This window comes from Paraburkholderia sediminicola (assembly GCF_046027825.1).
Taxonomy (GTDB): Bacteria; Pseudomonadota; Gammaproteobacteria; order Burkholderiales; family Burkholderiaceae; genus Paraburkholderia; species Paraburkholderia sediminicola_D.
The window spans coordinates 1-43,060 of sequence record NZ_JAQQDU010000075.1 but is presented as its reverse complement, the minus strand read 5'-3'; the positions used below and the strand labels follow the sequence as shown (position 1 = coordinate 43,060).

Here is a 43,060-nt window from a genome sequence, read left to right as displayed (position 1 = left end):
GTCCTCATCAAAATTTTTCCCAAACATGACAATGCCCCGTAAGTCTTAACCTACGGGGCATCTTAAAGAATCAACCGGCCAAAAACAACACGCCAAGTGAAGGGCTGGGAGTTGCTCAGGCGGGCTTTTTTGTTGCCGGCGCTTCTGACCGTGTTCTGGTGCTTCGATGACGCGGCGTTGGCGCTGCGTCGGCCTCGAATCAGGCGGTGCCGAACACGTAGTTCGTCATGGCGAGCGAGCGCTGATAGGTCCCGAGTGACTGGATCGCTAGCGAATAATCGTCGTCCGCCGCGCCTAGGGCCGCGAATACGGGCAGCAGGTGCTCGTCGGTCGGATGCATCAGCACCGCGTGCGGGGCCTGACGGCGGTAGTCGAGCAACGCGTCGATGTCGTGCGCAGCGAGCTTTGCCTCGAACCAGTCCGTGAATTCGGTCACGCGCGGATCGGCGTCTTCCGGGCGCGCGGAAAAGTCCGCGGCGCGCAGGTTGTGCGTGATCTGGCCCGAGCCGATCACCATCACGCCGTCGTCTTTCAGCGAGCGCAGCGCGCGACCCACGCGGAAGTGATGGGCCGCGTCCATGTGTGGCTGGATCGACAGTTGCGCGACCGGCACGTTGGCTTGCGGGAACATCAGTAGCATCGGCACCCACGCGCCGTGGTCGAGCCCATGCGGCTGGGCGTCGGTGAGGATGCCGTGTTCGCCGAGCAGCACGGCGGCCCGGCGCGCCGCATCGGGCGCGCCGGGAGCTGGATATTGAATCTCGTACAACTGACGCGGGAAGCCGTAGAAATCGTGAATAGTTTCCGGTGCCGTGGACGTGCTCGCCACCGGCTGCGCCGTGCCCCAGTGCGCTGACAGCATCAGCACGGCTTCAGGACGCGGCAATTGCGCCGCCAGCGTGCCGAATTCGGCGGAGGGCAGTGCAGGGTCGATCGGCAGCGTAGGCGCGCCGTGGGAGAGGAAAAGCGACGGTAAGCGATTCATGGCAGCGACGCCGCCGCTAAGACGCGGCGCGGAAGTGGGGTTGCTATCAATATAGGTCTGCACCGGCGTTTGATAAACGGGTGAAAACGGAATTGATTGTCTCGCAGGTGTTGTTAATGGCGATGGAGCGATTATCGGGCGCCGCTCGTCGTGGTCGCCAGGTCGTGGCAAGGTAGTCCCTGCCTTTACGCCCACACCCATGCGGCCGCATGTCGTGCCGCGATTTATTCCTGCGCGCCGCGCAGTCCTTGCCACGCCGGCGACAATGCCGGCCCGAGCGCGAACAGGTCCAGCACGCGCGCCACCGTGTGATCGACCATCTCATCGATCGAGGCAGGCCGGTTGTAGAACGCGGGTAAAGGCGGAAAGATCACGCCGCCCATTTCGGTGACGGCTGTCATATTGCGCAGATGCGCGAGATTGAATGGCGTTTCGCGCACGAGTAGCACAAGCCGACGGCGCTCTTTGAGCGTGACATCGGCGGCGCGGGTGATCAGGTTGTCGGAAAACCCGTGAGCGACGCTTGCCAGCGTCCTCATTGAGCAGGGGGCAACCACCATGCCGTCAGTGGCAAACGAGCCGGACGCGATACTCGCGCCGACGTCGCGCACCGAGTGGACGACATCCGCGAGCGGATGCACGTCTTCTTTGCTCAACTGGAGTTCGTGCTGGATATTGAGCCACCCAGCGCTCGAAATCAGCAGATGGCTCTCGACGCCGCCCAGCCTGCGCAACGTCTCAAGCAACCGGATGCCGTAGATGGCGCCGGTTGCGCCGGTGATCGCGACGATCAGCCGGCGTGGCGCCGCAGCGCGTGTTTCCATGGCTCGCGGCGCCTTATCGGAGGACGGCAAACGTTCGGACGGCGGCCGCTTAAGCCGCGGCGAACAGTTGCTGCAGTTCGCCCGATTCGTACATTTCCATCATGATGTCCGAGCCGCCGACAAATTCGCCCTTCACGTAGAGCTGCGGAATGGTCGGCCAGTTCGAGAACTGCTTGATGCCCTGGCGGACTTCGTCGTCTTCGAGGACGTTGACGGTTTTGATTTCATTGACGCCGCACGCCTTCAGGATCTGGATGGCGCGGCCGGAAAAGCCGCACATCGGGAACTGGGCGGTGCCCTTCATGAAGAGCACGACGTTGTTTTCGTCGACGATTTGCTTGATGCGTTGTTGCGTATCCATGACTGACCTTGCGGTTCCGTTATGTGTAGGGAATAGGCTGAAATGATAGCGGATTTCGGTGCGACCGGCCGAGGGCCGCTTTGCCACCCCGGCAATTAAGGCCATCCATCGAGGTCAGCCGGGCAATCGCCCACCGCTGATTCGCTCGATGCCGGTGAGATCCTGTTCCGAGCGGACGTCCGCGAAACCTTGTGTTGCAAGCAGCGCGCGAACAGCGGCAGCCTGATCGTAGCCGTGTTCGATCCACAATACGCCGTTGGCGGCCAACCGTGTTGGCGAGCCGGCGACGATCTTGCGGATCGCGCTGAGGCCGTCGGCTTCGTCGGTGAGCGCGCCGCGCGGCTCGAAGCGCAGGTCGCCTTCCGACAGATGCGGATCGCCGCTTGCGATATACGGCGGATTGCTGACGATCACATCAAAGCGCAATGCTGCGTCGAGCGAGCGGTACCAGTCGCTTTGCTGCAGTACCACGGCGCCGCCGGGGCGTTTGCTATCCAGCAGACGTGCGGCATTGCGCGTGGCCACCGCCAGGGCTTCGGCGGAACGGTCCAGCGCCCAGACCTGCGCGTCGGGCCGCATCGACGCAATGGCTAGCGCAATCGCGCCGGTGCCAGTGCCCAGATCGAGCACGCGTGGCCGCGAGATGTTGTCCATCGCCGCCAACGCCGTTTCGACCAGCAATTCGGTTTCGGGACGTGGAATCAGCACGTCCGGCGTCACTTCGAGATCAAGTCCGAAAAATTCGCGCGCGCCGACCAGTTGCGCCACCGGCTCGCCGGCGACACGCCGTGCTTCCAGGGCCCGGTATCGCTCGATGGCCGTGCTGTCGAGCGGTTCATCGCTGCGCGTAATCAATTGCGTATGCCGCCAGCCGAGCACGTGCGTGAGCAGAATCCGCGCTTCGAGCGGCGGCAGGGGCGAGGCGCGCAATAGTGCGGCGGGCATGACCGGAACCATCCGCGCTTAGTCCGCGTCGCCCAGCGATGCCAGCAACTCCGCCTGATGCTCGCTGACCAGGGCTGCGATCAATTCGTCGAGATCGCCGTCCATGATTGCGTCGAGGCGATACAGCGTCAGATTGATCCGGTGATCCGTCAGACGCCCTTGCGGGAAGTTGTAGGTGCGAATCCGTTCAGAGCGATCGCCCGAGCCGATCAGGCTCTTGCGCGTCGCGGCTTCCTTCTGCTGCTGCTCGTGCGACTGTTTGTCCTTGATGCGCGCGGCCAAAACCTTCAGCGCACGATCCTTGTTCTTGTGCTGCGACCGGTCATCCTGACATTCGACGACGATGCCGGTCGGCAAGTGCGTCACCCGCACGGCCGAATCGGTCTTGTTGATGTGCTGGCCGCCCGCGCCGGACGCGCGGAACGTGTCGATGCGCAGATCGGCCGGATTGATCTCGACTTCGCCGATTTCGTCTGCTTCCGGCATGACCGCGACCGTGCACGCCGACGTGTGAATGCGGCCCTGCGTTTCGGTGGCCGGCACGCGTTGCACGCGATGGCCGCCCGACTCGAACTTGAGCTTGGAATAGGCCGCTTCGCCGGCGATCCGCACGATCACTTCCTTGTAGCCGCCGAGGTCCGATTCGCTCGCCGACATCATTTCCACCTGCCAGCGATTACGCTCGGCAAAGCGCAGGTACATGCGCAGCAAATCGCCCGCGAACAGCGCCGATTCGTCGCCGCCCGTGCCGGCACGGATTTCGAGGAAGATGTTGCGGTCGTCGTTCGGGTCTTTCGGCAGCAGCATTTTCTGCAATTCGGCGCCGAGTTTTTCCATTCGCTCGCGCGCCGCACGAATTTCTTCTTCCGCGAAGTCGCGCATCGACACGTCCGCCAGCAGTTCCTGCGCGGTCGCCGCGTCGTTCATCGCCAGGCGCCACAGCGCGTAATGCTCGACGACCGGCCCGAGCTCGGCGTGCTCACGCGTGAGCTTGCGGTATTGGTCGAGATTCGAGGTAATGTCCTCGCGGCTCAACAGGTCGTTCAGTTCGGCCAGCCGGGTAGTGAGCTGGTCGAGCTTGCGTTGCATGCTCGTTTTCATCGGACGGGTTTCGGAGCGAACTCCGGCAAGGACGGCGACTAGGGGAGTGGGCAGATGCCCTGGTCAGAAGCATGTCGCGGGCCACTCAGGATGGCGCGGACGGTGCGGCAGTGGCTGTGCCGCTAACGCTCCGTAGAACCGGAGTGTTTGTAGAAACCGCCCATCAACTCGATGAGCGTGTCACGGTTCTCGCTGCTCGCGCGATTGAGCGCGTGCGTGGGGCCGTGGATCAGTTTGTTGGTGAGCGATTGCGACAGCGCTTCGAGCACCGCTGCCGGGTCGTCGCCGCGCGCGAGCATTTTCTGCGCGCGTTCGACTTCGGCGCGACGCAGCACGTCGGCCTGCGTATGCATGTGGCGGATCACCGGCACGATGCTGCGCGCATCGAGCCATTGCATAAAATTCTGCACCCGCGTTTCGATGATCGCTTCAGCCTGGGCGACCGCGGCTTGCCGCGACGCATTGCCTTCGCGCACGATCGCGCCGAGGTCGTCGACCGTATAAAGGAACACGTCTTCGAGCTGGCCGACTTCGGGTTCGATGTCACGCGGCACGGCCAGATCGACCATGAAAATCGGCCGGTGACGGCGCGCTTTGACGGCCCGCTCGACCGCGCCCAGACCGATGATCGGCAGGGTGGAAGCGGTGCACGACACGATGATGTCGAACTCATGCATGCGCGTGGGCAGTTCCGAGAGCGGAATGGCCCGGCCGTTGAAGCGTTCGGCGAGACGGGTGCCGCGTTCGGCAGTGCGGTTGGCGACGACGAGTTCGCGCGGCTGCTGCGCGGCGAAGTGCGTGGCGCACAACTCGATCATTTCGCCCGCGCCGATGAACAGCACGCGCTGGTTCGAGACCTTGTCGAAAATCCGCTGCGCGAGCCGCACGGCGGCCGCGGCCATGGAAACCGACTGCGCGCCGATTTCGGTCGTGCTGCGCACTTCCTTCGCCACGGCGAAGGTGCGCTGGAACAACTGGTTCAGATAGGTGCCGAGCGCCCCGGCTTCAGACGCCGTGCGTACCGCATCCTTCATTTGTCCGACGATTTGCGTCTCACCCAGCACCATCGAATCGAGCCCCGATGCGACGCGGAATGCGTGGCGCACGGCTTCCGACTGCGGCAGCGCGTAGACATGCGGCGCGAGTTCGCCGATGGGCAGGTTGTGGTATTTCGAGAACCACTGGATCGCGGCCTCACGCGCGGCCTGGTCGTCGGTCGCGCAGTAGAGTTCGGTGCGATTGCAGGTGGACAGAATCGCCGCTTCCGGCGCCGTGCGCGCAGTACGGCCGAGCCAGACGCTCTTGAAGGTGTCCAATGCAGGCTTGATCTGTTCGAGCGGAAACGCCACGCGTTCGCGCAAGGCGACAGGCGCAGTGTGGTGATTGATTCCGATCGTTAGAAGCTGCATATGGGGCGCTATGGTTTAGCTCAATATTATAGCGTTTTCACGATCCTTACATTGTGGGCGCGTCAGCCGCTCTCCACAACGGCCTCTGGCGAGATCGCGTCGAGTTGATAGCCGTAGCCGTAAAGCGGTGTCAGGCAATAACCATGCTCCGGGCGCAACTGCAATTTGGTCCGCACCCGCGACGCATGGGTGTCGACGGTACGCGACCTTACGTCGCGGCGGCGCGTCCAGACGGTTTCGAGAATATGCGCGCGGGACACGGGCCGCGACACATTGGTAAACAGGAGTAGCGCAAAGCGGAATTCCTTCGGCGTCAGGGAGACGGTTTGATTACGGAATGTGACGGCGAACTGCGTCGCGTCGAACGCGTAGCCACCGATCGTGTCGCCGCCGTCGGTTAGGTGGCCGCCGCAGGCTCGCACGCCGCAGTAACGCGTCGACCCGGGCCAGCATCTCCGGGCCCCGAACCGGTTTGGTCAGGCAGTCATCCGCACCCGCGTGTAGCGCGGCGACGATCTGACTTTCGCGTGGATCCGATAGCAGCACAATCACCGGCAAGCTTGGCAGGATGGCGCGGGCGCGCGCGATCACGTCTTCGGCGCAATGGTCGCCGGCCCAGCTTTCGGTGATGAGAAGATCGAAGAATTCGTCGGCGGCGCGATGCAGGAACGGGGCGCTCGCAATGAAGTGTTGACACGCATGGCCGCCGGCAAAGATCAGCCGGCCGACCAATGTGGCGTGCCGAAGATCGGGCTCGATAAGGGCGATTCGCATGGCGCACTTTCAGCGTGGCAATGACCGAGGACCAGGCTTCTCCGTAAGGCTTACAACTTGCCTAACATCACCCCGACCCCTAAACTCAACCGCTATGCGGAAAGCGCCGTGCTGAACCTCTATAGTTAACGAGATGAAAATGCTAGCTGCCCAGGTCCTCTGCGCCCATGAGACGAATCTGAAACTGCGCGAGAACTGCCGCTAATGGGGTGGCCCGGAATTCTGGTGCTGGGCGCGGTGATCGGCCTGGCGGGCTGGTGGTTGCATCCGCTGCGCCGTTCGAGCCGCGCCCCATGGTGGGTGGCGCTACTGGCCGGGGTGCTGGGCGCGGGTGTCGCGCGCATGGCCGGCAATGTGGTTGGTCTCTTTCATGATGGCGATATGCTGGAATGGCCGGTATGTACCGCCATCGCGCTGGTCGTCGTTGCCGTGACGGTCGGCTTGCTTTCCCGTCGATGAATATTTGCAGGTGACTCCGATGAATGCCCGACTTCCCGAAACCTCCTCCATCCCAGAACGTCTCGCGACATTGCGCGACGCGATGGCCCGCGAAGGCGTAGCCGCGTATCTGGTGCCGTCCGCCGATCCGCATCTTTCCGAATATCTACCCGGGCGCTGGCAAGGCCGGCAGTGGCTGTCGGGTTTCACCGGCTCGGCCGGCACGCTGGTCGTGACCGCCGATTTCGCCGGCGTGTGGACCGATAGTCGCTATTGGGAACAGGCCAACGCGCAACTGGCGGGTACCGGCGTTCAATTGATGAAAATGACCGGCGGCCAGCAGACCGTGCCGCACTTCGAATGGCTTGCGCAGAACGTCGCGGCTGGCGGTACGGTCGGTGTGGACGGTGCCGTGCTGGGCGTGTCGGCGGCACGTGCCTTGAGCCAGGCGCTGACCGCGCGTGGCGTGAAGTTGCGCACCGACGTCGATCTGTTCGACGCGATCTGGCCGCAGCGCCCGTCGCTGCCCGCCGCCGCCATCTTTGAGCATGCCGCGCCGCACGCGAGCGTCGCCCGTTCGGAAAAGCTCGCGCAGATTCGCCACGCGATGGCGGAGAAGGGCGCGCAGTGGCACTTCATTTCCACGCTCGACGACCTTGCATGGCTTTTGAACCTGCGCGGCGCCGACGTCAGCTACAACCCGGTGTTCGTAGCGCACGCGCTGATCGGTCAGGAGAGCGCGTCGCTCTTCGTCGCCGACGGCAAAGTACCGCAAGCGTTGGCCGATGCGCTCGCGCGCGACGGCATCCGTGTTGAGCCGTATGCGAAGGCGGCCAATGCGCTGGCCGCGCTGCCGGCCGGCAGCACGCTGCTGATCGACCCGCGCCGCATTACGTATGGCTCGCTGCAGTCGGTGCCGTCGTCGGTGAAGGTCGTCGAGGCGGTTAATCCGTCCACGTTCTTCAAGTCGCGCAAGACCGAGGCAGAAGCGGAGCATGTGCGAGAGACGATGGAGCAGGACGGCGCGGCACTCGCCGAATTCTTCGCGTGGTTTGAAGGCGCATTGGGCCGCCAGACGATTACCGAACTGACGATCGACGAACGCCTGACGGCAGCGCGCGCGCGCCGTCCGGGCTTCGTGTCGCTGAGCTTTGCGACAATCGCCGGCTTCAACGCGAACGGCGCGATGCCGCACTATCGTGCGACCGAAGAATCGCATTCCGTGATCGAGGGCAATGGTCTGTTGCTGATCGATTCGGGCGCGCAGTATCTGAGCGGCACGACCGACATCACCCGCGTCGTGCCGGTCGGCACCATTAGCGAGGCACAGCGGCGTGATTTCACGATCGTGCTGAAAGGCACCATGGCGCTGTCGCGTGCGAAATTCCCGCGAGGCATTCGTTCGCCGATGCTCGATGCGATCGCCCGCGCGCCGATCTGGGAAGCCGGTGCCGACTACGGTCATGGCACCGGTCACGGGGTGGGCTATTTCCTGAACGTGCACGAAGGCCCGCAGGTGATTTCGCACTACGCGCCGGCCGAACCATGGACGGCGATGGAAGAAGGCATGATCACCTCGGTCGAGCCGGGCATTTACCGGCCGGGCAAGTGGGGCGTGCGGATCGAGAACCTGGTGCTGAACGTGCCTGCGGAGAAAACCGAATTCGGCGATTTCCTCAAATTCGAAACGCTGACGCTGTGCCCGATTGACACGCGCTGCCTCGACCTCCCGCTGTTGCGTGATGACGAGCGCGCATGGCTCAACGCGTATCACGAGATGGTGCGCACGCGCCTGTCGCCGCATGTGTCGGGCGAGGCGAAAGCGTGGCTCGAATTGCGTACACAACCTATCTGATCTCGTCGCCACGACCTTACGGAGAGAGCGTGCATGGCCATCAAGGCAGTGGTGTTCGATTTCGGCGGTGTGCTGATCGACTGGAGCCCCGAGTATCTCTATCGTCAGTTGATTCCTGACGAAACGGAGCGCCGCTGGTTTCTGACCCACGTCTGTTCAATGGACTGGGTGATCCGTCAGGACGGCGGCCAGCCGATCGTCGAGGCGACAGAGGAACTGGTCGCGAAGTTTCCCGATCACGCACCGCTGATCCGGGCGTTCTACGAGCGCTGGCACGAGATGGTGGCCGGCGTGCTGGAAGAGGGCGTGGCGATCATGGAGAAGCTCGAAGCGGCCGACGTGCCGCTTTTCGGGCTGACGAACTGGTCGGCGGAGACATTTCCGTATGCGTGGGAGCATTACCCCGTACTGCGGCGGTTCCGCGACATCGTCGTGTCGGGCAGGGTGAAACTGGTGAAGCCTGATCCGGCGATCTTCGAAGCGATGCGTCAGCGGATCGCGGCGCAACTGCCGGGCATCCAGCCGGGCGAACTCGTTTTCATCGACGACAATCTGAAGAACGCCGAGGCCGCAACGGCACTTGGCTGGCACGGTGTGCATCACACGGCCGCCGCGCAAACCGAAGCGATACTACGCAACTTAGGCTTGGCGGTTTAAGGGCTGGCAGCCAGTTTAAGGGGCTGCCGGTTCACGGGCGTGATGATTCAAGCGGCGAGGCGGCGCGTTTTCGCTCTCACGGCGCGGCCGACCTCTGCCTGGTTTTGTCTACTGTCCAAGCAGATTCTTCAATGCGTTACCCAAGCCTTTCACTGTCTCCCCGGCGCCCTTAGCCACGCCTTCGACGCTCACGCCCATCGCATTCGCAAAACCGGCGCCAACGCGCGTCATCAGACTTTCCTGCACCGAAAACTTCGGGTCGCGCAAATTCCCATCCAGCACGAAATGCAGCGTGATGTCGCCGTTGTGCGTCTTGAGCGCGGCGACGGCGGCTTTGGTCGGAATCGACATGAAGGTGTCGAACGGGTTGTCGCTGTCGGCGAGCTGCAAATGGTGGATCGTCACCGTGCCAGGCGCGTGCAACTGATAGTTGCGCACCGTTGAGTCGACTGTCAGGTCGACCGTGCCGCCCGTCACTTGTGCCTTTGCGCCGGTTTTTTTCAGCAGGTACGGATCCAGCGTGACGACATCGACGCCGCGCAGTTTGCTGGTGGTCTGCGAATCCTTGCTGGCGATCTTGATCCACCCGTCGAACGAAACGGTGCCCGTGTGCGTCGGGCCCTTTATCGAGCCGGTGACGCTGACGGTGGTCGGTTCGGTGAGCGCGGGCAGATGCAGGTGGTCGACCGTCGCGTTGGCGTTGCTGACTGTTACTTTGAATGCCGGCGGGCCGACCGTCATGTCGTAGAAATGGAAGTTGCCTTGTTCAAAGCTAACATGATCGACCAGCTTTTCGCGGGAGCCGGTTGTTGCCACGCCGCTGGCTTCGCCGTCGTTGGGGCCGTTCACCGCCTGCCGCAGATTCGGCACCAGACGGATCGCACCGTCCTTCGTTCGCAGTACCGCGATGTCGAAGCCGCGCACCACCACGCTGCGGATATGCATGCGCCGCGCGATCAAATCGCGGATATCGGGCGTGATTGTGATTTCGTCGGCTCGCAAAGGATCGCCGGCGGCCCAGCCGGGCGGTGCTTTGAGCAGAACGTTGGTGAGATGAACCGAAGTGAGGCCGACGTCGATGGTTTCGGCACTCCCTAATGGCCCGAGTGCAGCGATCACGCGCTCTTTGACTTCGCGCTGCGCGAATTGCAGTGCACCGACCGCGACGACAATCAGCACCAGCAGCACGCCACCTACGGCAATCGCCCAGCGTTTGCCCTTCGACATTGCCATGCTTGCCTCCTCGTCGCCGCGTTGGGCGCAGTGTGGGTGCGATTGGCCCGTGCGTGCGCCGGTTGGGCACACATCTGTTTGATACGGCGGAGTGACTGCATCCCGCCGGGACGACGTGTATCACGCCGTGGCAAGCAATGCGTGTGCCCTACCGCCCGTCCGGCAAACGCCAGGCGCTTCCGGTATACCGCAGTGAGCAAAATGACCAGCCAATCGGCTGGCAAAACGCGCTGACCAGGCGGTCAGCGAATCGGTCCTCAAAACCGTCAGCAAAAAATCTTCAGCAAGACAGCCCACTCATCAGCCAACGAGCGGGCCGCCAGGCTCGAGATTTATCGCGCGATCGGCTTGTAACGCAGACGCTTCGGACGTGCCGCTTCTTCACCGAGGCGTGCGCGTTTGTCCGCTTCGTATTCCTGGTAGTTGCCGTCGAAGAACGTGATTTGCGAATCGCCTTCGAAGGCCAGGATGTGCGTCGCGATCCGGTCGAGGAACCAGCGATCGTGCGAGATCACCATCACGGAGCCGGCGAACTCGAGCAACGCGTCTTCCAGCGCGCGCAGCGTTTCGACGTCCAGGTCGTTCGACGGTTCGTCCAGCAGCAGCACGTTGCCGCCCGCGATCAGCGTCTTCGCCAGATGCAGCCGGCCGCGCTCACCGCCCGACAGATTGCCGACGGTCTTCTGCTGATCGCCGCCCTTGAAGTTGAAGCGGCCGATGTACGCACGCGAAGGCGTTTCGTACTTGCCGACCGTCAGCACGTCCGCACCGCCGGAGATTTCTTCGAACACTGTCTTCGAGCCATCGAGCGCATCGCGGCTTTGATCCACATACGCGAGCTTGACGGTCGGGCCTTGCACGATCTCGCCCGAATCCGGCTGCTCACGGCCGGTCAACATACGGAACAGCGTCGACTTACCGGCGCCGTTCGGCCCGATGATGCCGACAATCGCGCCCGCCGGAATCTTGAAGCTGACGTCATCGAGCAGCAAACGGTCGCCATACGACTTGCTGACGTTCTTGAACTCGATCACTTCGTTACCCAGGCGGTCGCCGACCGGGATGAAGATTTCCGAGGTCTCGTTGCGCTTCTGGTAGTCCTGGCTGTTCAGTTCCTCGAAGCGGGCAATACGTGCCTTCGACTTCGCCTGACGGCCCTTCGGATTCTGGCGCACCCATTCCAGTTCCTTCTTGATCGCCTTCTGACGTGCCGATTCCGACGACTCTTCCTGCTTCAGGCGCTCTTCCTTCTGGTCGAGCCAACTGCTGTAGTTGCCCTTCCAGGGGATGCCGTGGCCGCGGTCGAGTTCGAGAATCCACTCCGCGGCGTTATCGAGGAAGTAACGATCGTGGGTGACGGCGACGACCGTGCCCGGGAAGCGTGTGAGGAACTGTTCGAGCCAGTCGACCGATTCCGCGTCCAGGTGGTTGGTCGGTTCGTCGAGCAGCAGCATGTCCGGCTTTTCGAGCAGCAGCTTGCACAGCGCCACGCGGCGCTTTTCGCCGCCCGAAAGGTGCTCGATCTTCGCGTCCCATGCCGGCAGACGCAGTGCGTCGGCGGCGATTTCGATCTGCTGTTCGGCGCTGCCGTCGGTGGTAGCCAGAATCGCTTCGTACTTCGCCTGCTCGGCGGCGAGCGCGTCGAAGTCGGCGTCAGGTTCCGCGTAGGCGGCGTAGATTTCGTCGAGTTTCTTTTGGGCGCCGAAGACGTCGCCGAGACCTTCTTCGACCGCTTCACGCACCGTCTTGGTCGGGTCGAGTTGCGGCTCCTGCGGCAGATAGCCGATGTTCAGGTTCGGCATCGGCGTGGCTTCGCCTTCGATGTCCTTGTCCACACCGGCCATGATGCGGATCAGCGTCGACTTGCCCGAGCCGTTCAGGCCGAGCAGACCGATCTTCGCGCCGGGGAAAAACGACAGCGAGATGTCTTTCAGGATTTGACGCTTGGGCGGCACGATTTTGCCGACCCGGTTCATAGTGAAGACGTATTGGGCCATTTGCTTGCAATAGACGTTGACGACGCCGGCCGCGTTGGGGCGGGCGGTCGTGGGTGGATGGGTGCATTCTCCTGCGCGCCGTCATTGTACTTCGCGGTGCGACGCGAGGACCACGCAAGCCGGGTCAGGCGAACCTGTCAGTCTCCAGCAAGTGCTTTTCCGCCAATTCCCAGACGCGACGGGTAAACACTCATAACTGCCGTACATCGCAGATTTCTAACATGTTTCAGACGTTTGCCCTGAAATGTCCAGACAGGCTGTGAAGAAAACGGAGGGGCAGTGAAGGGAGCAATATTGTTGGGTGTACTCTTAATTGTGCCGCTCCTTTTCGGTTGCGCCGTCGGCGGCGTCAATCCGCTTTTTACCGAGCCTCTTCCGCCCTGTCGCGCGGACAACGAGGTCGATTGCATCATTCAGACCCGATCCGCCAAAGTTGATGAGGTTCGACCAACGAGCGATACGCTGCCGGAATTGGGAATCGCACTTTCCGGCGGCGGTTCCAAATCCGCGCCGTTCGCGATGGGCGTGCTCAAGCGCTTTGTCGACGGATCAGACCCGTGGATTTTCAAAACCGACTATCTAAGCAGCGTATCGGGCGGGGGTTACTCCGCGTTCTATATGTATCACAAGGCATATCTGCTTGCCGACGGCGAAGTGAAGTCCGATCCGGCGTTTCCAGGTCTTAGTCGCTTTTTCATTGATTCACGGAACATGAACTCGCTCCGTGGCGAACCTTATTTTGTGGAAATGCGATCGCTGGACCTTGACCGAGTCAATGTGGTGAGTCTGGCTGAAGCAAAAAACGGCCGTGCCTGTATGGAGTTAACGCTGCCTAACTATGCGTTTCACGATCCAGGCGAGACGACTGCTTTGCAAAGACAAGAGGGAAATGCTGTCTATCAGGGGTGGGTCGAGTGTTACCAGGATTTGCTGATGACTCATCGTGCGCCTGATTCTGGAAGCCACGTGGACCAGGGGGGCCTCGCGATCACGTTCGGTCAGTTAGTCGGGGAATCGCTTGCGCTGGCACCGGTTCATTACTTCGCAAACCTCCTTTTCGATTGGCGAAAACGTCTGTCGCCCAGTCAATATCGGTATCTCTACGGCATTGAACGGACCTACGGATACGTACCTGAACCGGGAAGCGTCCTTCCAACGAGTGCGAGAGACCGTCGGTTTCAAGTGATGGCCGATTGTTTTCAATTCAGCAAACTGGCCATCATTTACACGAAGGATCCGCAGAAGACCGAGGCGACCATAGGCGGCTATCTACCCAAGTGGATACTGCAGGCAACGGGCACGTCGGGAAACGTCGGACTCGATTTGAGCCGCAAGCCATACGATCTGTCTACCGATGTCTTCGAGATTACCTTCGATGAGTTTGGCTCCGGGCGATATCACTACGTTAGAGGGTCGCCAGCGTTGGTCGGCCTGACGGTGCCGTTGGCGGTGCTCTCTTCGGCCGCGTTCGCCGATACCGCGCAACGCTCCCTTGTCTGGCCGCGTGCGGCCGTCAACGCGTTGCTTCAGGGCATTAACATGCGTTGGGGATTGGACATCGCGAACTACAACACTTCCGAAGGCTCGCGCATAAAACATGTATTTCTTATTTGGCCGTTTTATTTTGCGGACGATCCTGTCACAACGGAAAAAGGTCCGACTATCCATCTCGCGGACGGCGGCCAAAGCGGCGATAACCTGGGGATGATTTCCCTGTTGCGTCGAAGTGTCAGAAATATCGTGGTCGCTAATGGCGAAAACGATTGGCAGCGGAGTCGGACAACGAACGGTTACATTTCGATGGCGTCGCTCTGCTCAGTGAACTATTACTTGATCCAACACGGTTATACGCTTGTTTTCGAAGCCGACCCTCGCGAACCGGGCTTCGGGCCTGGCACCCCCTATGACCTTGGCGAAAAATGCAAATGGGACAAGGATGAGAAGGTGATTTCGGTGCCGCCCGTCGAAGCAACCGGCAAGACTCCCCTCACGGACGAGGCCAACATTACCCCCTTTAACTGGCGCCGACGCGTCTGGGTCGGAAAAGTGGTGGCACTGGCGCCGGGCGAAACAGAAAAGCGCACACTCAACCATGCGCCACCGCCGGCCGCCAGTTTCAGTCCGCAAAAACTGGAAGGCATCAATGTGTACTACTTGATGTCTGCTCTAGACAAGGACGCCTGGATGCGCGTTGCACGCGATTGGTATAACGAGGATGCACCCAAAGGATCGGACGGACATCCAGCGGTTTGCGACGGCACTGCAACGGACGTGCTTGATCCCTCACGGCCAGATGAAGCGTTGAAATACCCGTGCGGGCTGATTGAGTACATTCACGACACTATGATCGCGAAGCGTGGTGCAAAGAGTGCCGGCGACGGTTCAGATGATGACGAAATCAACGCCGAAAATGCCGGCAAGTGGCTGTTTCCACAGACCGACACCAAGTTCACGACGTACAGCAATAGCGTCTATCTCTTTCGCGCGTATCGTGATTTGGGTTGGGCTGCAGCGGACACATTGCCTCAAGCGGCGCCTGAGTTGATCAAAGTATTCGGTCAGCACAAGAATTCCAGACCCGCAGGCTACGGGTTACTTTACAACGCTGAGGCAGACGGTGCGAGCAAGTACGTGGCGACGAAAGACACCCCGGCCTGCCTAAATACGAAAGCGCGATCGACGAGCCCCGTGTTTGCGGAACACAACTAAGCAAAGCATTTTAATTCACGCGCCGTCCCGTCGACGGATCGAAGAAATGCAGATGCTGCGCGGGCAGCGCGACTTGTAGCGCTTCGGCGGCTGCGGGGCGATGGGTATGCGGCAGGCGGACCGTGACGTCGTGCTTACCCCAGCGGCCATGCGCGAGGTTGTCCGCGCCGAGCAGTTCGCAGGAATCGACGGTCAGTGTTGCGTGAGACGCGTCCGCTTGACCGGGCGTCATATGCTCCGGGCGAATGCCGAGTGTCCATTCGCGGCCTTTGGCGACTTCGCGGCCGATTGCTGGCACGCCCTGCAGCGGCAGCTTCGGCCCATTGCCGGCTACTTCAAAGGTCGAGCCGTCGTCGGACACGCGGCCTTCCAGCAGATTCATCCCCGGCGAGCCGATGAAGCTCGCGACGAATACCGTCGCGGGCCGCTCGTAGACCTCGGTCGGCGCGCCGATCTGCTCGGCGTGGCCTTTGTTCATGACGATCACGCGCTGCGCCAAGGTCATCGCTTCGATCTGATCGTGCGTGACGTAGAGGCTGGTCGTAGCGAGTCTCGCATGCAGGCGCTGGATCTCGAGGCGCATCTGCACACGCAGCCGTGCATCGAGATTCGACAGCGGTTCATCGAACAGAAAGACCGCCGGTTCACGCACGATCGCGCGGCCCATGGCGACGCGTTGCCGCTGGCCGCCCGACAACTCGCGCGGCTTACGTGCGAGCAACGGTTCAAGCTCGAGAATCTGCGCCGCAGCCTGCACGCGCTTCGTAATCTGCGCGCGCTCGACGCCGGCGATCTTCAGCGCATAGCCCATGTTCTCCGCGACGCTCATGTGCGGATACAGCGCGTAGTTCTGGAACACCATCGCGATGTTGCGATCCTTCGGCTCCAGTCGATTGACCACCTTGCCGGCGATCGAGACGGTGCCTTCGGAAATGCCTTCGAGCCCGGCCACCATCCGCAGCAAGGTCGATTTGCCGCAACCCGACGGGCCGACCATCACGACGAACTCGCCGTCCGCGACGTCCACGTCGATACCGTGCAGCACGAACTGTTTGCCGTCGTAGGTTTTCTTAACGCCTTGTAGAGTCAGTGCAGCCATGCCGTTTTAGCCTTTTCGTTGCTTGCCGCGCAGAGCGCGGTGTTTCTTATCCCATGTCCAACGCCGAAGCTCGCCCAAGCTGCGCGAGCTACTTTTCCGAGTCCACCAGGCCGCGCACGAACCAGCGCTGCATCGTCAGCACGACGGCGAGCGGCGGCAGCATTGCGAGCAGCGTCGCGGTCATCACGAGATGCCATTCAGTTGCGGTGTCGCCGGAAGCAATCATGCTTTTGATGCCGACCACCGCTGTGGTCAGCGATTGCTGGCTCGTAATCAGGATTGGCCACAGGTACTGATTCCAGCCGTAAATAAAGGTGATGACGAACAGTGCCGCCATGTTCGTTTTCGACAGCGGCAGCACCACGTCCCAAAAGAAACGCAACGCGCCGGCGCCGTCGATGCGTGCCGCTTCCATCAGTTCGTCGGGCAGCGTCATGAAGAACTGGCGGAACAGGAAGGTAGCGGTGGCCGATGCGATCAGCGGCAAGGTCAGACCGCTGTACGTGTTGCTCAGATGCATCGACGACACGACCTGCACGGTCGGGAAAATGCGCACTTCGACCGGCAGCATCAGCGTGATGAAGATCAGCCAGAACGACAGATTGCGAAACGGAAAGCGGAAGAACACGATCGCATACGCGGAGATCATCGAAATGGCGATCTTGCCGATTGAAATCACCAGCGCCATCACGAGGCTGTTGAACAGCATGCGGCCGAACGGCGCGGCCGCATTGCCGCTGCCGTGCGACCAGACCGTCGCGATGTTCTCGAACAGATGCGTGCTCGGCACGAGCGAGAGCGGCACGCTGAACACTTCATGCTCGCTCATCGTTGCCGCGCAAAACGCGACGTACACCGGAAACACCACCAGCACGACGCCAAGAATCAGCACCGCATGGCAGAAGAGGTCGAAACCGCGGCGGTTCTCGATCATGAGTATTGAACCCTGCGTTCGATGAAGCGGAATTGCACGACCGTCAACGCGACGACGATCACCATCAGGATGACGGACTGTGCGCCCGAGCTGCCGATGTCCAGTCCCTGGAAGCCTTCTGCGAAGATCTTGTAGATCAGCGTGCGGGTGGCTTGCGCCGGGCCGCCGCCGGTGGCGGCGTCAATCACCGGGAAGGTGTCGAAGAACGCGTAGGTGATGTTGATCACCAGCAGGAAGAAGCTGGTCGGCGAGAGCAGCGGCAGGGCGATGCCGAAAAAACGCCGCACCGGACCTGCGCCGTCGATGGCCGCGGCTTCGATCAGCGAACGCGGAATCGCCTGCAAACCGGCATAGAAGAACAGAAAGTTATAGCTGACCTGCTTCCATACGGAAGCCAGCACGACCAGAAACATCGCCTGGCCTGCATTCAACGCGTGATTCCATACGATGCCGTACTTGCCGAGCGCATAGGTGACGAGGCCGATGCTCGGATTGAACAGGAACGACCACAACACCGCGGCGATCGCGGGCGCGACCGCATACGGCCAGATCAGCAGCGTTTGATAGGTCTTCGCGCCGCGCGTCACGCGATCCGCGCAGACGGCTAACAGGAGCGATATCACCAGCCCCGACACCGTGACGAGCGCGCAGAAGATCAACGTCGTATTGAACGACGACAGATAAAGCGGATCGGCGAATAACTGCTTGAAATTGGCGAGGCCGACAAATTCGCTCGAGGTGCCGAACGCGTCCTGGCTCTGCGTGGACTGCCACAGCGCTTCGCCCGCCGGCCACAGGAAGAACAGCAGCGTGATCAGGAGTTGCGGCGCGACGAGCAGGTAGGGCAGTACGCTGGTGCCGAAGCTGGAGCGCTTTTCCATCGAAGATTCCTCGGTTCTGCTGCAACAACGGGTTTCGGTGCGAGCGCACCGAAACCCTGCCGGCTGGTACTTAGTTACCGGCTTTCTCGAAGCGGCGCAGCAACTCGTCGCCACGCGCCACCGACGAATCGAGCGCCTGCTGCGGCGTCTTCTTCCCCGCCCAGACCTGTTCGAGTTCTTCGTCGATGACGGTGCGGATCTGCGGCATGTTGCCCAGACGCAAACCCTTCGTGTACGGCAGGGGCGGCTTATTGAGCATCTGCTTGATCGCCGTGTCGCTGCCGGGATTCTTCTCGTAGAAGCCTTGCTGCTGCGTCAGTTGATACGCGGCGGTCGTGACCGGCAGATAGCCGGTGTCCTGATGCCACTTCGCGGCAACCGGCGCCGACGACAGATACGCGAGGAATTTCGCCACGCCCTTGTAGACGGCCGGGTCTTTACCCGAGAGCACCCACAGGCTGGCACCACCGATGATCGCGTTCTGCGGCGCGCCCTTCACATTCGCGTCGTACGGCATCATGCCGGTGCCGAAGTTGAACTTCGCGTACTTCTTGATCGTGGCAAGCGAGCCGGACGAATTCGTGATGATCCCGCAGTCGCCGCTATAAAACTTCGACACCGGTTCGTCCTTGCGGCCGACATACGTGAAGGTGCCTTCCTTCTGCATGTTCTGCAGGAACTGGATGTGCGCGACTTGCAGCGGCTTGTTGAATTCGAGCTGCGCGTCGGCGCCGTCGAAACCGTTGTTCTTCGACGCGAACGGCACACCATGCCAGGCGCTATAGTTTTCGAGCTGAATCCAGCTCTGCCAGCCAGACGAATAGCCGCATGCCATGCCTGACGCCTTCAGCTTCTGCGCGTCCACCTGCAATTCGGCCCAGGTTTTAGGCGGCTGATTCGGATCGAGCCCGGCTTTCTTGAACGCGTCCTTGTTGTAGTACAAGACCGGCGTGGAGCTGTTGAACGGCATCGAGATCAGCTCGCCGGTTTTGGCGTCGCTGTAATAGCTCGCGATGGTCGGCACGAAGGCCTTTTCGTCGAGCGGCACGCCGGCTTGCTTGAACACTTCCGAGACCGGGATCACGGCCTTCTTCGCCTGCATCATCGTGGCGGTGCCGACTTCGTAGACCTGCAGAATGGCCGGCGCGTTGCCGCTGCGATATGCGGCGATGCCGGCGGCGAGGGTCTGGTCGTAGGTGCCTTTGAACACCGGCACGATCTTGTAGTCGCTTTGTGACGCGTTGAACGCGTTGGCGATGTCGTTCAGACGCTCGCCGAGAGCGGCTTCCATGCCGTGCCAGAACTGGATTTCGGTGGCGGCATGCGCTGCCTGGCTGATGCCGAAGCTCAACACGGCAGCGACGGAAAGCGAACGGAACAACGGCTTGCAACTCATCGATGTGTCTCCTGACGGAACGGGCGCGAACGCGAATCGCGCGATTCTATTTGTGTTCGATGACAGTCTGGCGTCGGTTACCGGGCGGCGGCCCGCTTTTGACCGGCGCCGACTGCCGCAATTTAACATCGGCTGTCACGGAACGGAAATAATGCGGGGCTGAGGCGACGGGCTTGCACGACGTGCGGAAGTCAAAGCGGGGCGGCGCCCAAAAAAAAGCCCGCATTGAGCGGGCCTTCTTTGAGTCCGGCGGCGCTCAGCGTTTCGCTGGTTGCCGCCCGGGCAGAGACTGAATGTCAGACGTTGAACAGGAAGTTCATCACGTCGCCGTCGTGCACAATGTATTCCTTGCCTTCCGCGCGCATCTTGCCGGCTTCCTTCGCGCCTTGCTCTCCCTTGTAGGTGATGAAGTCGTTGAAGGCGATGGTCTGCGCGCGAATGAAACCACGCTCGAAGGCGGTGTGGATCGCGCCCGCTGCCTGCGGTGCGGTGTCGCCGATATGGATCGTCCACGCGCGCACTTCCTTCACGCCAGCCGTGAAGTAGGTTTGCAGCCCCAGCAACTTGAAAGCCGCACGAATCACGCGGTTCAGGCCCGGCTCTTCCATCCCCATATCGGCGAGGAACACTTCCATGTCCGCTTGTTCGAGGTCGGCGATTTCTGCTTCGATCGCCGCACACACGGCGACGACCGGTGCGCCTTCGGCTGCCGCGAACTTCGTGACTGCGTCGAGGTGCGGGTTGTTCTCGAAACCGTCGTCCTTCACGTTGGCGACGTACATGGTCGGCTTGGCGGTGATCAGGCAGAACGGCTTGAGCGTGGCCTTTTCCTCATCCGACAGGTCGAGCGCGCGGACCGGCTTGGCCTGGTCGAGCTGCGCGCGCACTTTTTCCAGCACCGCGGCGTTCTTGATGGCTTCCTTGTCGTTACCCGACTTGGCGGCCTTCGAATAGCGCGACAACGCCTTTTCGACGGTCGCGAGGTCGGCCAGCGCCAGTTCGGTGTTGATCACTTCGATATCCGACAGCGGATCGATCTTGTTCGCGACGTGAATCACGTTGTCGTCTTCGAAGCAGCGCACTACGTGCGTGATCGCGTCCGTTTCGCGGATGTTCGCGAGGAACTGGTTGCCCAGACCTTCGCCCTTGCTCGCACCGGCCACGAGGCCGGCGATGTCGACGAATTCCACCACGGCCGGCAGGATGCGTTCCGGCTTGACGATTTCAGCGAGCGCCTTCAGACGCGCATCCGGCACTTCGACGATGCCGACGTTCGGCTCGATCGTGCAGAACGGATAGTTTTCGGCGGCGATGCCCGCCTTGGTCAGCGCGTTGAACAGGGTGGACTTGCCGACGTTAGGCAGGCCGACGATGCCGCATTTGAGGCTCATGGAAATCCTTCAGTGAATCAGTAAGTTGCGTGATGCGCTCGACGCTGTGTGCAGGATTCGAAAAGCCGTCGCGATTGGCGTGGCGGAGCAAGTGCAGCGGAGCGGGACAAGACACCAGATCGGGGCGTAGCCTCGACGATTCTGGGCGAGTTTTGTCACGGAAAGCGCAATTGTAACCCGTTCGGATGGGCTTCCTGGAAAGGGTGCAGGAAACCGTGCTTACCTGAAAATATTTTGTCGGAACATTGTAATATTTCGGTCCGGGGCCGCTAGAGCCCTTTCCGAGGATGCACGATGACAATAAAAAGATGGGTCCGGTGGGTATTGGGCGCCGCGTTAATTGGCGCCGGTGTGGTTGCCTGGCTATCGCCGAACTACGAAGAGGCCCAGGCGGCAACCGATCGCCAGACGGTGGACTGCATGGTGAAGCAGCTGACGCAGGACGATAAACGCAGCATTGCGCGGTTCGCCGATACCAATGATTTCAACTCACTGTGGCGCGTGTACGACCGGGTTTTCCCAGATTGCACCGTACGGGGGGACCAGCGGGACCGTAAGAGCGAACTGGTGACGAGCGCGTGGAGAGTCCTTTCAACAGACCGTGAATTCATGCGTTTGCGCGAAGCCGATGCGGCGCACGCCGCGCTTGGGCGCTAGATTTCAGGCCGAAATGCCGCGCCGCTCGATCCGTCCCCCGCAATCCCCGCGGCTATAATGCGCGGATGAACGCACACCACCAGACCTTTGATGCCGCCGTGATCGGCGGCGGGCTCGTCGGCAAGACCGCGGCGCTGGCGCTGACGCAAGGCGGACTGCGCGTGGCGCTACTCGCGCAACCCTGCGCGGCGCTGCCCGCCGGCGCCACCTTCGACTCGCGGGTCTACGCGCTGTCGTCGAGTTCGCAGGCTCTGCTGGAGCGCTTGCGGGTCTGGCAGGCGCTCGATCTGTCGAAGCTCGGGCCGGTCTACGACATGCGTGTCTACGGCGATGCGCACGCCGAACTCCACTTTTCCGCGTTTCAGGCGTCCGTGCCGCAACTGGCATGGATCGTCGAGTCATCGGTGATCGAGCGTGCGCTGGATGCCGCGCTGCGTTTCCAGCCGAATCTGACCTGGATCGATACGCGCGCTCAGGCGCTGGACTTTACCGCCGACGGTGCGAGCGTTGGTCTGGCCAACGGCAATGTGCTCGAGGCCGATCTGGTGGTCGGCGCGGACGGTGCGCACTCGTGGGTGCGCGCGCAGATCGGCTCGAAAGTGATCCGGCGCGACTACAAGCAAACCGGCGTGGTCGCGAATTTCAAGGCGGAAAAGCCGCACAGCGAAACCGCCTATCAATGGTTCAAGGACGGCGAAATCATTGCGCTGCTGCCGATGCCGGACGGCCACGTGTCGCTGGTCTGGTCGGCGCGCACGGAGCACGCCGAGCAACTGCTCGCGCTCGATCCGGCGCAACTCGCAGCCGAAGTCGAACGCGTGACGGGCGAGCAGTTCGGCGCGTTGGAATGCGTGACACCCGCGCAAGGCTTCCCGCTCGCGCTGCAAACCGTCGATAAGCTCGTGGCACCGCGCGTCGCGTTGGTCGGCGATGCCGCGCATCTGATTCACCCGTTGGCGGGGCAGGGCATGAACCTCGGTTTGCGCGATGTCGCGGCGCTCGCCGAGACGGTCGCCGGCAAGGAAGCGTTCCGCGATCTTGGCGACATGGTGCTGCTGCGCCGTTACGAGCGCGCCCGCCGCGAAGACATCCGCGCGCTGATGATCGCCACCGACGGTCTGCAAAAACTCTTTTCGGTCCCCGGTCCGCTTGCCAAGGTATTGCGCAACACCGGTATGGCATTTGTCGGCTCGCAGCCGTTCATCAAGCGCTGGCTGGTGTCGGCCGCGCTGGGGTAAAGCGCCCGAGCGGACATACCCGGCTGGCGAGACGGGTATCATGAACGGATGGACGCCATTCTGGTCAGACCAGAAACGTCCCAAAAAAACGCGCAACGCGCGCGATTGAACTCCAGGAATTCAGCATGAAAAAATCCTTTCGCATCGCGGCCGTCGTGTTCGCGATCGCCGCCGTGGCAATCGGCTGCTCCGCACAGGCCGATCAAACCACCGACAAGCTCAAAGCCACGCTGCAAACGCGTCTGACCGACGTGTCGATCAAGAGCATTACGAAGTCGCCGATTGCCGGCCTCTACGAAGTGAATCTCGGCACGCAGATCATCTATAGCGATGCGAACGGCGATTACCTCATGCTCGGCGACATCGTCGACGCGAAGACCCGCAAGAATCTGACCGAAGCGCGTCTGGCGGAGACCAACCGCATCGACTTCGCGAGCCTGCCGTTCGCGAATGCGGTGAAGGTCGTGAAGGGCAATGGCGCGCGCAAGATTGCCGTGTTCTCCGATCCGAACTGCCCGTATTGCAAGCAGCTCGAGACCTCGCTCAAGTCACTCGATAACGTCACGGTCTACACCTTCCTGTACCCGGTGCTGTCGCCGGATTCGACCGCCAAGTCGAAGTCAATCTGGTGTTCGACCGATCGCGCGAAGGCGTGGGAATCGTGGATGCAGGATCATCAGGCGCCTACCGCTGCCGGCACCTGTGATACGGCCGCAATCGACAAGAACCTGGCGCTCGGCCACGCGATGAACGTCGACGGCACGCCGACCGTGTTCCTCGCTGACGGCCGCCGCCTGCCAGGCGCCGTGTCGGCAGACCGGCTGGACAAGGAAATGTCCGCCGCGCGCTGAGCACGCAGCACAAGTCGAAGAAAGGAGGCGCGAAGTGCGCCTCCTTTCACATCAAGCCCCGAACCTCCCCGCCAGACACCTCCTAAGCGCCGCCGATGAAGCCGATCCGCTACACCATCGTTCCCAAGCAACCCGCCGCCCATCTGTTCGAAGTTACCGTGACCGTCGCCGATCCCGATCCGGCCGGCCAGCGATTCATGCTGCCGTCGTGGATTCCGGGCAGCTACATGGTGCGCGAATTCGCCCGCAACATCGTTACGCTGCGCGCCGTCAACGAGGCGGGCCGCAAGGTGCGCGTCGAAAAGACCGACAAGCACACGTGGCAGGCCGCGCCGGTCAAAGGCGCGCTGACGCTGCGCTACGAGGTGTATGCATGGGATCTGTCGGTGCGCGCCGCGCATCTTGACGATACGACGGGTTTTTTCAACGGCACCAGCGTGTTCCTGGCGCCGCTCGGTCACGAGGAAGCGCAGTGTCTGGTCGATATCCAGAAGCCGGAAGGCCCGGCGTATCGCAACTGGCGCGTCGCGACCGCGCTGCCGGAAGCACGCGGCACGAAGCGCTACGGCTTCGGCGAGTATCGCGCGCAGAACTACGACGAGCTGATCGATCATCCGGTCACGTTGGGTGAGTTCGCGCTGGCGACGTTCAAGGCGCATGGCGTACCGCACGACATCGTGGTCGCAGGACGTGTAATCGGGCTCGATATGGCGCGTCTGTCCGCCGATCTGAAGCGTATCTGCGAGGCGCAGATTGCGCTGTTCGAGCCGAAGTCGAAAAAGGCGCCGGTGGATCGCTACGTGTTCATGACGCAGGCTGTCACCGATGGTTATGGCGGACTGGAGCATCGCGCTTCGACGGCGCTGATCTGCAATCGCGGCGATCTGCCCGTGGAAGGCCGCGAGGCGTCCACCGAGGGCTACCGAACCTATCTCGGTCTGTGCAGCCATGAATACTTCCACACCTGGAATGTGAAGCGGATCAAGCCGGCCGTGTTTGCGCCGTACAACCTGAGCGTCGAAAACTACACGCCGCTGCTGTGGCTGTTTGAAGGCTTCACCTCTTACTACGACGATCTGATCCTCGTGCGCACCGGCTTGATCTCTCAAGACGACTATTTCGGCATGCTCGGCAAGGTGATCGGTGGCGTGCTGCGCGGCAGTGGCCGTCTGAAGCAGACGGTGGCCGAAAGCTCGTTCGACGCTTGGGTCAAATACTATCGGCAGGATGAAAACGCGCCGAACGCGATTGTCAGCTATTACACCAAGGGCTCGCTGGTCGCGCTCGCATTCGATTTGACGATTCGCGCGCAGACCAACAACCGCAAATCGCTCGACGACGTGATGCGTTTGCTGTGGCAGTGGTTTGGGCACGACTTCTATCGTGGCAAGCCTGTCGGCGTCGAAGAAAGTGAGATCGAGGCGATTTTTGCCGAAGCGACCGGCGTGCAACTGGGCGAATTGTTCGCCGAAGCCGTGCACGGCACACGCGATCTGCCCCTCGAGACGCTGCTCGCGCCGTTTGGCGTCACGCTCGCGCCTGAATTGGACAAGAACGGTAAACCGTCGCTCGGCGCGCGCGTGCGCAACGGCGCGGATTGCACACTGGCGGCGGTTCACGAAGGCAGCGCGGCGCAAAAAGCCGGCCTCTCGGCGGGCGATGTGCTGATCGCGCTCGACGGTCTGCGCGTGACCGGCTCGAATCTTGATTCGCTGTTGTCGCGCTATCAGCCGGGCGCAAAAGTCGAAGTTCACGCCTTCCGCCGCGACGAGCTGCGTACCGCGCAAGTCAAGCTGGACGGGCCTGAAGTGTCGCGCTACAAACTCGCCGCGAGCGACAAACGGCCGGCGGCGCGCAAGGCGCGGGAGCGCTGGTTGGCAAGCTGATCGTAATTCTGGACGTCATTAATCGACGGTTCAAGGCGGGGGATTGTTCTACCAGTGCAACAATCCTTCGCTGCCGGATGGCTTTTTCCCGGGGCGGTAAAAAAACACAATGGCTCCACTCGCGCAAAACTGCGCGCCCCTACTGGAGTCAACCATGACCACGATCCTGCAAATCAACTCGGCAGCCCGCTCGCAAGGCGCGAACTCGACACTGCTCGTCAACGAGCTGACCGCAAAGCTGCAACAATCGAATCCGGGCGCGCAAGTCGTCGTCCGTAACCTGCAAGCAGAACCGCTGCCGCATCTGGACGACGCCGTCCTCGGCGCGTTCTTCACGCCGGCTGACCAGCGCACGCCGGAACAAGCCGCGATCGCTGCACGCAGCGAAGCGCTGATCGCCGAACTGCAAGCCGCCGACATCGTCGTGATCGGCGCACCGATGTACAACTTCGGCATCTCGTCGCAACTGAAGACGTACTTCGACTTTATCGCACGCGCTGGCATCACGTTCCAGTACACGGCAAACGGTCCGGAAGGTCTCGTGAAGGGTAAGAAGGTTCACGTGGTTTCGGCACGCGGCGGCAAGTATCTGGGCACGCCGAACGATAGCCAAACGCCATACCTGAAGGCCTTCCTGGGCTTCCTCGGCATGACCGATGTGAACTTCATCTACGCCGAAGGCCTGAACATGGGCCCGGACGCTGCTACTGCCGCATTGGCTGGCGCGCGTGAAGCGATCGCTGCTGCGTAAGATATGAGGGTTGTCTCGCGCTGCATGATTGCGGCGCGGTGGAATGAAAAAACGCCACGGGGTGTGATTCCGTGGCGTTTTTGTTTTTGCGGCTGATATCTTTGGGGCCTTGCGCTCGGCCCCGGGGTTCCGGCCCCCGATTTTTGGCAGGTGCCAGCGCGTTTCGCGCGATGAGCGTTACGCCAGCATCTGCGCTTCGTCGGGCAAGCGCCAGTCGATCGGTTCGCGGCCATGCTTGACGAGATACTCGTTCGCCGACACAAAATGCCCGCAGCCGAGAAAGCCGCGATGCGCCGACAGCGGCGACGGATGCGGCGCCTCCAGCACGTAATGCGACTTGCCGCCGAGCAACGCGCGTTTGGCTTGCGCATGCGCGCCCCACAGCATGAACACGAGACCATCATGGCGCGTGGCCAGTTCGTGGATCAGCGTGTCGGTGCATTTCTCCCAGCCGCGCTTCGCGTGACTCGCGGCCGCGTCGCGCTCGACGGTCAGCACGGTGTTCAACAGCAGCACGCCTTGCTTGGCCCACGTGTCGAGGCAGCCATGACGCGGCGGCTCGTGGCCGAGGCTGGCGGCGATTTCCTTGAAGATGTTACGCAGCGACGGTGGCGTGCGCACGTTCGGCGCGACTGAAAACGCCAGCCCGTGCGCTTGCGGCGTGCCGCGGTCTTCGCCGTGATACGGGTCCTGGCCGAGGATCACGACTTTGACTTCGTCGGGACTGGTGAGGCGAAGAGCCCGGAAGACGTCGGCGGGATAGACGGTTTTGCCGGCCGCGCGCTCACCGTCGACGAAACGGCAAAGCGGCGCGTAGGCGTCGCTTTCGATGAACGAGGCGAGGTGGGCCCGCCAGGCCGGGGGCAGGGCGGCGAATTGGGCTTCAAGCGTCGGCGGGGCTCGGTCGACGGCGGGCGGCGTCTTCGGCTGCGCGTTTGTGTCGGCCGGCGTGGCCGAGGCGTCGCCAAATAGCGAGGCTTGCGACGAATGGGTGCGGGTGCGAGAGGCTGAGGTCATGGCGGGGAAGTGTCGCAGCAAATGCGAGCTGGCTCAAGGTGTGGGTGCGTGTGGGCGTTGGGTAACCTGCCGGCGTGCGCTGGCGCGCAGAGGCGTAGCGCTAAGGCAGGGTTTCGGCGCGCGGGGCGAATGCCGAAACGAACAAGTCGGAAGTAATGCGGCGAGACGAACACGGCGGGACCAACACGGCGGGACCAACACGGCGGGACCAACACGGCGGGACCAACATGGCGGGAAGAACACGCGCCCCGCCTTGGTCACATGCGCCGAAGGTCTAAGCTGCCCGCAATTGATACCCGCGTTGCGCCTTGCTGACGTTGTCCGGTGCAAGGCCGGCTACCTGTTTGCTGAGCTCTGCCGCGAGCGTATTGAGTGCCGCTTCGTCGCCGGACTTCAGTTCCAGTTCGACTTCTGAGATCGGCGCGCGGCGTGCCTCGCCGTTCACCTCGGCGATAACGTCGCCCTGGTCGATCGCGGCTTCGACTTCGGAGCCTTCGAGTTCGACATTCCACAGCGTGCGCGTGAAGTTCGTGCGGAACAGTTCGATCAGTTCTGGCGCGGCCTGACGCAACGCCTCGGCAGCGGTGGGCTCGTCGCATGCGTGTAGCAAGGCTTCGATCTCCAGCTTTTCGCCCGCCACCGGCATTTCCCACTCGTGCCGGCTGTGCAGACCATCCTTGGCGTTGCCCACCGTCTTGAACGTTTGCAGCCAGCCGTCAGGTGTGTGCCGCAACCGCAGCGCACTCTTCGACGTAGCCAGCGCCAGCTTGGGCGTGTCGAAGTAAATATTCGCCAACGCGATCGGGCGACCCTTGTCGCCGGTGCGCGCGACGAACCACTGCGTCGCCGCGTCCACCTGGCTCACCGGCAGTGCCAGCTTGATTTCACGTTCCATGCCCATCGTGTGCTCCGTTACGCCCGCTGAATGTTGAAGCCGCGCTTAGAAAAACATCCGCGCAAGTTCCACACCCGGCTCTTCCGCGCGCATGAACGCCTCGCCGACGAGGAACGTATGCACGTCCATCGCCCGCAGACGTTCGACGTCGGCGCGCGACAGAATCCCCGACTCGGTAACGACGATACGGTCGTCCGGAATCGATTCGAGCATGCCGATGGTCGTCTCGATCGACGTTTCGAAGGTGCGCAGATTGCGGTTGTTGATACCGATCAGTGGCGTCTTTAGCGTGAGCGCTTCCATCAGCTCATTGCTGTCGTGCACTTCGACCAGCACCGCGAGGCCCAGCGAATGCGCAAGCGCTTCCAGGTCCTGCATCTGCGAGGTTTCCAAAGCGGCCGCGATCAGCAGGATCGCGTCCGCACCCATCGCGCGGGCTTCGACGATCTGGTACGGATCGACGATGAAGTCTTTGCGCAGCACCGGCAGATTGCAGGCGGCGCGCGCCTCTTCGAGGTAAGCCACGCTGCCCTGGAAGAACTGCACGTCGGTGAGGACGGACAAGCAGGCCGCACCGTGCTTTTCATACGAACGGGCAATCTCGGCCGGCACGAAGTTTTCGCGCAGCACGCCTTTCGACGGGCTCGCTTTCTTCACTTCCGAAATGACGGCGGCCAGACCGGCCGCGTGCTTCGCGCGCAATGCGCCGACGAAATCGCGGATATCGTGCGACGACGCTTCGAGGCGCAATTCTTCGAGCGGCGCGCTCTGTTCAGCCGCGCGGACTTCTTCGCGTTTGACCGCGATAATGCGGTCGAGGATGTCGCTCATGAGTGTCTCGCTACGTAGTTACTGCTTGAATTGCTGGGTGAAACGGATCAGCTCGTCGACCTTCGCACGTGCCTTGCCGCTCGCGATCGCTTCGCGCGCCAACTGGATGCCGTCCGCAATCGAGGCCGCCACGTTCGCCGAATAGAGCGCCGTGCCCGCGTTCAGTGTGACGATTTCACGCGCGACGCCCGGTTTGTTGTCGAGCGCTTCGAGCAGCATCAGTTTGGATTCGGCGGCGTCGGCCACTTTCAACGAGCGGTTCGACACCATCTGCATGCCGAAGTCTTCCGGATGGATCTCGTACTCGTGGACCTGGCCGTCGCGCAACTCGCCGACTTGCGTGGCGGCGCCGAGCGAGACTTCGTCCATGCCATCCATGCCGTACACCACCAGCACGTGCTTGGCGCCGAGGCGTTGCATCACGCGCACCTGAATGCCGACGAGGTCGCCGTGGAACACGCCCATCAGCTGATTCGGCGCGCCGGCCGGATTGGTCAGCGGTCCGAGAATGTTGAAGATGGTTCGCACACCGAGTTCGCGGCGTACCGGCGCAATGTTCTTCATCGCCGGATGATGGTTCGGCGCGAACATGAAGCCCATGCCGGTTTCCGCAATCGAAGCCGCCACCTGTTCCGGCTGCAGATCGATATTCACGCCGAGCGCCTCGAGCACGTCTGCGCTGCCCGACTTGCTCGACACGCCGCGGCCACCGTGCTTCGCGACCTTGGCGCCGGCCGCGGCCGAAACGAACATGGTTGCGGTGGAAATGTTGAAGGTTTGCGAGCCGTCGCCGCCGGTGCCGACGATATCGACGAAGTTCGAGTTGTCCTGCACCTCGACGTGCCGGGCAAATTCACGCATCACCGTGGCAGCAGCGGTGATTTCGCCGATGGTCTCTTTTTTGACGCGCAAGCCGGTGATGATCGCCGCCGACATCACGGGCGACAGTTCGCCGCGCATGATGAGCCGCATCAGGTGCAGCATTTCGTCGTGGAAAATTTCGCGGTGCTCGATGGTCCGTTGCAGCGCTTCCTGGGGCGTAATCGACATGATTTCGTCTCTCTTCGTCAAGCGGTGCGGTGGGCTGTAGCGAGCTTCGATTGCTTGACGAAATTCTCAAGCAGCGCGTGGCCGTGTTCGGACAGGATCGATTCCGGATGGAACTGCACGCCTTCAACGGCCAGTTCCTTGTGACGCACGCCCATGATTTCGCCGTCTTCGGTCCATGCGGACACTTCGAGACAGTCAGGCAACGATTCGCGTTCGATCGCGAGCGAGTGGTAGCGGGTCACGACGAAATGCTTCGGCAGGTCGGCGAACACGCCTTTGCAGTCGGTTTCGATCGTGCTCACCTTGCCGTGCATGATGGTTTGCGCGCGTACCACACGGCCGCCGAATGCTTCGCCGATCGCCTGATGGCCGAGGCAGACGCCCAGAATCGGCGTCTTGCCGGCGAATTCGCGCAGCACGTCGAGGGTAATGCCGGCGTGTTGCGGATTGCTCGGGCCGGGCGACAGGCAAATGCGCTCCGGGTTGAGCTTCGCAATTTCGTCCAGCGTGATTTCGTCGTTCCGATAGGTGTGCACGTCTTCGCCGAGTTCGCCGAAGTACTGCACCAGGTTGTAGGTGAACGAGTCGTAGTTGTCGATCATAAGCAGCATGGTGTGTCTCCGGTCAGAAGTCGCTATCGAGGCCGTCTTGAACCTGCTCGGCGGCGCGCAGCACAGCGCGCGCCTTGTTCTCGGTCTCTTGCCATTCGGATTCCGGCACCGAATCCGCGACTACCCCCGCTGCCGCCTGCACATACAGATTGCCGTTTGCGATCACGCCGGTGCGGATCGTGATCGCCATATCCATTTCGCCTGTGAACGACAGATAGCCGACCGCACCGCCGTACAGGCCGCGCTTCACCGGTTCCAGTTCGTCGATCAGTTCCATCGCGCGCACTTTCGGCGCGCCGGACAGCGTGCCGGCCGGGAAGGTGGCGCGCAGCACGTCGAAATTGGTGGTGCCGGGCTTCAGCTTGCCTTCGACCGAGCTCACGATGTGCTGCACGTGCGAGTACTTTTCGATCACCATCTGATCGGTGACGACCACCGAACCGATCTGCGAAATCCGGCCTACGTCGTTACGCGCGAGGTCGATCAGCATGACGTGTTCGGCGATTTCCTTCGGGTCGTTCAGGAGTTCGGTCGCGAGCTCGGCATCGCGCTCCGGCGTGTTGCCGCGCGGACGCGTGCCGGCGAGCGGACGAATCGTCACGATGCGATCTTCGCCGCGCTTTTCCTGACGAACCAGGATTTCCGGCGACGCGCCGACCACGTGGTGGTCGCCGAAATTGTAGTAATACATATACGGCGACGGATTCAACGAGCGCAGCGCGCGATACAGCGACAGCGGATTGTCGCGGTATGGCTTGGTCAGACGCTGGCCGACCTGCACCTGCATCAACTCGCCGGCGGCGATGTATTCCTTCGCCTTGCGCACGGCGGCCAGATAACCTTCTTTCGCGAACTCGCGATAGGTCTCGGTACGCACGCTGGCCGACGTGACCGGCGGCTGCACGGTCGTGCGCAAACGCTGACGCAATTCGCGCAGACGCTGTTTCGCTTTCGTGTACGCCTCGGGCTGTGTCGGATCCGAGTACACCACCAGGTAGAGCTTGCCAGCGAGGTTGTCGATCACCGCGACTTCTTCGGTCAGCAGCAACTGAATGTCAGGCAGGTTCAGATCGTCTGTCGGTGCGCTGTGCGCGAGCTTTTTCTCGATGTAGCGCACCGCGTCATAACCGAAGTAGCCCGCCAGGCCGCCCGCGAAACGCGGCAGACCGGGGCGCTGCGCTACTTTGAAGCGGCCCTGGAATTGCTGGATGAACTCAAGCGGGTCGCCTTCATGCGTTTCGACGACTTTGCCGTCCCGCACGATTTCTGACACGCCGTTGCGGGTGCGCAGCAGCGTGCGCGCCGGCAGGCCGATGAACGAGTAGCGGCCGAAGCGTTCGCCGCCCACCACCGATTCCAGCAGGAACGAGTTAGCGCCGTTGCGTTCGGTCTGCGCGAGCTTCAGGTACAGCGAGAGCGGCGTTTCGAGGTCGGCGAGCGCTTCGGCGATCAGCGGAATGCGGTTGAAACCCTCGTTGGCGAGGGATTGGAATTCGAGTTCGGTCATGTTCCGATCCTGTACGTACGTCAGACGGCACTATGCGTCGGACAAAGCGGGGCGCGGCGCGCCCGGTCAGGCGTTCGTTCGACGTGTCGACACGATGATACCGACCGGCGCGAGTTTCCCATCGACGCATGCAAGGGGTTTCAGCGCACAAGATGTACTTTGCGGGTACACGAAGGCCGAATCAACCGATGCAGCGAAACAAGGTGATGGAAAAAACGCGTGAGCGCAGCGAAGTAAAAAACGGTTGCCGAAGACGAGCTTCAGCGTACCTCAGGCGAGGTTAGCGCGACCAGCGACGCCAGGGCCAGGCTCCCCGGTCGATGCTAATCAGACTCCGTTTTTTATTCAGAAACATGAGGATGAGGGACTTTTCAAGTCGTGGAATGGTGCGCTGCGATAGCCTTGGCGGCATCGAGCAGCGAGGCAACTATACCATCGGATTTTATTTCTTGTATAGCTCGGCCGTGGTTGTAGCCATACGGCAGCGTCAGCGTTGCCATGCCCGCCGCGCGGCCCGCCATCGCATCGTTTTCCGAATCGCCGATGGCGACGGTGGCTTCCGGTGTGACGCCTAACTGCGCCGCGGCGGTGAGCATCGGCAGCGGATCTGGCTTCTTTTTCGGCAGGCTGTCGCCGCCTAGCACGACGCTGAAAAACTGGCTGAGCCCGTATTGCTCCAGCAATTCGACCGCGAAACGGTGCGGTTTGTTGGTGACGCACGCGAGTTTGAGGCCGGCATCGCGCATGGCGCTGAGGCCGGCTTCGACCTCGGGGTACAGCCGCGTGTGCACGCCGTTGATCCTGGCGTACTCGGCCTGATAGATGGCGAGCGCCTCGTCGAAACGGTCCTGTGCGTGGTCCATTTCGAAGCGCTGCGCCAGCACACTGCGAATCAGATTCTCCGAGCCCTTGCCGATGTAGCCGACCACTTCCTCGCGCGAGGTTTCCGCCGCATCGAGTTGCGCCAGCATGCCGTTCAGGCCGGCGGTGAAATCGTCGGCGGTATCGATCATCGTGCCGTCCAGGTCGATGATCGCGGCTTGCAGGCGCGGGCCGGGGAAGGTCGGAGCAGGGAACGGAGTCGTCATTGTTAGTGCGGGATCTCAGTGCGCGGTCGGTGCGTGATCAATGCTCGATGTTGGCGAGTGCGGCGCGCATCTTGTCGATCACCGCCTTGTGATCCGGCGCGCCGAAGATCGCTGAGCCTGCCACGAACGTGTCCGCGCCAGCCGCCGCGATTTCGGCGATGTTGTCGACCTTCACGCCGCCGTCCACTTCGAGATGAATCTCGCGGCCGGTCTTTTCCTTGTAGGCGTCGATCCGCTTACGCGCTTCGCGCAGTTTGATGAGCGCCTCAGGAATGAACGATTGACCACCGAAACCCGGATTCACCGACATGATCAGCACGAGATCGACCTTGTCCATCACGTAGTCCAGATGGTTCAGCGACGTGGCCGGGTTGAACACGAGGCCGGCCTTGCAACCGTGGTCGCGAATCAGCGACAGCGTGCGGTCGATATGGTCCGAGCCTTCCGGATGAAAGCTGATCAGGTTCGCGCCGGCCTTGGCGAAGTCCGGCACGATGCGGTCGACCGGGCGCACCATCAGATGCACGTCGATCGGTACGTCCACGTGCGGGCGGATCGCTTCGCAGACGAGCGGGCCGATCGTCAGGTTCGGCACGTAATGATTGTCCATTACGTCGAAGTGAATCCAGTCGGCGCCGGCGGCGACAACGTTGCGGACTTCTTCGCCCAGGCGGGCGAAATCGGCGGACAGAATGCTGGGGGCGATGCGAAATTGCGTCATGGCGGGGGCGGATGCAAGCGGGAAAACGCTATTTTACCGTTTTGTGCGCCTCTGAGCCGGCTCGTGGGCGAGTTGAGTCCGGCACTGGAAAGGCACGACAGGGGTGACAAATCGCCTTAGCGGCCCTTGGCCAGAGGGATTTGTCCGGTTGCGGGCGTGTCGCGCATCAAGCAGAATGCCAAACCAACAGCACCGCTTTGCCAATGCGCCCGCAAACCATTGGCGTTCGGGGCTTCCCGCGATTTTTCACCCCCGTTTCACCAGACCGGAATCAGGATGAGCCAGTACGAATTCAGCGTCTCGGCGCAGGTGCAGTATCTGCCCGAAGAGTCGGACCCGGAGCGCCGCCAGTATGCGTTTGCATACACGCTGACTATCCGTAACAGCGGCCAGGTGCCCGCGCAGTTGATTGCGCGTCACTGGGTTATCACCGACAGCGACGACAATGTGCAGGAAGTAAAAGGCCTGGGTGTGGTCGGGCACCAGCCGCTGCTCAAACCGGGCGAGCACTTCGAATATACGAGTTGGGCCGTGATCGCCACGCCCGTTGGCACCATGCGCGGCGAGTATTTCTGCGTCGCGGAGGACGGTGAGCGCTTCGACGCACCCGTGCCCGAGTTCATTCTGCGTATGCCGCGTACCTTGCATTGAACCGAGGCCGCGGCTCGCGGTCTTTAAGAAGCTTTACGGCGTAGCTTTATTGGGATTTTTGCTGCTTTTGCTGTTCATGGGTGGCGGCGCGCGCGGCCTTTTTCTTGCCGGACGAAGTCCATACAACGATAAAGACGAGCAGGAAGAGCGCGAGGAGCGATTCCAGCGCGAAGATGAGCATCGGGTATTCGTCGAACAAATCAGACATGGCGGTTTCCATCAAGAACGAACATTGTATGCGTTTTGTCCGCACAGCCGGAGCATGGCTTGGCGCGCTTTCGGTTGCGGTGATGCTGGCTTCCTGCGGTGGTGGTGGCGCGGTCCGGCCCTCGGTTTCGCCACCCACGGGTGCCGCGATCATACCCGGGCAGATTGCCGCGACACGGCTCACCGCGGTAGCCTGGCAGCAGGTGCCCGGGTGGCAGGACGATTCGCTGATCGGCGCAACGGCCGCGTTGCGGCAAAACTGCCTGAGGCTTGCACGTCAACCGAACTGGGCTCGCGCATGCGCGGCAGCCTCGCAGATCGACGATCTGGACGTCACCAGTGCGCGGGCGTTTTTCGAGGCGTATTTCACTCCGTTCCAGTTAGCCAATAACGACGGCACGCTCGATGGCCTCGTCACCGGCTATTACGAGCCGTTGCTGCGCGGTTCGCGCACGCGGCACGGCGTGTATCAGACGGCGCTGTACCGCTGGCCATCCGGTTATCGCGCGGGAGCTCCGCTGCCGGCGCGTGCGCAACTCGAGCGCGCGGGCGTGCTCAACGGCAATGAACTCGTGTGGGTCGATGATCCGATCGAGGCCTTCTTCCTGCAAGTGCAGGGCTCCGGGCGCGTCGTGATGGAAGACGGCAGCGTGATGCGGGTCGGCTTTGGCGGCACGAACAATCAGCCGTACAAGTCGATTGGGCGGTGGCTGCTCGATCGCGGCGAATTGACTCCGGCGCAGGCGACCATGCAAGGCATCAAGGCATGGGCGCGTGCGAACCCCACGCGGGTCGACGCGTTGCTCGATACGAATCCGCGCTTCGTGTTCTTCCGCGAGATGCCGTCGGGCGAGAGTGCGCCGAGCGGCGGGGCGGATGGTCCGATCGGTGCGCTGGGCGTGCCGTTGACGCCGGAGCGGTCGATCGCGGTGGATCCAACTTCAATTCCGCTCGGGACGCCAGTGTTCTTGCAGACCACGCGTCCGTTGACAAACTCGCCGATGAATCGCCTCGTCTTTGCTCAGGACACGGGCTCTGCGATCAAAGGCGGCGTGCGTGCGGACTACTTCTGGGGCCTCGGCGACGATGCCGGCGATCTGGCCGGCAAGATGAAGCAGGGCGGCCGGATGTGGTTGTTGTTGCCGAATTCGTGAGGGTGTAGGGCGGGGCGGCGGGTTTTCTGGTTCCTGGTTGGAAACCGCCGCTTGGCCAATTTGGCTGGCATGGGGCGTCTGTCAGCGACACAGCTTCCGGATATGACTTTTCTCAGCTTCCGCTTGTCCATCGCCTGTTGTGCCTTGTCCACTGCACGGTTAATCCCCGTTCATGGCCGGCACATTTGATAACGGCGCTGATGTCGATCAACACCGTTATCAAGCATCAACCTTTTGCGTTTCGCTTAAATCCCCTGCTTCCGCTTGTCCACTACCCGCCGTGCTTTGCCTACCGAACGCTCGATGCCGTTCACACCCAGCACGTTCACGATCGCGCTCACGCCGATCAACGCCTTGATGTCGTAAGTTAGCGCCTGTTTTGCCGTGGTCAGCGCGGCAGTATCCGGCGCTGATTCAGTGCAGGGCTCGACATTCAACGTCAGTACGTCGAGCGGGCCTTCCTTGGTTAGCACGATCTGATAGTGAGGTGCGAGGGCGTGCTGCTTGAGTAGCAATTCTTCGATCTGCGTCGGGAACACGTTGACGCCGCGCACGATCATCATGTCGTCTGAACGGCCCGTGATCTTTTCCATGCGGCGCATGGTGCGCGCGCTGCCCGGCAAGAGGCGCGTCAGATCGCGGGTCCGGTATCGGACGATCGGCAGCGCTTCCTTGGTCAACGAGGTGAATACCAGTTCGCCCAGTTCGCCGTCCGGCAGCACTTCGCCGGTTTCGGGATCGATGATCTCGGGATAGAAGTGATCTTCCCAGATGGTCGGGCCGTCTTTGGTCTCCACGCATTCCGAGGCGACGCCAGGTCCCATCACTTCAGACAGGCCGTAAATGTCGACCGCGTCGATGCCCATGCGCTTTTCGATTGCCTGACGCATGTCATTGGTCCACGGTTCTGCGCCGAAGATACCAAGGCGCAGCGAGCAAGTCGCCGGATCGACGCCCTGCCGTTCGAGTTCGTCGGCGATCGACAGCATATAGCTCGGCGTCACCATGATGATGTCGGGACGGAAGTCCTGAATCAGTTGCACCTGCTTTTCAGTCTGACCACCGCCGAACGGGATCACCGTCAGCCCTGCACGCTCGGCGCCATAGTGCGCGCCCAGGCCGCCTGTGAACAAACCGTAGCCGTAGCTGATGTGAACCTTGTCGCCGCGCTGCGCGCCTGCGGCACGGATCGAACGTGCGACGAGATTTGCCCACGTATCGATATCGCGTGCCGTGTAGCCGACGACCGTCGGTTTGCCCGTCGTACCGGACGACGCGTGGATCCGCGAGATCTGTTCCTGCGGTACCGCGAACATGCCAAACGGATAGCTGTCGCGCAGATCCTTCTTGGTGGTGAAGGGAAAGCGCGCCAGGTCCGCGAGCGTCTTCACTTCGCTCGGGTGGACGCCGGCTTCATCGAATTTGCGCCGATAGACCTGCGAATTCTCATAAGCGTGGTTCAGCGACCATTTAAGCCGTTCGAGTTGGAGCGCGGCGAGTTCGTCGCGGCTGGCTGTCTCGATGGGATCGAGCGGGAGGGCGGTGGTCATCGAATGTCTCCTTGCTGCCTCAATGCTTGGGTCTGGTGTGCGATGCGCTTGCGCGCAAAAACCGGGGACTCGCTGCTATCTATGTAGGTGGTGCCGATGTGCCACGAACGCGTCGCGGCTCTGCTGTTCAATCTGTAGTTCAATCGCCGGCAGGAATCAGGTTGCCTTTGATCTGCGCAGATTTGCCGCGAAACATCGCCACGGTCTCCTCTGCGCGATTCGTGACGCGAATATCGTAAATACCGGTGCGGCCGCTCAACGTTTGCTCGACCGCTTCAGCCGTCAACACGTCGCCGCCCTGTACTGGCCGCAGGAACTCGATCGAACAGCCTGCTGCGACGGTGTTGATGTTGTACGTGTTGCAGGCGAAAGCGAACGTCGAATCTGCGAGCGTGAAAATCAGGCCGCCGTGGCAAATCTGATGGCCGTTCAGGAAGTCGTCGCGCACAGCCATGCGCAGGCGCGCATACCCTGGGCGCACTTCTACGATTTCGAGTCCAAGCGCCCGGCTGCACGCGTCGTTTTCGTACATGGCGGCCGCGGTTGCGCGAGCGAGTTCGTCGGGTGTCATTTGGGCCGGGTGGTTCGGTTGTGTGGACATATCAGCGACCCTCGAAGCGAGGAGCGCGTTTTTCCACGAACGCCTGCACGCCTTCCGCGTAATCGTGGGAAGCACCGAGTTCACGTTGCAGATCGCGTTCGAGATCGAGTTGCTGATCCAGGGTTTGCGTCGCACCCGCCCGCATTGCCTGCTTGATCGCGGCGATGGCGCGCGTGGGCTGCTGCGCCAGTTGGGTCGCGAGTTTGCTTGCCGTGGTGGCTAGTTCGGTGTCGTCAACCGTTTGCCAGATTAGTCCCCAGCTTTCGGCTTTCTCCGCGCTCAGTTTGTCGCCGGTGATGGCGAGACCCAAGGCGCGTGCCATGCCGACGCGTTGCGGCAGGAACCAGGTGCCGCCCGAGTCCGGCACGAGGCCGATCTTCACGAATGCCTGGATGAAGCTGGCTGAACGCGCGGCAAGCACGAGATCGCAGGCCAGTGCCAGATTGGCGCCTGCGCCGGCTGCCGTGCCGTTCACCGCAGCAATCACGGGAAATGGCAGTGCTTGCAGGCGGCGAATCAGCGGATTGAAATGCGTGTCGATCAGTTCGCCCAGATCGGTCATCGCGCCCGGCGTGAAGTCGAGATCCGCGAGATCCTGTCCCGCGCAGAAGCCGCGGCCCGCGCCGGTCAGCACGAGCGCACGGGCGCCGGACGCTTCGACCTCGCCTAGCGCAGCGCTCAATTCCTGGTGCATCGCGCGCGTAAAGCTGTTGAGCTTGTCCGGGCGGTTCAGTGTGATCGTCGCTACGTGGCTCGATGCGTCCAGGTCGACGCGAATCGCTTCATATGACATTGGGTGTCTCCTCAAAGTCTCTTTGACCGGTGGCGGTGGGGCGGCTGGTGAGGCGGCGTTGCTATCAGACCCGCTCGATCACCAATGCGATGCCTTGACCCACGCCGATACACATCGTGCAAAGCGCAAAGCGGCCGTTGATTCGTTCCAGCTGATAAAGCGCAGTGGTGATCAAACGCGCGCCCGAGGCGCCGAGCGGGTGACCGAGTGCAATCGCTCCGCCGTTCGGATTGACGCGCGGATCGTCGTCACGCAGACCGAGCGTGCGCAAGACCGCCAACCCCTGCGATGCGAAGGCTTCGTTCAACTCGATTACGTCGAATTGCTCGAGTGTCATGTTTAGTTGCTTCAACAGCTTTTGCGTGGCCGGCGCCGGGCCGATGCCCATGATGCGCGGCTCCACGCCCGCCGTTGCCATGCCCACCACACGTGCGCGACGACGCAATCCGTATTGATCGGCAGCTTCCTGATTCGCGAGCAACAGCGCGCAGGCGCCGTCGTTCACGCCCGATGCATTGCCGGCGGTCACGCTGCCGTCGGGGCGGACCACGCCCTTGAGCTTGCCCAGGCTTTCAAGCGACGTTTCGCGCGGATGCTCGTCGAGCGTTACGCGCACGGGGTCGCCTTTCTTTTGCGCAATTTCAACACCGACGACTTCCTGAGCCAGAGTGCCGTCGCGCTGTGCACGGGCTGCCTTTTGCTGGCTCGCCAGTGCAAACGCGTCCTGATCCGCACGACTTATGCCGAACTCGACGGCGACGTTTTCCGCGGTCTCCGGCATCGAGTCGACGCCATATTGACGCTTCATCAGCGGGTTGATGAAGCGCCAGCCGATAGTCGTGTCGTAAATATCGGCCTGCCGCGAGAACGCACTGCTGGCCTTGCCCATCACGAACGGCGCGCGCGTCATGCTTTCGACGCCACCTGCAATCATCAGCCGCGCTTCGCCCGCCTTGATGGCGCGAGCAGCCGTGCCGACCGCGTCCATACCCGAGCCGCACAGGCGGTTGATGGTTGCGCCGGGCGCATCCGTGGGCAAGCCAGCCAGCAATGAGGACATACGAGCGACGTTGCGGTTGTCTTCACCGGCCTGATTGGCGCAGCCGTAGATCACGTCGTCAATTTCCCGCCAGTCGACACCGGGATTGCGCTCGATCAGCGCCTTGATCGGCACCGCGCCGAGGTCATCAGCACGGACATCTTTCAGGGCGCCGCCGTAACGGCCGATTGGGGTGCGAATCGCGTCGCAAATGAAGGCGTCGTTCATGTGGGTTCCTGCTGGGGCGGATCGGCGGGACATGCCGATCCGATGTCTCATGTTAGTTGGGGCGCACGGCCCGGTCCATTCGGCCAAACGGCATAGGACGAAAGCCGTGCTCTTGTCTTATGCCATTCAGCCAGCTACCGCCGGTGCCGCTTTCGGTTCAACATGAGCGCGACTTTGAACAACGCGGAAGCGGTTCGCGACAAAGGCTGCGTCGGCCAGCGCGGCATTTGCCGCCGGGTTGGCACCCGTGCCGTGGAAGTCGGAGAAGGCTGCCGACTGATTGACGAAAACGCCACCCGTCAAATTGATCGAGAGTGCTACGCCGCCGCGGATCGATGCTTCGTGCGCCTCGTCGAGCACGGCTTCATCCGTGCTGTAGACCGACAGCGTCAGCGCGCCGTGCTCGGCAGCGATTGCGCCGGCCAGGTCGAGCGACTGCGATGTCGAATCCGTCGCGATCACGAACGAGATCGGGCCGAACCATTCTTTGGTGAGCTGCGCGTGGTCAGTGGAGGCGTCCAGTTGGAGCACGAGCGGTGTGCGCACACGGGCACCAGCGAAAGCCGGATGTTCGAGCGATTGGCTTTCTACGAGAACGCGGCCAAGCTTGGCAGCTTCGTCGATACGTTGGGTCACACCTTCGTTCTGGATCGCGCCGAGCAGTTCGACGGCGCGCGCTGGGTCCGCAACCAGTTTCTGCACGGCGCCGGCGATAGCTTGGGCGACTTCGTCGAAACTGAGTTCGCCTTCAGCGGTGCGGATGCCGCCGCGCGGTACGTAGATGTTTTGCGGGGCGGTGCACATCTGGCCCGAGTACAGCGCAAGCGAGAAGGCGATATTGCGAACGGCGGCTTTGATGTCGTCCACCGAGTCGATCACGATCTGGTTGACGCCGGCTTTTTCGGTGTAGACCTGAGCCTGATGCGCATTGCGCTCAAGCCACGTGCCGTTTTGCGTGCTGCCCGTAAAGTCGATGAGTTTGATTTCAGGGCGCAGCGCCAAGTCCTGGACGAGCGCGCCATCGTTCGGTTCCGTGGCCAGCAACGTGACGACGTTCGGATCGAAACCGGCCTCGCGCAACACATCACGTGCGATGCGTACGGTCAACGCGAGCGGCAGAATTGCGCCCGGATGCGGCTTGACGATGACCGTGTTGCCCGTGGCCAGATCGGCGAAGAGGCCGGGGTAGCCATTCCATGTCGGGAAGGTGCAGCATCCGAGCACAAGACCGGTGCCGCGCGGCACGACGGTGTAGCGCTTGTGCATGGCGAGCGGCGGATTTTTGCCTTGCGGCTTTTCCCAGTGGGCATCAGCAGGGATGCGGCGCAATTGGTCCCACGCGTACACCACCGCTTCGAGCGCACGGTCTTGTGCATGCGGGCCACCGGCCTGGAAGGCCATCATGAAGGCCTGACCGGTCGTGTGCATCACGCTGTAGCCGATTTCGAAGCTGGCGCGATTCACGCGCGCGAGGATCTCGAGGCATACACCGATCCATGCCTGGGGGCCGGCCGCGCGCCAATCGCGCTGCGCGACGGCGGCTGCGGAGATCAACGCGTCAGGATCGGCTTTCGGATAGCGCACACCGAGCGGGAAGCCGAACGGCGAGACTTCCGCGCCGACGGTTTCTCCGGTCGACGGCTGGTCCAGTTCGAACGTCTTGTTCAGGTGCGCTTTGAATGCGGCTTCGCCGTCTGCGCTGGCGGTTTCCCCGTACACTTTCGGACTGGGCATCTCGACGAACGGACTCCAGTAGCCGCGCGCTTCAATCGCGGTGAGTGCCTTTTGCAGCGTGTCTTCGTGCTTGGTGAATAGCGGGTGTGTCATGGCAGAGGGGCTTGGCTGTGCGTTGGGAAAAGCCTGTCGAATAATTGACCGACCGGTTGGTTGGTGAATGGTAGCATTACTGAGACGGCCGCGCGAAGCGTTTTTTGCGCGCCATTAACTATTAGGAGGCGGCATGGCTTACGAGAACATTCTGGTTGAGACGCGAGGACGGGTCGGTTTGGTCACGTTGAATCGCCCGAAGGCGTTGAACGCGCTGAACGACGCGTTGATGGACGAACTAGGCGCCGCGCTGCGCGAGTTCGATGCCGACGAAGCGATTGGTGCGATCGTGGTGACGGGCAGCGAGAAAGCGTTCGCCGCAGGGGCCGACATCGGCATGATGGCGACCTATACCTATATGGATGTCTATAAAGGCGACTACATCACCCGCAACTGGGAAACGGTGCGCTCCATCCGTAAGCCGATCATTGCCGCCGTGGCGGGCTTCGCGCTCGGCGGCGGTTGCGAGTTGGCGATGATGTGCGACATTATTTTCGCCGCCGACACGGCGAAGTTCGGCCAGCCGGAAATCAAGCTCGGCATCATGCCGGGAGCCGGCGGCACGCAGCGACTGCCGCGTGCCGTCTCAAAGGCGAAAGCGATGGACCTTTGCCTGACCGCCCGCTTCATGGACGCTGCCGAGGCAGAACGCGCTGGATTGGTCTCGCGGGTGATTCCTGCGGCTTCCCTGCTTGACGAGGCGGTGGCTGCTGCGGCGACCATTGCTGAATTCCCGCTGCCGGCGGTGATGATGGTCAAGGAATCGGTCAACCGTGCGTACGAAACGACGCTGGCGGAAGGCGTGCATTTCGAGCGCCGCCTGTTCCATTCGCTCTTCGCTACTGAAGATCAGAAGGAGGGGATGGCTGCGTTCGTTGAGAAGCGCAAACCGGTTTTCAAGCATCGGTAATACGCTTG

Annotated in this window: 39 protein-coding genes and 1 pseudogene; 12 read left to right on the top strand and 28 right to left on the bottom strand. The window is 61.9% G+C overall.

The features are described from left to right. Positions 1-199: 199 nt before the first annotated feature. The 7 genes and pseudogenes from PQQ96_RS31115 to PQQ96_RS31085 form a co-directional block, all read right to left on the bottom strand. Complete coding sequence (locus PQQ96_RS31115) at positions 200-985, bottom strand: DODA-type extradiol aromatic ring-opening family dioxygenase (RefSeq protein WP_408299683.1); 786 nt, start codon at positions 983-985, stop codon at positions 200-202. A gap of 224 nt (positions 986-1,209) precedes the next feature. Beyond that, entirely contained in the window at positions 1,210-1,809 is a 600-nt protein-coding gene (locus PQQ96_RS31110) for a UbiX family flavin prenyltransferase (RefSeq protein ID WP_408299681.1), read from the bottom strand. Positions 1,810-1,858: 49 nt separating this feature from the next. After that, complete coding sequence (grxD, locus tag PQQ96_RS31105; RefSeq protein ID WP_120289307.1) at positions 1,859-2,170, bottom strand: Grx4 family monothiol glutaredoxin; 312 nt, start codon at positions 2,168-2,170, stop codon at positions 1,859-1,861. Between the two features lie 114 nt (positions 2,171-2,284). Next, entirely contained in the window at positions 2,285-3,115 is an 831-nt protein-coding gene (prmC, locus tag PQQ96_RS31100) for a peptide chain release factor N(5)-glutamine methyltransferase (protein ID WP_408299679.1), read from the bottom strand. 18 nt (positions 3,116-3,133) lie between these two features. Further along, entirely contained in the window at positions 3,134-4,216 is a 1,083-nt protein-coding gene (gene prfA / locus PQQ96_RS31095; protein WP_054036659.1) for a peptide chain release factor 1, read from the bottom strand. Positions 4,217-4,338: 122 nt separating this feature from the next. Beyond that, entirely contained in the window at positions 4,339-5,625 is a 1,287-nt protein-coding gene (gene hemA, locus PQQ96_RS31090; protein WP_408299677.1) for a glutamyl-tRNA reductase, read from the bottom strand. Between the two features lie 62 nt (positions 5,626-5,687). Then, positions 5,688-6,399: pseudogene (locus PQQ96_RS31085) on the bottom strand (response regulator transcription factor). Between the two features lie 204 nt (positions 6,400-6,603). On the opposite strand from PQQ96_RS31085, the gene PQQ96_RS31080 reads away from it, so the two are divergent. Genes PQQ96_RS31080 through PQQ96_RS31070 form a run of 3 tightly spaced genes read left to right on the top strand, consistent with a single transcriptional unit; the run spans position 6,604 to position 9,349 of the window. Continuing rightward, a complete protein-coding gene (locus PQQ96_RS31080; protein ID WP_408299675.1) occupies positions 6,604-6,858 on the top strand; it encodes a hypothetical protein in 255 nt (84 codons plus the stop codon). A 19-nt stretch (positions 6,859-6,877) separates the two neighbouring features. Further along, positions 6,878-8,692 (top strand): aminopeptidase P family protein, encoded by a 1,815-nt coding sequence (locus tag PQQ96_RS31075; RefSeq protein ID WP_408299673.1) that lies wholly within the window; start codon positions 6,878-6,880, stop codon positions 8,690-8,692. Between the two features lie 33 nt (positions 8,693-8,725). Next, complete coding sequence (locus tag PQQ96_RS31070) at positions 8,726-9,349, top strand: HAD family hydrolase (RefSeq protein WP_408299671.1); 624 nt, start codon at positions 8,726-8,728, stop codon at positions 9,347-9,349. Positions 9,350-9,457: 108 nt separating this feature from the next. On the opposite strand, the gene PQQ96_RS31065 is transcribed toward PQQ96_RS31070, so the two are convergent. Further along, positions 9,458-10,582 carry a DUF748 domain-containing protein gene (locus PQQ96_RS31065; RefSeq protein ID WP_408299670.1) on the bottom strand — a complete coding sequence of 375 codons (1,125 nt, stop codon included), beginning with the start codon at positions 10,580-10,582 and terminating at the stop codon, positions 9,458-9,460. A 332-nt stretch (positions 10,583-10,914) separates the two neighbouring features. Further along, on the bottom strand, positions 10,915-12,579 hold the full coding sequence (ettA, locus tag PQQ96_RS31060) for an energy-dependent translational throttle protein EttA (protein ID WP_074282079.1): 1,665 nt from the start codon (positions 12,577-12,579) through the stop codon (positions 10,915-10,917). Between the two features lie 279 nt (positions 12,580-12,858). Between ettA and PQQ96_RS31055 the strand changes: the two genes are divergently transcribed. Beyond that, on the top strand, positions 12,859-15,288 hold the full coding sequence (locus tag PQQ96_RS31055) for a hypothetical protein (protein WP_408299668.1): 2,430 nt from the start codon (positions 12,859-12,861) through the stop codon (positions 15,286-15,288). A gap of 10 nt (positions 15,289-15,298) precedes the next feature. On the opposite strand, the gene PQQ96_RS31050 is transcribed toward PQQ96_RS31055, so the two are convergent. The 5 genes from PQQ96_RS31050 to ychF all read right to left on the bottom strand — a co-directional run bounded on the left by PQQ96_RS31050 (position 15,299) and on the right by ychF (position 20,989). Beyond that, positions 15,299-16,387 (bottom strand): sn-glycerol-3-phosphate import ATP-binding protein UgpC, encoded by a 1,089-nt coding sequence (locus tag PQQ96_RS31050; RefSeq protein WP_408299666.1) that lies wholly within the window; start codon positions 16,385-16,387, stop codon positions 15,299-15,301. An 88-nt stretch (positions 16,388-16,475) separates the two neighbouring features. Next, complete coding sequence (gene ugpE, locus PQQ96_RS31045) at positions 16,476-17,321, bottom strand: sn-glycerol-3-phosphate ABC transporter permease UgpE (protein ID WP_408273088.1); 846 nt, start codon at positions 17,319-17,321, stop codon at positions 16,476-16,478. Further along, positions 17,318-18,202 carry a sn-glycerol-3-phosphate ABC transporter permease UgpA gene (gene ugpA / locus PQQ96_RS31040; RefSeq protein ID WP_074282081.1) on the bottom strand — a complete coding sequence of 295 codons (885 nt, stop codon included), beginning with the start codon at positions 18,200-18,202 and terminating at the stop codon, positions 17,318-17,320. Before ugpA ends, ugpE begins: the two co-directional genes overlap by 4 nt. Before the next feature lie 70 nt (positions 18,203-18,272). Continuing rightward, positions 18,273-19,598 carry a sn-glycerol-3-phosphate ABC transporter substrate-binding protein UgpB gene (gene ugpB, locus PQQ96_RS31035; protein WP_408299665.1) on the bottom strand — a complete coding sequence of 442 codons (1,326 nt, stop codon included), beginning with the start codon at positions 19,596-19,598 and terminating at the stop codon, positions 18,273-18,275. 296 nt (positions 19,599-19,894) lie between these two features. Further along, complete coding sequence (gene ychF / locus PQQ96_RS31030; protein WP_408299663.1) at positions 19,895-20,989, bottom strand: redox-regulated ATPase YchF; 1,095 nt, start codon at positions 20,987-20,989, stop codon at positions 19,895-19,897. Positions 20,990-21,283: 294 nt separating this feature from the next. Between ychF and PQQ96_RS31025 the strand changes: the two genes are divergently transcribed. From PQQ96_RS31025 to PQQ96_RS31005, 5 genes are all read left to right on the top strand, one after another. Then, positions 21,284-21,646 (top strand): hypothetical protein, encoded by a 363-nt coding sequence (locus PQQ96_RS31025; protein WP_408299662.1) that lies wholly within the window; start codon positions 21,284-21,286, stop codon positions 21,644-21,646. A gap of 65 nt (positions 21,647-21,711) precedes the next feature. Beyond that, complete coding sequence (locus PQQ96_RS31020; protein ID WP_408299660.1) at positions 21,712-22,884, top strand: UbiH/UbiF family hydroxylase; 1,173 nt, start codon at positions 21,712-21,714, stop codon at positions 22,882-22,884. A 125-nt stretch (positions 22,885-23,009) separates the two neighbouring features. Continuing rightward, the gene (locus tag PQQ96_RS31015; RefSeq protein ID WP_408299658.1) at positions 23,010-23,735 is read left to right on the top strand and encodes a DsbC family protein; all 726 of its coding nucleotides are present in this window, start codon (positions 23,010-23,012) and stop codon (positions 23,733-23,735) included. Between the two features lie 95 nt (positions 23,736-23,830). After that, positions 23,831-25,621, top strand: coding sequence for a M61 family metallopeptidase (locus PQQ96_RS31010; protein ID WP_408299656.1), 1,791 nt, complete (start codon positions 23,831-23,833; stop codon positions 25,619-25,621). Between the two features lie 154 nt (positions 25,622-25,775). Next, complete coding sequence (locus PQQ96_RS31005) at positions 25,776-26,372, top strand: FMN-dependent NADH-azoreductase (RefSeq protein WP_408299654.1); 597 nt, start codon at positions 25,776-25,778, stop codon at positions 26,370-26,372. A 177-nt stretch (positions 26,373-26,549) separates the two neighbouring features. On the opposite strand, the gene PQQ96_RS31000 is transcribed toward PQQ96_RS31005, so the two are convergent. The 8 genes from PQQ96_RS31000 to rpe all read right to left on the bottom strand — a co-directional run bounded on the left by PQQ96_RS31000 (position 26,550) and on the right by rpe (position 34,092). Next, a complete protein-coding gene (locus tag PQQ96_RS31000) occupies positions 26,550-27,389 on the bottom strand; it encodes a uracil-DNA glycosylase (RefSeq protein ID WP_408299652.1) in 840 nt (279 codons plus the stop codon). 274 nt (positions 27,390-27,663) lie between these two features. Further along, positions 27,664-28,290, bottom strand: a complete 627-nt coding sequence (locus tag PQQ96_RS30995) for a CYTH domain-containing protein (protein WP_408299650.1) — start codon at positions 28,288-28,290, stop codon at positions 27,664-27,666. Between the two features lie 39 nt (positions 28,291-28,329). Further along, on the bottom strand, positions 28,330-29,115 hold the full coding sequence (gene trpC, locus PQQ96_RS30990) for an indole-3-glycerol phosphate synthase TrpC (protein WP_408299648.1): 786 nt from the start codon (positions 29,113-29,115) through the stop codon (positions 28,330-28,332). Positions 29,116-29,133: 18 nt separating this feature from the next. Continuing rightward, positions 29,134-30,165, bottom strand: coding sequence for an anthranilate phosphoribosyltransferase (trpD, locus tag PQQ96_RS30985; protein WP_408299646.1), 1,032 nt, complete (start codon positions 30,163-30,165; stop codon positions 29,134-29,136). Positions 30,166-30,182: 17 nt separating this feature from the next. Continuing rightward, a complete protein-coding gene (locus PQQ96_RS30980; protein ID WP_408299644.1) occupies positions 30,183-30,776 on the bottom strand; it encodes an aminodeoxychorismate/anthranilate synthase component II in 594 nt (197 codons plus the stop codon). Positions 30,777-30,789: 13 nt separating this feature from the next. Then, positions 30,790-32,283 carry an anthranilate synthase component I gene (trpE, locus tag PQQ96_RS30975; RefSeq protein WP_408299643.1) on the bottom strand — a complete coding sequence of 498 codons (1,494 nt, stop codon included), beginning with the start codon at positions 32,281-32,283 and terminating at the stop codon, positions 30,790-30,792. 371 nt (positions 32,284-32,654) lie between these two features. Beyond that, positions 32,655-33,371, bottom strand: a complete 717-nt coding sequence (locus PQQ96_RS30970; protein WP_408299642.1) for a phosphoglycolate phosphatase — start codon at positions 33,369-33,371, stop codon at positions 32,655-32,657. Between the two features lie 37 nt (positions 33,372-33,408). Beyond that, complete coding sequence (gene rpe / locus PQQ96_RS30965) at positions 33,409-34,092, bottom strand: ribulose-phosphate 3-epimerase (protein ID WP_093643547.1); 684 nt, start codon at positions 34,090-34,092, stop codon at positions 33,409-33,411. A gap of 276 nt (positions 34,093-34,368) precedes the next feature. Between rpe and apaG the strand changes: the two genes are divergently transcribed. Next, positions 34,369-34,743: a Co2+/Mg2+ efflux facilitator ApaG/CorD gene (apaG, locus tag PQQ96_RS30960; protein WP_074282095.1), complete on the top strand. Its 375-nt coding sequence runs from the start codon at positions 34,369-34,371 to the stop codon at positions 34,741-34,743. A gap of 46 nt (positions 34,744-34,789) precedes the next feature. Here the strand turns inward: apaG and PQQ96_RS30955 are convergent, their stop codons facing one another. After that, positions 34,790-34,963 carry a hypothetical protein gene (locus PQQ96_RS30955; RefSeq protein ID WP_159001975.1) on the bottom strand — a complete coding sequence of 58 codons (174 nt, stop codon included), beginning with the start codon at positions 34,961-34,963 and terminating at the stop codon, positions 34,790-34,792. Positions 34,964-34,979: 16 nt separating this feature from the next. Here PQQ96_RS30955 and mltA point away from each other — a divergent pair, with 16 nt between their 5' ends. Further along, positions 34,980-36,104 (top strand): murein transglycosylase A, encoded by a 1,125-nt coding sequence (mltA, locus tag PQQ96_RS30950; protein ID WP_054036778.1) that lies wholly within the window; start codon positions 34,980-34,982, stop codon positions 36,102-36,104. Between the two features lie 245 nt (positions 36,105-36,349). Here mltA and paaK read toward each other — a convergent pair whose 3' ends face one another. The 5 genes from paaK to paaN all read right to left on the bottom strand — a co-directional run bounded on the left by paaK (position 36,350) and on the right by paaN (position 42,142). Then, entirely contained in the window at positions 36,350-37,654 is a 1,305-nt protein-coding gene (paaK, locus tag PQQ96_RS30945; RefSeq protein WP_408299640.1) for a phenylacetate--CoA ligase PaaK, read from the bottom strand. Between the two features lie 139 nt (positions 37,655-37,793). Continuing rightward, positions 37,794-38,255: a hydroxyphenylacetyl-CoA thioesterase PaaI gene (gene paaI, locus PQQ96_RS30940; protein WP_408299638.1), complete on the bottom strand. Its 462-nt coding sequence runs from the start codon at positions 38,253-38,255 to the stop codon at positions 37,794-37,796. A gap of 1 nt (position 38,256) precedes the next feature. After that, entirely contained in the window at positions 38,257-39,048 is a 792-nt protein-coding gene (gene paaG / locus PQQ96_RS30935; protein WP_408299636.1) for a 2-(1,2-epoxy-1,2-dihydrophenyl)acetyl-CoA isomerase PaaG, read from the bottom strand. Positions 39,049-39,112: 64 nt separating this feature from the next. After that, complete coding sequence (gene pcaF, locus PQQ96_RS30930; RefSeq protein ID WP_408299634.1) at positions 39,113-40,315, bottom strand: 3-oxoadipyl-CoA thiolase; 1,203 nt, start codon at positions 40,313-40,315, stop codon at positions 39,113-39,115. A gap of 126 nt (positions 40,316-40,441) precedes the next feature. Then, complete coding sequence (paaN, locus tag PQQ96_RS30925; RefSeq protein ID WP_408299633.1) at positions 40,442-42,142, bottom strand: phenylacetic acid degradation protein PaaN; 1,701 nt, start codon at positions 42,140-42,142, stop codon at positions 40,442-40,444. Between the two features lie 133 nt (positions 42,143-42,275). On the opposite strand from paaN, the gene PQQ96_RS30920 reads away from it, so the two are divergent. Continuing rightward, positions 42,276-43,052, top strand: a complete 777-nt coding sequence (locus PQQ96_RS30920; protein WP_325043023.1) for an enoyl-CoA hydratase — start codon at positions 42,276-42,278, stop codon at positions 43,050-43,052. Positions 43,053-43,060 lie beyond the last annotated feature (8 nt).

Coding starts and splice junctions, on each gene's coding strand:
- PQQ96_RS31115 (WP_408299683.1), bottom strand. CDS start 985: ATGAATCGCTTACCGTCGCTTTTCCTCTCCCACGGCGCGCCTACGCTG.
- PQQ96_RS31110 (WP_408299681.1), bottom strand. CDS start 1,809: ATGGAAACACGCGCTGCGGCGCCACGCCGGCTGATCGTCGCGATCACC.
- grxD (WP_120289307.1), bottom strand. CDS start 2,170: ATGGATACGCAACAACGCATCAAGCAAATCGTCGACGAAAACAACGTC.
- prmC (WP_408299679.1), bottom strand. CDS start 3,115: ATGCCCGCCGCACTATTGCGCGCCTCGCCCCTGCCGCCGCTCGAAGCG.
- prfA (WP_054036659.1), bottom strand. CDS start 4,216: ATGAAAACGAGCATGCAACGCAAGCTCGACCAGCTCACTACCCGGCTG.
- hemA (WP_408299677.1), bottom strand. CDS start 5,625: ATGCAGCTTCTAACGATCGGAATCAATCACCACACTGCGCCTGTCGCC.
- PQQ96_RS31080 (WP_408299675.1), top strand. CDS start 6,604: ATGGGGTGGCCCGGAATTCTGGTGCTGGGCGCGGTGATCGGCCTGGCG.
- PQQ96_RS31075 (WP_408299673.1), top strand. CDS start 6,878: ATGAATGCCCGACTTCCCGAAACCTCCTCCATCCCAGAACGTCTCGCG.
- PQQ96_RS31070 (WP_408299671.1), top strand. CDS start 8,726: ATGGCCATCAAGGCAGTGGTGTTCGATTTCGGCGGTGTGCTGATCGAC.
- PQQ96_RS31065 (WP_408299670.1), bottom strand. CDS start 10,582: ATGGCAATGTCGAAGGGCAAACGCTGGGCGATTGCCGTAGGTGGCGTG.
- ettA (WP_074282079.1), bottom strand. CDS start 12,579: ATGGCCCAATACGTCTTCACTATGAACCGGGTCGGCAAAATCGTGCCG.
- PQQ96_RS31050 (WP_408299666.1), bottom strand. CDS start 16,387: ATGGCTGCACTGACTCTACAAGGCGTTAAGAAAACCTACGACGGCAAA.
- ugpE (WP_408273088.1), bottom strand. CDS start 17,321: ATGATCGAGAACCGCCGCGGTTTCGACCTCTTCTGCCATGCGGTGCTG.
- ugpA (WP_074282081.1), bottom strand. CDS start 18,202: ATGGAAAAGCGCTCCAGCTTCGGCACCAGCGTACTGCCCTACCTGCTC.
- ugpB (WP_408299665.1), bottom strand. CDS start 19,598: ATGAGTTGCAAGCCGTTGTTCCGTTCGCTTTCCGTCGCTGCCGTGTTG.
- ychF (WP_408299663.1), bottom strand. CDS start 20,989: ATGAGCCTCAAATGCGGCATCGTCGGCCTGCCTAACGTCGGCAAGTCC.
- PQQ96_RS31025 (WP_408299662.1), top strand. CDS start 21,284: ATGACAATAAAAAGATGGGTCCGGTGGGTATTGGGCGCCGCGTTAATT.
- PQQ96_RS31020 (WP_408299660.1), top strand. CDS start 21,712: ATGAACGCACACCACCAGACCTTTGATGCCGCCGTGATCGGCGGCGGG.
- PQQ96_RS31015 (WP_408299658.1), top strand. CDS start 23,010: ATGAAAAAATCCTTTCGCATCGCGGCCGTCGTGTTCGCGATCGCCGCC.
- PQQ96_RS31010 (WP_408299656.1), top strand. CDS start 23,831: ATGAAGCCGATCCGCTACACCATCGTTCCCAAGCAACCCGCCGCCCAT.
- PQQ96_RS31005 (WP_408299654.1), top strand. CDS start 25,776: ATGACCACGATCCTGCAAATCAACTCGGCAGCCCGCTCGCAAGGCGCG.
- PQQ96_RS31000 (WP_408299652.1), bottom strand. CDS start 27,389: ATGACCTCAGCCTCTCGCACCCGCACCCATTCGTCGCAAGCCTCGCTA.
- PQQ96_RS30995 (WP_408299650.1), bottom strand. CDS start 28,290: ATGGGCATGGAACGTGAAATCAAGCTGGCACTGCCGGTGAGCCAGGTG.
- trpC (WP_408299648.1), bottom strand. CDS start 29,115: ATGAGCGACATCCTCGACCGCATTATCGCGGTCAAACGCGAAGAAGTC.
- trpD (WP_408299646.1), bottom strand. CDS start 30,165: ATGTCGATTACGCCCCAGGAAGCGCTGCAACGGACCATCGAGCACCGC.
- PQQ96_RS30980 (WP_408299644.1), bottom strand. CDS start 30,776: ATGCTGCTTATGATCGACAACTACGACTCGTTCACCTACAACCTGGTG.
- trpE (WP_408299643.1), bottom strand. CDS start 32,283: ATGACCGAACTCGAATTCCAATCCCTCGCCAACGAGGGTTTCAACCGC.
- PQQ96_RS30970 (WP_408299642.1), bottom strand. CDS start 33,371: ATGACGACTCCGTTCCCTGCTCCGACCTTCCCCGGCCCGCGCCTGCAA.
- rpe (WP_093643547.1), bottom strand. CDS start 34,092: ATGACGCAATTTCGCATCGCCCCCAGCATTCTGTCCGCCGATTTCGCC.
- apaG (WP_074282095.1), top strand. CDS start 34,369: ATGAGCCAGTACGAATTCAGCGTCTCGGCGCAGGTGCAGTATCTGCCC.
- PQQ96_RS30955 (WP_159001975.1), bottom strand. CDS start 34,963: ATGGAAACCGCCATGTCTGATTTGTTCGACGAATACCCGATGCTCATC.
- mltA (WP_054036778.1), top strand. CDS start 34,980: ATGCGTTTTGTCCGCACAGCCGGAGCATGGCTTGGCGCGCTTTCGGTT.
- paaK (WP_408299640.1), bottom strand. CDS start 37,654: ATGACCACCGCCCTCCCGCTCGATCCCATCGAGACAGCCAGCCGCGAC.
- paaI (WP_408299638.1), bottom strand. CDS start 38,255: ATGTCCACACAACCGAACCACCCGGCCCAAATGACACCCGACGAACTC.
- paaG (WP_408299636.1), bottom strand. CDS start 39,048: ATGTCATATGAAGCGATTCGCGTCGACCTGGACGCATCGAGCCACGTA.
- pcaF (WP_408299634.1), bottom strand. CDS start 40,315: ATGAACGACGCCTTCATTTGCGACGCGATTCGCACCCCAATCGGCCGT.
- paaN (WP_408299633.1), bottom strand. CDS start 42,142: ATGACACACCCGCTATTCACCAAGCACGAAGACACGCTGCAAAAGGCA.
- PQQ96_RS30920 (WP_325043023.1), top strand. CDS start 42,276: ATGGCTTACGAGAACATTCTGGTTGAGACGCGAGGACGGGTCGGTTTG.